49 protein-coding genes (2 of these 49 running past the window's edge) are annotated in these 53,876 nt (G+C 73.7%); 25 read left to right on the top strand and 24 right to left on the bottom strand.

Annotation, left to right across the window (positions count from 1 at the left end):
• Both MET2598_RS0102115 and MET2598_RS0102110 read left to right on the top strand, forming a co-directional pair.
• Positions 1-941: the 3' portion of a DUF3095 domain-containing protein gene (locus MET2598_RS0102115; protein ID WP_018259727.1), read on the top strand. The gene continues 241 nt to the left of window position 1, outside the view; 941 of the gene's 1,182 nt are visible here — the last part of the coding sequence; its start codon lies beyond the left edge, outside the window; the stop codon is at positions 939-941.
• An 87-nt stretch (positions 942-1,028) separates the two neighbouring features.
• Positions 1,029-2,774 carry a patatin-like phospholipase family protein gene (locus MET2598_RS0102110; protein WP_018259726.1) on the top strand — a complete coding sequence of 582 codons (1,746 nt, stop codon included), beginning with the start codon at positions 1,029-1,031 and terminating at the stop codon, positions 2,772-2,774.
• Positions 2,775-3,076: 302 nt separating this feature from the next.
• On the opposite strand, the gene MET2598_RS0102105 is transcribed toward MET2598_RS0102110, so the two are convergent.
• From MET2598_RS0102105 to MET2598_RS0102085, 5 genes are all read right to left on the bottom strand, one after another.
• Positions 3,077-4,330 carry a cytochrome P450 gene (locus tag MET2598_RS0102105; protein WP_018259725.1) on the bottom strand — a complete coding sequence of 418 codons (1,254 nt, stop codon included), beginning with the start codon at positions 4,328-4,330 and terminating at the stop codon, positions 3,077-3,079.
• A gap of 5 nt (positions 4,331-4,335) precedes the next feature.
• Positions 4,336-5,619 (bottom strand): NAD(P)/FAD-dependent oxidoreductase, encoded by a 1,284-nt coding sequence (locus MET2598_RS0102100; protein ID WP_018259724.1) that lies wholly within the window; start codon positions 5,617-5,619, stop codon positions 4,336-4,338.
• On the bottom strand, positions 5,612-5,827 hold the full coding sequence (locus MET2598_RS0102095) for a ferredoxin (RefSeq protein WP_012334330.1): 216 nt from the start codon (positions 5,825-5,827) through the stop codon (positions 5,612-5,614). The genes MET2598_RS0102100 and MET2598_RS0102095 overlap by 8 nt, the downstream gene beginning before the upstream one ends.
• Before the next feature lie 182 nt (positions 5,828-6,009).
• A complete protein-coding gene (locus MET2598_RS0102090; RefSeq protein ID WP_018259723.1) occupies positions 6,010-6,996 on the bottom strand; it encodes a glutathione S-transferase family protein in 987 nt (328 codons plus the stop codon).
• A gap of 45 nt (positions 6,997-7,041) precedes the next feature.
• Positions 7,042-7,965, bottom strand: coding sequence for an alginate O-acetyltransferase AlgX-related protein (locus tag MET2598_RS0102085; protein WP_012334332.1), 924 nt, complete (start codon positions 7,963-7,965; stop codon positions 7,042-7,044).
• A 110-nt stretch (positions 7,966-8,075) separates the two neighbouring features.
• On the opposite strand from MET2598_RS0102085, the gene MET2598_RS0102080 reads away from it, so the two are divergent.
• The 5 genes from MET2598_RS0102080 (at position 8,076) to MET2598_RS0102060 (ending at position 11,779) form a co-directional block, all read left to right on the top strand.
• Complete coding sequence (locus MET2598_RS0102080; RefSeq protein ID WP_198293050.1) at positions 8,076-8,636, top strand: 2'-5' RNA ligase family protein; 561 nt, start codon at positions 8,076-8,078, stop codon at positions 8,634-8,636.
• A complete protein-coding gene (locus tag MET2598_RS0102075; RefSeq protein ID WP_012334334.1) occupies positions 8,633-9,382 on the top strand; it encodes a phosphatase PAP2 family protein in 750 nt (249 codons plus the stop codon). The genes MET2598_RS0102080 and MET2598_RS0102075 overlap by 4 nt, the downstream gene beginning before the upstream one ends.
• A gap of 152 nt (positions 9,383-9,534) precedes the next feature.
• Positions 9,535-10,308: an enoyl-CoA hydratase gene (locus tag MET2598_RS0102070; protein WP_018259722.1), complete on the top strand. Its 774-nt coding sequence runs from the start codon at positions 9,535-9,537 to the stop codon at positions 10,306-10,308.
• Complete coding sequence (locus tag MET2598_RS0102065) at positions 10,308-11,264, top strand: threo-3-hydroxy-L-aspartate ammonia-lyase (RefSeq protein WP_018259721.1); 957 nt, start codon at positions 10,308-10,310, stop codon at positions 11,262-11,264. The genes MET2598_RS0102070 and MET2598_RS0102065 overlap by 1 nt, the downstream gene beginning before the upstream one ends.
• Positions 11,261-11,779 (top strand): prolyl-tRNA synthetase associated domain-containing protein, encoded by a 519-nt coding sequence (locus MET2598_RS0102060; RefSeq protein ID WP_018259720.1) that lies wholly within the window; start codon positions 11,261-11,263, stop codon positions 11,777-11,779. Before MET2598_RS0102065 ends, MET2598_RS0102060 begins: the two co-directional genes overlap by 4 nt.
• Positions 11,780-11,807: 28 nt before the next feature.
• Here MET2598_RS0102060 and MET2598_RS0102055 read toward each other — a convergent pair whose 3' ends face one another.
• Positions 11,808-12,563: a trypsin-like serine protease gene (locus tag MET2598_RS0102055; RefSeq protein WP_018259719.1), complete on the bottom strand. Its 756-nt coding sequence runs from the start codon at positions 12,561-12,563 to the stop codon at positions 11,808-11,810.
• 561 nt (positions 12,564-13,124) lie between these two features.
• Here MET2598_RS0102055 and MET2598_RS0102050 point away from each other — a divergent pair.
• Positions 13,125-13,817 carry a carbonic anhydrase gene (locus MET2598_RS0102050; RefSeq protein ID WP_018259718.1) on the top strand — a complete coding sequence of 231 codons (693 nt, stop codon included), beginning with the start codon at positions 13,125-13,127 and terminating at the stop codon, positions 13,815-13,817.
• Positions 13,818-13,925: 108 nt separating this feature from the next.
• On the opposite strand, the gene rpsI is transcribed toward MET2598_RS0102050, so the two are convergent.
• The 3 genes from rpsI to MET2598_RS0102035 form a co-directional block, all read right to left on the bottom strand.
• Positions 13,926-14,414 (bottom strand): 30S ribosomal protein S9, encoded by a 489-nt coding sequence (rpsI, locus tag MET2598_RS0102045; RefSeq protein ID WP_012334340.1) that lies wholly within the window; start codon positions 14,412-14,414, stop codon positions 13,926-13,928.
• Position 14,415: 1 nt separating this feature from the next.
• A complete protein-coding gene (rplM, locus tag MET2598_RS0102040) occupies positions 14,416-14,877 on the bottom strand; it encodes a 50S ribosomal protein L13 (protein ID WP_012334341.1) in 462 nt (153 codons plus the stop codon).
• Between the two features lie 177 nt (positions 14,878-15,054).
• Positions 15,055-15,492 carry a PaaI family thioesterase gene (locus tag MET2598_RS0102035; protein WP_018259717.1) on the bottom strand — a complete coding sequence of 146 codons (438 nt, stop codon included), beginning with the start codon at positions 15,490-15,492 and terminating at the stop codon, positions 15,055-15,057.
• Positions 15,493-15,583: 91 nt separating this feature from the next.
• Here MET2598_RS0102035 and MET2598_RS0102030 point away from each other — a divergent pair, with 91 nt between their 5' ends.
• Positions 15,584-16,366 carry an enoyl-CoA hydratase gene (locus tag MET2598_RS0102030; RefSeq protein ID WP_012334343.1) on the top strand — a complete coding sequence of 261 codons (783 nt, stop codon included), beginning with the start codon at positions 15,584-15,586 and terminating at the stop codon, positions 16,364-16,366.
• A 114-nt stretch (positions 16,367-16,480) separates the two neighbouring features.
• On the top strand, positions 16,481-17,023 hold the full coding sequence (locus MET2598_RS0102025) for a CoA-binding protein (RefSeq protein WP_018259716.1): 543 nt from the start codon (positions 16,481-16,483) through the stop codon (positions 17,021-17,023).
• A gap of 3 nt (positions 17,024-17,026) precedes the next feature.
• Here MET2598_RS0102025 and mgtE read toward each other — a convergent pair whose 3' ends face one another.
• Complete coding sequence (mgtE, locus tag MET2598_RS0102020) at positions 17,027-18,397, bottom strand: magnesium transporter (RefSeq protein ID WP_012334345.1); 1,371 nt, start codon at positions 18,395-18,397, stop codon at positions 17,027-17,029.
• A 295-nt stretch (positions 18,398-18,692) separates the two neighbouring features.
• Between mgtE and MET2598_RS0102015 the strand changes: the two genes are divergently transcribed.
• Positions 18,693-19,133: a low affinity iron permease family protein gene (locus tag MET2598_RS0102015; protein WP_026190461.1), complete on the top strand. Its 441-nt coding sequence runs from the start codon at positions 18,693-18,695 to the stop codon at positions 19,131-19,133.
• A 46-nt stretch (positions 19,134-19,179) separates the two neighbouring features.
• Here the strand turns inward: MET2598_RS0102015 and MET2598_RS0102010 are convergent, their stop codons facing one another.
• Both MET2598_RS0102010 and MET2598_RS0102005 read right to left on the bottom strand, forming a co-directional pair.
• The gene (locus MET2598_RS0102010) at positions 19,180-20,601 is read right to left on the bottom strand and encodes an amidase (protein WP_018259714.1); all 1,422 of its coding nucleotides are present in this window, start codon (positions 20,599-20,601) and stop codon (positions 19,180-19,182) included.
• 114 nt (positions 20,602-20,715) lie between these two features.
• Entirely contained in the window at positions 20,716-22,350 is a 1,635-nt protein-coding gene (locus MET2598_RS0102005; RefSeq protein ID WP_051086557.1) for an ABC transporter substrate-binding protein, read from the bottom strand.
• 304 nt (positions 22,351-22,654) lie between these two features.
• On the opposite strand from MET2598_RS0102005, the gene MET2598_RS0102000 reads away from it, so the two are divergent.
• Both MET2598_RS0102000 and MET2598_RS0101995 read left to right on the top strand, forming a co-directional pair.
• Complete coding sequence (locus tag MET2598_RS0102000) at positions 22,655-23,542, top strand: 2-dehydro-3-deoxygalactonokinase (RefSeq protein WP_026190459.1); 888 nt, start codon at positions 22,655-22,657, stop codon at positions 23,540-23,542.
• Positions 23,533-24,150, top strand: coding sequence for a 2-dehydro-3-deoxy-6-phosphogalactonate aldolase (locus tag MET2598_RS0101995; RefSeq protein ID WP_018259711.1), 618 nt, complete (start codon positions 23,533-23,535; stop codon positions 24,148-24,150). Before MET2598_RS0102000 ends, MET2598_RS0101995 begins: the two co-directional genes overlap by 10 nt.
• A gap of 34 nt (positions 24,151-24,184) precedes the next feature.
• On the opposite strand, the gene asd is transcribed toward MET2598_RS0101995, so the two are convergent.
• Entirely contained in the window at positions 24,185-25,063 is an 879-nt protein-coding gene (asd, locus tag MET2598_RS0101990) for an archaetidylserine decarboxylase (protein WP_018259710.1), read from the bottom strand.
• Between the two features lie 35 nt (positions 25,064-25,098).
• On the opposite strand from asd, the gene MET2598_RS0101985 reads away from it, so the two are divergent.
• Positions 25,099-26,832 (top strand): aminotransferase class III-fold pyridoxal phosphate-dependent enzyme, encoded by a 1,734-nt coding sequence (locus MET2598_RS0101985; protein ID WP_018259709.1) that lies wholly within the window; start codon positions 25,099-25,101, stop codon positions 26,830-26,832.
• Between the two features lie 94 nt (positions 26,833-26,926).
• On the opposite strand, the gene MET2598_RS0101980 is transcribed toward MET2598_RS0101985, so the two are convergent.
• Positions 26,927-27,397 (bottom strand): DUF3237 domain-containing protein, encoded by a 471-nt coding sequence (locus MET2598_RS0101980; RefSeq protein ID WP_012334353.1) that lies wholly within the window; start codon positions 27,395-27,397, stop codon positions 26,927-26,929.
• Between the two features lie 235 nt (positions 27,398-27,632).
• On the opposite strand from MET2598_RS0101980, the gene MET2598_RS0101975 reads away from it, so the two are divergent.
• From MET2598_RS0101975 to MET2598_RS0101950, 6 genes are all read left to right on the top strand, one after another.
• Positions 27,633-28,244, top strand: coding sequence for a GDSL-type esterase/lipase family protein (locus tag MET2598_RS0101975; RefSeq protein ID WP_018259708.1), 612 nt, complete (start codon positions 27,633-27,635; stop codon positions 28,242-28,244).
• Between the two features lie 41 nt (positions 28,245-28,285).
• On the top strand, positions 28,286-29,059 hold the full coding sequence (locus MET2598_RS0101970; RefSeq protein WP_012334355.1) for a DUF459 domain-containing protein: 774 nt from the start codon (positions 28,286-28,288) through the stop codon (positions 29,057-29,059).
• Positions 29,047-30,270 (top strand): GDSL-type esterase/lipase family protein, encoded by a 1,224-nt coding sequence (locus tag MET2598_RS0101965; protein WP_012334356.1) that lies wholly within the window; start codon positions 29,047-29,049, stop codon positions 30,268-30,270. The genes MET2598_RS0101970 and MET2598_RS0101965 overlap by 13 nt, the downstream gene beginning before the upstream one ends.
• Positions 30,251-31,687 (top strand): MBOAT family O-acyltransferase, encoded by a 1,437-nt coding sequence (locus MET2598_RS0101960; protein WP_026190458.1) that lies wholly within the window; start codon positions 30,251-30,253, stop codon positions 31,685-31,687. The genes MET2598_RS0101965 and MET2598_RS0101960 overlap by 20 nt, the downstream gene beginning before the upstream one ends.
• 14 nt (positions 31,688-31,701) lie before the next feature.
• The gene (locus MET2598_RS0101955; protein ID WP_018259706.1) at positions 31,702-32,010 is read left to right on the top strand and encodes a hypothetical protein; all 309 of its coding nucleotides are present in this window, start codon (positions 31,702-31,704) and stop codon (positions 32,008-32,010) included.
• Positions 32,011-32,148: 138 nt separating this feature from the next.
• On the top strand, positions 32,149-34,686 hold the full coding sequence (locus MET2598_RS0101950) for a PAS domain-containing protein (RefSeq protein ID WP_018259705.1): 2,538 nt from the start codon (positions 32,149-32,151) through the stop codon (positions 34,684-34,686).
• A 148-nt stretch (positions 34,687-34,834) separates the two neighbouring features.
• Here the strand turns inward: MET2598_RS0101950 and MET2598_RS0101945 are convergent, their stop codons facing one another.
• Entirely contained in the window at positions 34,835-35,920 is a 1,086-nt protein-coding gene (locus MET2598_RS0101945) for an aldose epimerase family protein (protein ID WP_018259704.1), read from the bottom strand.
• A gap of 241 nt (positions 35,921-36,161) precedes the next feature.
• On the opposite strand from MET2598_RS0101945, the gene MET2598_RS0101940 reads away from it, so the two are divergent.
• Both MET2598_RS0101940 and MET2598_RS0101935 read left to right on the top strand, forming a co-directional pair.
• Positions 36,162-37,103: a Gfo/Idh/MocA family protein gene (locus MET2598_RS0101940; protein WP_018259703.1), complete on the top strand. Its 942-nt coding sequence runs from the start codon at positions 36,162-36,164 to the stop codon at positions 37,101-37,103.
• Positions 37,103-38,146 carry an SMP-30/gluconolactonase/LRE family protein gene (locus tag MET2598_RS0101935; RefSeq protein ID WP_018259702.1) on the top strand — a complete coding sequence of 348 codons (1,044 nt, stop codon included), beginning with the start codon at positions 37,103-37,105 and terminating at the stop codon, positions 38,144-38,146. Before MET2598_RS0101940 ends, MET2598_RS0101935 begins: the two co-directional genes overlap by 1 nt.
• A 308-nt stretch (positions 38,147-38,454) precedes the next feature.
• Here MET2598_RS0101935 and MET2598_RS0101930 read toward each other — a convergent pair whose 3' ends face one another.
• Entirely contained in the window at positions 38,455-39,222 is a 768-nt protein-coding gene (locus MET2598_RS0101930) for a hypothetical protein (protein WP_012334363.1), read from the bottom strand.
• A gap of 382 nt (positions 39,223-39,604) precedes the next feature.
• On the opposite strand from MET2598_RS0101930, the gene MET2598_RS0101925 reads away from it, so the two are divergent.
• Entirely contained in the window at positions 39,605-40,066 is a 462-nt protein-coding gene (locus MET2598_RS0101925; protein WP_012334364.1) for a MarR family winged helix-turn-helix transcriptional regulator, read from the top strand.
• A 308-nt stretch (positions 40,067-40,374) separates the two neighbouring features.
• Here the strand turns inward: MET2598_RS0101925 and MET2598_RS0101920 are convergent, their stop codons facing one another.
• From MET2598_RS0101920 to MET2598_RS0101910, 3 genes are all read right to left on the bottom strand, one after another.
• Complete coding sequence (locus MET2598_RS0101920; RefSeq protein WP_018259701.1) at positions 40,375-41,511, bottom strand: helix-turn-helix transcriptional regulator; 1,137 nt, start codon at positions 41,509-41,511, stop codon at positions 40,375-40,377.
• A gap of 33 nt (positions 41,512-41,544) precedes the next feature.
• Positions 41,545-42,003, bottom strand: coding sequence for a hypothetical protein (locus MET2598_RS0101915; RefSeq protein WP_236728652.1), 459 nt, complete (start codon positions 42,001-42,003; stop codon positions 41,545-41,547).
• A gap of 555 nt (positions 42,004-42,558) precedes the next feature.
• Entirely contained in the window at positions 42,559-44,040 is a 1,482-nt protein-coding gene (locus tag MET2598_RS0101910; RefSeq protein WP_018259699.1) for a methyl-accepting chemotaxis protein, read from the bottom strand.
• 760 nt (positions 44,041-44,800) lie between these two features.
• Between MET2598_RS0101910 and MET2598_RS0101905 the strand changes: the two genes are divergently transcribed.
• Entirely contained in the window at positions 44,801-45,205 is a 405-nt protein-coding gene (locus MET2598_RS0101905; RefSeq protein WP_026190456.1) for a DUF2946 family protein, read from the top strand.
• 120 nt (positions 45,206-45,325) lie between these two features.
• Entirely contained in the window at positions 45,326-47,485 is a 2,160-nt protein-coding gene (locus MET2598_RS0101900) for a TonB-dependent siderophore receptor (protein WP_018259697.1), read from the top strand.
• Between the two features lie 56 nt (positions 47,486-47,541).
• On the opposite strand, the gene MET2598_RS0101895 is transcribed toward MET2598_RS0101900, so the two are convergent.
• From MET2598_RS0101895 to MET2598_RS0101875, 5 genes are all read right to left on the bottom strand, one after another.
• Positions 47,542-48,471: a 3-keto-5-aminohexanoate cleavage protein gene (locus tag MET2598_RS0101895; RefSeq protein ID WP_018259696.1), complete on the bottom strand. Its 930-nt coding sequence runs from the start codon at positions 48,469-48,471 to the stop codon at positions 47,542-47,544.
• 25 nt (positions 48,472-48,496) lie between these two features.
• Positions 48,497-49,423, bottom strand: a complete 927-nt coding sequence (locus tag MET2598_RS0101890) for a 3-hydroxyacyl-CoA dehydrogenase (RefSeq protein WP_018259695.1) — start codon at positions 49,421-49,423, stop codon at positions 48,497-48,499.
• Between the two features lie 14 nt (positions 49,424-49,437).
• Entirely contained in the window at positions 49,438-51,960 is a 2,523-nt protein-coding gene (locus tag MET2598_RS0101885; protein WP_018259694.1) for a branched-chain amino acid ABC transporter ATP-binding protein/permease, read from the bottom strand.
• A 10-nt stretch (positions 51,961-51,970) separates the two neighbouring features.
• Positions 51,971-52,846, bottom strand: coding sequence for a branched-chain amino acid ABC transporter permease (locus tag MET2598_RS0101880; protein WP_012334373.1), 876 nt, complete (start codon positions 52,844-52,846; stop codon positions 51,971-51,973).
• A 199-nt stretch (positions 52,847-53,045) separates the two neighbouring features.
• Positions 53,046-53,876 carry the 3' portion of an ABC transporter substrate-binding protein gene (locus tag MET2598_RS0101875; RefSeq protein WP_018259693.1) on the bottom strand. 417 nt of this gene lie beyond the right edge of the window, so the window shows 831 of its 1,248 coding nt (coding positions 418-1,248); its start codon lies off the right edge, out of view; it ends in the stop codon at positions 53,046-53,048.

Genomic DNA, 53,876 nt, shown 5'->3' with positions numbered 1-53,876 from the left:
ACGCCCTCGGCGGGCGCGACCTGCCCTTCGTGTTCGGCGGGGACGGGGCGACGCTGCTGCTCGCCCCGGAGGAGGTCGAGGCGGCCCGCCGGGCGCTCGCCGCCACCGTGGCCTGGGTCGCGGCCGAGCTGGATCTCACCCTGCGCGCCGCCCTGGTGCCGGTCGCGGCGATCCGCGAGGCCGGGTTCGACCTGCGGGTCGGCCGCTACGCGCCCTCGCCGCACGTCGCCTACGCGATGATGACCGGGGGCGGGCTCGCCTTCGCCGAGCAGGCGCTCAAGGCGGGGCGCCACGCCGTGCCGCCGGCCGCCGGGGAGCGGCCGGACCTGACCGGCCTCTCCTGCCGCTTCTCGCCGGCCCGGGCGCGCCACGGGCTCATCCTGTCGGTCCTCGTCGTCGGCCGGCCCGGGGCCGATCCCGCCGCCCTGCGGGCGGTGATCGGCGACGTGCTGCGGATCGTGGCGGCCGCTCCCGCCATGGGGCGCCCCCTGCCGGACGGGGGACCGCCCCTGCGCTGGCCCCCCGCCGGGCTCGCCCACGAGGTCCGCGCCCGCGCGGGGCCGCGCCTGCTCGGCCGCCTGCGCCTCGGCCTGCACACCCTGGCGGCCCATCTCCTGTTCCGCTTCCGCATCCCGGTCGGCGGCTTCTCGCCCGACCGCTACCTGCACGAACTCGTCGGCAACGCCGATTTCCAGAAATACGACGACGGCCTGCGCATGACGCTCGACTGCGACGAGGCCGTCGCGGCGGCGATCGAGGCGAGGCTCGCCGCCGCGGAGGCGGCCGGCCTCGTCGCCTTCGGGCTGCACCGCCAGGAAGCCGCCCTGACGACCTGCATCACCCCGGTGCCGAGCGCGAGCGACCACGTCCACTTCATCGACGGCGACGGGGGCGGCTACGCCCGCGCCGCCCAGGCCCTGAAGGCGAAGCTCGCCGCCTGAGCGGGCCGCCCGATATGTGTCCGGATCGGCGGACGGGACGGCCCGCGGGCGACGCCTGCGGGCGGAGCCGGGACCGGGGAGGAGCCGATGGACATCGTGGCCGACGTGAGCCCGCCGGAGATCCCGTTCCTCGGCCCCCTCGACCCCGTCACCGCCGCCGCCGTGCGCGCGCGCCTGGAGCCGATCGCGGTGCCGGGCGGCGCGGTGCTGTTCGAGCAGGACGCGCCCGCCGACGCGCTCTACGCCCTCGTCTCGGGGGCGATCGGGATCTCGGCGCGCGACCCCCTCACGGGGGAGGCGCGGCCCGTCGCCCGCGTGCGCCCGCCCGAGACCGTGGGCGAGATGGCCCTCCTCTCCGGCGAGCCGCGCTCGGCCACCGCGACGGTGCTGCGCGATTCCGCCCTGCTGCGATTGTCGAAGCGCGCCTTCGACGACCTCGTCGCCCGCCACCCGGCGACGATGCTCTACTTCGCCCGGCTCCTGGCCTCGCGGCTGCGCAGCGCCTCGGCCTGCACGCCGGTGGCGACGACGCCGATGACCTTCGCGGTGATCGGCGTGACCGAGGGCGTCGACGTGCCGGCCTTCGCACGGGGCTTCGCGGCGGCCCTGCCCGGGCGCTCGGCCCTGCTCACCGCCTGGCCCGACGACGCGGACGAGACCTGGTTCCACGCCCTGGAGACCGCGCAGGACCAGGTCGTCTACGCGGCCGAGGCGCCGGGCTCGGGCTGGGCCAATCTCTGCCTGCGGCGGGCCGACCACGTCCTGCTGCTGGCCGCGCCCGGGCGCCGGCCCGGCGCGGCCTTCTCGGGTCGGATCACCATGCCGATGCAGGGCTGGACCCACCAGGACCTCGTCGTCCTCAACCCCGCCGACGCGCAGCGGCCCGGCCCGCTCGACCCGGCCCTGGCGGCGCTGCCGGTGGAGCTCCGCCTCCAGGCCCGGGCCGGGAACGCCGCCGACCTCGCCCGGGTCGCCCGGCTCGCCGGAGGGCGCGCCCGGGGGCTCGTGCTCGGCGGGGGCGGGGCGCGCGGCTTCGCGCATCTCGGCGTGATCCGGGCGCTCACCGAGGCCGGCCACGCGGTCGACCTCGTGGCCGGGACCAGCATGGGCGCGGTGGTGGCCGCCAGCCTCGCCATGGGCTGGGACCTGGAGGAGATCGGCGCCCACACGGTGGCGGCCTTCGTGGCGAGCTCGCCCCTCAACGACTACACGCTGCCGATCACCGCCCTCACCCGCGGCGCGAAGGTGGACCGCCGCCTCGCCCAGCATTTCGGCGAGGCGCGGATCGAGGATCTCTGGCTGCCCTACTTCTGCGTCTCCTCGAACCTGACCACCGGCGCGGCGATGATCCACCGGGCGGGGCCGCTCGTGACGGCCCTGCGCGCCAGCATCGCGGTCCCGGGCCTGCTGCCGCCGGTCCTCCACCCGGAGGGCGTGCTGGTGGACGGGGGCGTGATGAACAACCTGCCGGCCGATCTGATGGCGGGTCTGCGCCGCGGCACCGTGCTGGCGGTCGACGTGGCGAGCGACCTCGCCCTCGCCACCATGCCCGAGCGCCCGTTCCGCTCCCGGCTGGTGCGCCGCGCCCTCGGGGTGCCCTTCGCGATGCCGGGCATCGCCCAGATCCTGCTGCGGGCCGCCACCGTGTCGAGCGACGCCTCGGCGGCGATGGCGCGGGGCCGGGCGACGGCCTTCCTGCAGCCGCCCCTCGCCGGCATCGACCTGCGCGCGTGGCGCAGCTACGCGGCCGTGGCCGAGATCGGCTACCGGCACGCCCGCGCCAAGCTGGAGGAGGGCGCCCTGGAGGGCTGGGCGGCGGGGCGCGCCGGGTGATCGCGGGGCCTCGGGCCGCCGGTCCCCGGGCTGCGCGGCGGCAGGGCGCCGCGTGGCTGCGGTCATGGCTGCGGTCATGGCTGCGGTCGCGAAACCCGAACCTCTCCCAGGCCGAAGCCGCCGCGGCGCTCGGGGTCAGCCTGCGACGTGGCGCGACGACGAGAGCGGGACGCACCTTCTGCCGAAGACGGTGCGCCTCGCGGCGATCGGGCTCGATCATCAGGGAGGCCGCCTGAGCCCGGCCGTGCCATGGTGCGCGGAGTTTCTCCCGCTCCTCACCCGCGCGGCGGCGCCGCGAGGCGTCATGCGTCGGGCGGCGACACGCCGTCGATGGCGAGGCGCAGGTGCTCCGGCCCCCGCAGCGACGCGCCCGGCCGGTAGGGCGGCGGGTCGTCGAGGAGGCGCGGGTTGCGCAGCCGCCGCGCCAGGGCGACCAGCGCCGCCTCCGCCTCCAGCCGCGCCAGCGGGGCGCCGACGCAGAAATGCAGGCTGCCGCCGAACCCGAAATGCTGGTTGTCCTCCCGGTCCGGGTCGAACCGGTCGGGATCGGCGAAGCGGGCCGGGTCGCGGCTGCCGGAGGCGAAGAGCAGCACCACCGGCGCCCCCGCCGGGATCGTCGTCCCGGCGAGCTCGATCTCGGCCAGGGCCTTGCGGGTCCGGAAATGGACCGGCGGCTCGTAGCGCAGCAATTCCTCGATCAGCCGCGGGGCGATCTCGGGCTCGGCGCGCAGGCGCTCCAGCTGCGCGGGGAAGCGCAGCAGCGTCAGCATGCCGTTGGTGATCAGGTTCACGGTCGTCTCGTGGCCGGCGATCAGCAGCAGGATCGAGGTCGCGATCAGGTCGTAATCCCCCATCCGGCCGGCCTGCGGATCCTCGCGGGTCGCGAGCCCGGTGAGCAGGTCGTCCTTCGGGTGGCGCCGCTTGTCCTTGATCAGATCCTGCATGTAGGCGGCGATCGCGTCGAAGGTCTCGATGTTCCGGCCGAGCGCCGCCTCGTCCTGGCGCGCGTCGGGTTCGAGGGCGGTGGCGAGCTGCGTCGCCCAGCCGTGGAACCGGCCCTCGTCCTCCGGCGGCACCCCGAGGAGCTCGCAGATCACCGTGACCGGGAGCGGGTAGGAGAAGTCGTCCACGAGGTCGATCGCGCGCGCGTCCCGGCGCCGGTCGAGGAGGTCGGCCACCAGTCCGTCGACCCGGCCGTGCATGGCCCGGATCCGCTCGGGCGTGAACTCGCGCATCACGTGCCGCCGCAGCACGTCGTGGTCGGGCGGATCGCGGAAGATGAAGGGCCGGTGCTTGGTGCGGACGTGGTCCTTGAACGGGTTGATGATCCAGTCCTTGAACGGGTTGCCGGTGCGCGGGTGCGAGGTGGAGGGCAGGTCCTCCGAGCTGATGCGCGGGTCGAACAGCAGGGCCCGCAGGGCCGCGTGGGTGGTGACCACGTAGGTGCCGTCGTCCTGGCGCGCCACCGGCGCCTCGCGCAGCCGCGCGTAGAGCGGGTAGGGGTTCGGGCGGTTGGCCGGATCCTTGACCGCGGCGAAGAGGGTCGGGTCGGGCATCGTCGTCAGCCTCGCGCCGGACTTGCGGGAAAACCGGGATCGGCGCGGGCGACGCGACCCTGGTCCGTCGCCCCGAGGATCGGCGGGAAAGCGGCGCGGGCCTCGATCCGGGCCGCGTAGGCGGGCAGCCAGCGGGCCTGGTCGAACGACACCGCCGCGACGGTGCGGCCATGCCGGCCGTAGACCGCCACGAAGCGCCGCGCGCCGACATCGCCCTGGGTCACCGCCACGCTGTCGGCGCCGTTGGTGAGGCCCACCGACTTGATGTTCACGTCGAACTGGCTCGACCAGAAGGCCGGGATCTCGGCGTAGGGGGCGCCGGCCTGCCCGAGCAGCGTGCGGGCGGCGTGCTCGGCCTGCGCGACCGCGTGGCCCCAATGTTCGAGGGCGACGGGGCCGTCCTCGAACAGGGGGTGGGGGAAGCGCGCCACGTCGCCCGCCGCCGCGATCCCCTCGACCGCGCGGCCGTCGCGGTCGAGGACGCGGCACTGGCCGTCGCAGGCGACGCCGCCCGCATCCGCCGCCAGCCCCGAGCCGGCGAGCCACTCGGTGTTGCGCAGCGCCCCGAGCGCCACGATGACGACCGGCGCGGCGACGGTGCCGCCGCCGACGAGGCGGGCGCCCCGGACGCGGCCCTCGCCGTCCGAGTCCAGGGCCTCGACGCGGGTCGAAGGACGGTAATCGACCCCGGCCTCGCGCAGCATCGCGGCCACGGCGGCGCCGATCCGGGTGCCGAGCACCGAGGCGAGCGGCGTCGGGTTCGGGTCGACCAGCGTGACGGGAAGCCCGATCGACCGGCAGGCCGAGGCCGCCTCGCAGCCGATGAAGCCCGCCCCGATGATCAGGACGCGCCGCGGCGCCGCCGCGAGCGCGCCGCGCAGGCGCTCGGAATCCTCGCGGTTGCGCACGCTGTGGACGCCGGCCAGGGCGGCCTCCGCGGCGTTCGGCCAGGGGCGCGCCCGCGTGCCCGTCGCGATCAGGAGACGGTCGAAGGGCAGGCGCTCGCCCGTCGCCAGGGCGACCTCGCGGGCGGCGAGGTCGAGGCCGACCGCCGCCGTGCCGAGCCGCCAGGTCAGGTCGAGGCCGGGCCGCGAGGGCAGGGCGATGCGGTCGGCCCGCGCCTCTCCGGTGAGCACCCGCTTCGAGAGGGGCGGGCGGTCGTAGGGCGGGTAGGGCTCGTCGCCGACGAGCGTGATCGGCCCGGCATGGCCGTGCCGCCGCAGGGCCTCGGCGCCGCGAAGGCCCGCCAGCGAGGCGCCGACGACGAGGATGCGGTCCCGGTCAGCCATGGGATCCCGCCTCCTCGGGCTCGACCTCCAGCAGGATCGCCCGGACCGGGCAGGCCTGGACCGCCCGCTCGATCTCCCGGCGGCGCTCCGGCGGGGGCGCCGCGTCGTAGACCAGCACCTCCGGCCCGTGCAGGGCGAAGCTCTCGGGCGCCGCGAAGCAGCACTGGGCGTAGGCTTGGCAGCGATTGAGGTCGACGACGACGCGCATGGGCTCCTTCACCTCCTGCCGGCTCCGCCGGTGCCGGCGCCGGTCCGTGTCCCGGGCCCGCCCGCGCGGGTTCGCCGCGGCGCAACATGGCCCCGCCGACAACGCCGCGACCGGGCCGGGCGGTTCTCGCACGGGCCAATTCGCCGCGCCGCCGCAAAGGTTACGAACCGGCGAGGCGGCCGTCAGGCCGCGAAGCGCTCAGCCCGCCCGTGCGGCGCGTCGTAATCGAGGATCGGGCCCAGCGGGACGATCCCGGTCGGGTTGATGGTGGCGTGGCTCTCGTAATAGTGGCGCTTGATGTGGGTCAGGTCCACGGTCGGGCGGATCGCCGGATGCTGGTAGAGGTCGCGCAGGTAGGGCGCGAGGTTGGGATAATCCGCGATCCGCCGCAGGTTGCACTTGAAGTGCCCGACATAGACCGGGTCGAAGCGGACGAGCGTGGTGAAGAGCCGGATATCCGCCTCCGTCAGCGTCGGGCCGAACAGGAACCGACCGCGGTCGAGCCGCGCGTCCAGGGCGTCGAGTTCCTCGAACAGGGCCGTCACCGCCTCCGCGTAGGCCGCCTGGCTGGTGGCGAAGCCCGCCTTGTAGACCCCGTTGTTGACCCGGTCGTAGACGCGGGCGTTGAGGGCGTCGATCGCCTCCCGCAGGGCGTCCGGGCAGAGGTCCGGGCCGCGCGCGCCCGCGCCGTCGAAGGCGCGGTTCAGCATCCGGATGATCTCGGCCGATTCGTTCGACACGATCGTGCGGCGCTCCCGGTCCCACAGGACCGGGACGGTGACCCGCCCCGTGTAGTGCGGATCGGCCATGACGTAGATCTCGGACAGGCGCGCGGCCCCGTTCACGGTGTCGGGCCCGGCCCCGGGCGAATCGTCGAAGACCCAGCCCTCGGCGCCCATCAGCGGATCGACGACCGCGACCGAGATCGCCTGCTCCAGCCCCTTCAGGGCGCGCACGATCAGCGTGCGGTGCGCCCAGGGGCAGGCGAGGGAGACGTAGAGGTGGTAGCGCCCGGGCTCGGCCCGGAAGCCGCCGGTGCCGGTGGGGCCGGGCGCGCCGTCCGCCGTCACCCAGTTGCGGAAGGCGGAGTCCTTGCGCACGAAGCGCCCGCCGGTCTCCTTCGTGTCGTACCAGCGATCCTGCCAGACGCCGTTGACGAGCAGCCCCATGCCGATCTCCCGGATGATTCTCGACGGTGCCCGCTCCCGCGGCTCTCACGCCCGCCCGGCGAGCTTGCGCCTCGCATAGGCCTCGACGTCGAAGCGGTCGTCCGGCACGCGGTACAGGAAGCGCTCGGCCATCTCGACGAGGAGCAGGTGCGGGCGTACCCGCGCGACGTAACCCCAATCCACGCTCGCGGACCACAGGAAATGCACCTCGCGAAAGCTCTCGGCGAGGAGCCCCGTGAGGAAGAACGTGCCGAAATGCGCGCAGGAATCCCCGAACAGCACGAGGCAGCGGGGATCGGCCAGGGGGCTGTCGTTCCGGAACACCACCCGGGCGCCGACGTGGAGGTCCATCGCCCGGCCCTGCGCCTCGAAGGTCTCGACCAGGCTGTTGGCCCCGACCCGGCGCGCGTCGCGCAGGTACTCGACCATGCGGGCGACCTCGCGCGGCCGGTCCGGCAGCTTCCCGCCCAGGTCGAGCACCGCCTCCGTCTCGCGGTAGGGCCGCGCGGCCAGGTCGGCCCGCGGCGCGGCGGCGAGGCCCCGCATGATCTCCGCGTAGGCGAGCTGGCAGCCGCGCTCGGTCCAGTGCGTGTCGGTGCGCAGGAAGAGCGGGCGCTCGCCGGCCCGGGCCGCCCGCATCGGGCCGACGAGGTCGATCCAGGCGCCGGCCGCCCGCGAGCGGGCGAGCCGCGCCCCGAGGCGCCGGGCCGGCGACAGGGCCGGATCGAGGGCGATCCCGTCGAGCCGGTCCTCGTAGATGCTGAGCTTCTCGGGGATGACGACGTGGTGGTAGCGCAGGCCGAGCGCCGCCGCGCGGGCGCTGCGCCGCTCGATCAGCCGGCGCCAGCGCCACAGCAGCCAGGCATTCGGGAGGGTCGCCCGGTACTGCGCCAGGACCCGGTTGGTGCCTCCGGTGAGGAAGAGCCACCCGTCCCGCCCGACATGGACGCCATCGCGGTTTCTCGTCATGCGCGCCGCTGTAGCTTCCCCGGCCGCGCCTGAACAGCGCGGCACGCGCCTGAACAGCGCGGCACGCGCCCGAACAGCGCGGGATGCGCCCGCGCAGCGCGGCCGGCGGGATGGACAAGCCCGGCCCGCCGCGCCATCTCGCCTCGCGCATGGAGCACGCGCCCCTCATCCTCACCCTGGACCTCGACGAGGCCGCCTTCGGGCGCTTCGACGCCGAGCGCCGCACCCATTTCCCGGCCGCCCTCAACCGCATCCCGGCCCACGTCACCCTGTTCCACCACCTGCCCGGGGAGGAGGAGCGCGGCATCGTCGAGACCCTGGCGGGCGCGGCGCGGGAGGAGGCCCCGGCCGCGGTCGCGGTGACGGGCCTGCGCTTCACGGGCCGCGGCGTCGCTTACGCGCTCGACGCGCCCGCGGTGGCGGCCCTGCGCGCGCGCCTCGCCCGGGCCTTCGCGCCCTGGCTCACCGCGCAGGACCGCCAGGGCTTCCGCCCGCACGTGACGATCCAGAACAAGGTGGCGCCCGAGGCGGCGCGGGCGCTGCACGCGCGCCTCGCCGCGGACTTCGCTCCCTTCCGCGTCACCGGAACCGGCCTGCTGCTCTGGCGCTACCTCGGCGGGCCCTGGGAGGCGCGGGGCCGCTTCCCCTTCGCGGAGGCCTCGCCCCGATGACGCGCGCGCTCGACCGAATCCCCCTGCGCGGCGGTGCCGTCCTGTGGCGGCGGCTGCGGCTCAACGAGGTCGGCCCGCTCGCCTCGCTGCTCGCCGTCAGCCTGTTCGGCTTCGGCTTCTTCAAGCTGGCCGGGGAGGTCTCGGAGGGCGACACCAAGGCGCTCGACGAGCGGCTGCTGCTGGCCCTGCGCCGGCCCGGCGACCCCGCCCAGCCGATCGGGCCCCACTGGCTGCCCGAGACGATGCGGGACATCACCGCCTTCGGCAGCGTCTTCGGCATCGTCTACGTCACCGCCTGCGTGGCGCTCTACCTCGCCGGCACGCGGCGCTGGCGGGCGGCCCTGTTCGTCCTCGCCGCGGTCGGGGGCGGCGAGCTGCTCTCGACGATGCTCAAGCTGGTCTTCCGGCGCCCGCGCCCGGACCTCGTCCCGCACGGGATGGAGACCTTCACGGCGAGCTTCCCGAGCGGCCACGCCATGCTCTCGGCGATCGCCTACCTGACCCTGGCGATCCTGCTCGCCCGGATCTCGCAGGGCCGGCGGGTCAAGGCCTTCGTGCTCGCGCTCGGGGTCGCGACGACGCTGCTCGTCGGGATCAGCCGGGTCTATCTCGGGGTGCACTGGCCGAGCGACGTGCTGGCCGGCTGGTGCATCGGCGCCGCCTGGGCCTCCCTCTGCTGGTTCGTCGCGCTGCAGCTCCAGCGCCGGCACGTGGTCGAGGCGCCCGATCCGCCGCCGCCCGCCTGAGCCTTGCGGCGGCGGCCCGGCTCTTCTAAGCATCATTCGCCGAAGGGGTCACCGGTTCGGCGGCGAAAAATCATGCGAGAACAAGGGGCTAAGCGGAATTGCGGCGTGCGATTCGGCTTCGCCAGGAGACGAGCCGAACGGAGAGGGACGGGATGGAGTACGAGAACATCCGGGTCGAGACGCGCGGGCGGGTCGCCCTCATCACGCTGCACCGGCCCGCGCAGCTCAACGCCCTCTGCGGGCCGCTGGTGGCCGATCTCAACCACGCCCTCGACGGCTTCGACCGCGACGACGGGATCGGCTGCATCATCCTGACCGGCTCCGAGAAGGCCTTCGCGGCCGGCGCCGACATCGCCGAGATGCGCGACCGCACCCATCCGGAATTCGCCATGGCGGATCCGTTCGGCGAGTGGGACAGGGTCGGCCGGCGGCGCAAGCCGATCATCGCGGCGGTGGCCGGCTACGCCCTCGGCGGCGGCTGCGAACTCGCCATGATGTGCGACTTCATCCTGGCGGCCGAGACCGCGAAGTTCGGCCAGCCGGAGATCAAGCTCGGGGTCATCCCGGGAGCGGGCGGCACGCAGCGCCTGACCCGGGCGGTGGGCAAGGCCAAGGCGATGGAGCTCTGCCTGACCGGGCGCCTGATGGACGCCGCGGAGGCGGAGAGGTCCGGCCTCGTCGCCCGGATCGTGCCGGCCGCCGACCTCCTCGCCGAGGCCTGGAAGACCGCCGAGACCATCGCGGCGATGTCGCTGCCCTCCGTCATGACCGTGAAGGCCTGCGTGGACCGCGCCTTCGAGACGAGCCTGAGCGAGGGCGTGCGCTACGAGCGCGGCGTGTTCTACGGCCTCTTCGCCACCGCCGACCAGAAGGAGGGCATGGCCGCCTTCCTGGAGAAGCGCAAACCCAACTTCGAGCACCGCTGATGACCATCACCTTCGCGCAGGTCGAGGCCGCCGCGCACCGCCTCGACGGCGTCGCCCACCGCACGCCCGTCCTCACCTCGCGCACGGCCGACCGGCGCACGGGCGCCCGCCTGTTCTTCAAGGCGGAGCCGCTGCAGCGGGCCGGCGCCTTCAAGTTCCGCGGCGCCTACAACGCCATCGCGGCCCTCGACGCGGCGGCGCGGCGGCGCGGCGTGCTGGCCTTCTCGTCGGGCAACCACGCGCAGGCCATCGCCTATGCGGGGGCGCTGCAGAACGTCCCGACCGTGATCGTGATGCCGCACGACGCGCCGGCCATCAAGGTCGCGGCGACGGCGGGCTACGGCGCCGAGATCGTGCGCTACGACCGCTACAAGGAGGATCGCGAGGCGGTGAGCCGCGGGATCGCCGAGGCGCGCGGCCTCACGCTGATCCCGCCCTACGACCACCCGGAGGTGATCGCCGGCCAGGGCACCGCCGTGAAGGAGCTCCTGGAGGAGACGGGGCCCCTCGACGTGCTCCTGGTCTGCCTGGGCGGCGGCGGGCTGCTCGCGGGCTCGCTGCTCTCGGCCCGCGCCCTGGCGCCGGATTGCGCCGTCTACGGCGTCGAGCCGGAGGCCGGCAATGACGGGCAGATGTCGCTCGCCAAGGGCGAGGTCGTGCGCATCCCGGTCCCGGTCTCGATCGCCGACGGGGCGCTCACCACGCATCTGGGCGCGCACACCTTCCCGATCATCCGCCGGGAGGTGACCGGGCTCGTCACCGTCTCGGACGCGCAGCTCGTGGCGGCGATGCGCTTCTTCGTGGAGCGGATGAAGCTCGTGGTCGAGCCGACCGGCTGCCTCGCGGCGGCGGCGGCGTTCGAGGGCGTGGTGCCGGTCGCCGGCAAGCGCGTCGGCGTGGTGCTCTCGGGGGGCAACGTCGATCCGGCGGCCCTCGCCCGCTTCCTCGCCGCATGACGGCCGCCGGCCCGGACGACCTGTTCGCCTACCTGGCCGATCTCGGCATCCCGGTGCGCACGGTCGCGCACCGGCCCGTGCACACGGTGGCGGAATCCCGCGACCTCAAGGCCGGGATGCCGGGCGGGCATTCCAAGAACCTGTTCCTCAAGGACAAGCGCGGGCGGCTGTTCCTGGTGGTGGCCCAGGCCGAGGCGGCGATCGATCTCAAGCGGCTGCACGGGGTGATCGGGGCGACGGGCCGGCTCTCCTTCGGCTCGGCCGAGCTCCTGGAGGCGGTGCTGGGCGTCAAGCCCGGCTCGGTCACGCCCTTCGGGGTGATCAACGACCGCGCGGGCGCGGTGAGCGTCGTCCTCGACGCCGCGCTGATGGCGCGGGACCCGGTGAATGTCCACCCGCTCCACAACGCGGCGACGACCGCGATCACGCCCGGCGACCTGATCCGCTTCCTGGAGGCGACCGGCCACCCGCCGCGGGTGATGGCGCTGCCGGCGCCCGAGGGAGACCCGCTTTAGGCGGGGCCCCGGGCGGGCGCCTCCCGCCTCACGGCCCCCGGGCGAGGCGCGCGCCCGCGGGGGCGATCACCACGAGGCTGCCGCAGGGCGGCGTCGCGGTGATGACCGCGCTCGCCACGCCCCACAGCCGCCCGCCGCCCGCCGTCACCACCGGCCCGCCCGAATCGCCGATGCAGACCTGGGCGCCCTCGCTGCGCGCGAAGGTGAGGCCGGTCGCGGTCATCGCCAGGGGCGTGAGGCGCGCGGTCTTCAGCGTCCCCGGCGCGCCGCCCGAGAGGCCGACCCCGGCGAGGACCAGCCGCCCGGGCAGGCGGCGCACGGGCCGGCCGACCGCCACCGGCGCGCGGTCGCGCACCGGCCGGGCGAGGCGCACCACCGCGATGTCGAGGGAGAGGGCCGCGAGGTTGATGCCGAGGTCCCCGGCCTCCGCCCCGTCGCGGTCGACCGCGAAGCGCGACACCGCCGCCGCCCGGTAGACCGGCCCGACCGGGTCGCTGCCGCGGTAGAACACCACCACGGCGCCGAGCGGGCTCTCGCCGATGCAGTGCGCCGCCGTGAGGACGAGGTCCCGCGCGATCAGGACCCCGGAGCAGCGGGTGACCTGGATGTCGTCGCCCGACTGGTTGACGGTGCCCAGCGCCACCGTGGCGCGGGCCAGGGCGTCGCGCGGTCGCGCCGGGGCGCCGCCCTCGATCGCCTGCGCCGGAAGATTGCCGGCCAGGCCCGCCGCGAGCCCGAGCAGCCACGGCGCGGCGCGGGTGAGGAGGCGCGGCCAGCGGCCCATGGCGACAGCTCCGGAGCTTCGATGCGGCATCCCGTCGGATCGACCCTAAGCATCATTCGCCGAAGGGGCCACCTCTGCTTGGGCCGGCGCCCCCGCGGCGCGAGCCGAGCCCATGCCCCGCCAGCCTGCGCCGCTCCGCCGCGGGATTAAAATGTCAGATCATCCGGGTGCGTTTTCGCACCTGGCGATAGATGAGCCCTGTCCTATCTCTGAAATCGCGATGCAACAGAGCGTTGTTTCATCGCGAAATCAGACGACAAGAGGATGATTGCGTGGAGACAATCGTTGCGGAACGATGGAACCCAAGGGCAGACGCGGCGCGTCCCGCGCCGCCGCGGGCCGAGGCGCGGGCGGGGCAGCGGCCGGGCAGGCGGGCGGTCCGTGCCGACCGCCCGGCATCCGACCGCCCGGCAGCGGACCGGGCCCCGGACCCGCGCACCGAACCGGCGGTCCGACCGGGCCCTTGACGCGGCGTTGCGCGCGGCCCCCCGCATGCCGGAGCACCCCGGCGGCCGCGCCGCGCCGGACACTCCCTCATCTCCCGACAGCGAGGATCTCTCCATGGACACGATCATTCAGGGCATCTCGACCTTCCGCGAGCGGGTCTTCCCGGGGCAGCAGCAGATGTACCAGCGCCTCGTGCGCGACGGGCAGCAGCCGAAGGCGCTGATCATCGCCTGCGCGGATTCCCGCGTCGCGCCCGAGCACATCACCCAGGCCGACCCGGGCGAACTCTTCGTCTGCCGCAACGCCGGCAACATCGTGCCGCCCTTCACGCAGCAGAATGGCGGCGTCTCCTCGGCGATCGAGTACGCGGTGGTGGCGCTCGGCGTGCGCGACATCGTGGTCTGCGGCCACTCGGATTGCGGCGCGATGAAGGGGCTGATGCAACCCAACGCGCTCGACGCGATGCCGAGCGTGGCCGCGTGGCTGCGCCATTCCTGCGCGGCCGAGCGGATCGTCTGCGAGGCCTACCCGCCGGACATCGACCCGGCCACCCGCCTGCGCGCGCTCGCCATGGAGAACGTGGTGGCGCAGCTCACGCACCTGCGCACCCATCCGAGCGTCGCCGCGGCGATGGCCAAGGGGGAGCTGCGCCTGCACGGCTGGTTCTTCGCCATCGAGACGGGCGAGATCCTGGCCTATGACGGCGAGGCCCAGCGCTTTCTGCCCTTCGCGGGCGATGCCGACATGCCGGTCGCCGAGGCGCCCGAGGCCCGCGCCGCGGCGGACATGCCCCGGGCCGCCGAATGAGCGGCGCGGCGCGGCTGAGCAGCCGCCAAAGAGAAGGGCGGCCCGGTTCTCCGGGCCGCCCTTGCCGACGATGTCGTGCCGGCAAAGTCGCGCGGATGCGCGACGCCCTCAGCGCTTCGAGAACTGGAAGCTGCGGCGGGCCTTCTTGCGGCCGTACTTCTTGCGCTCGACCACGCGCGGGTCGCGGGTCAGGAAGCCCTCGCGCTTGAGGGGCGAGCGCAGCTCCGGCTCGTAGTGGGTCAGGGCCTTGGCGAGGCCGTGGCGCACCGCGCCGGCCTGGCCCGAGAGGCCGCCGCCGGTGACCGTGACGACGATGTCGTACTGGTCGGCGCGGTTGGCGACCTGGAGCGGCTGCTGCAGGATCATCCGCAGCACCGGGCGGGCGAAGTAGGTCTCGACCGGGCGATCGTTGACCGTGATCACGCCGGAGCCGGGCTTGATCCAGACGCGGGCGACCGCGTCCTTGCGCTTGCCGGTGGCGTAGGCGCGGCCGTGAGCGTCCAGCTTCTGGACGTGGACCGGGGCCTCGTTCTCGGCGGTCCCGAGGGCCGCCTTGTTGGCCTGGCCGAGATCGGCGAGGGACTGAAGGGTCGCCATCTTACGCGCTCACGTTCTTGCGGTTGAGAGCGGCGACGTCGAGCGTCTCCGGCTGCTGGGCGGCGTGGGGGTGCTCCGAGCCCTTGTAGACCCGCAGGTTGCCGAGGATCCTCCGGAACAGCGGGCCGCGCGGCAGCATGCGCTCCACCGCCTTCTCGACCACGCGCTCGGGGAACCGGCCCTCGAGGATGTACTTCGCCGAGCGCTCCTTGATGCCGCCCGGGAAGCCGGTGTGGTGGTAATAGACTTTCTGATCGTACTTGCGGCCGGTGAACTTCACCTTGTCCGCGTTGATCACGATCACGTTGTCGCCGCAATCGACGTGGGGCGTATACTGGGGCTTGTGCTTGCCCCGCAGACGCATCGCGACGATCGACGCGAGACGGCCTACGACGAGGCCCTCGGCGTCGATGATCACCCACTTCTTCTCGACGTCGGCGGGCTTCAGCGAAAAGGTCTTCATCGCGCTGGAATCCCGAGAACTTTCTTCAGAAACAGGACGCCGCCACGCGAGGGGCGCGGCGGCGATGGCCGGGTGTGTACGCGAGGAGGGGGCGCCCGTCAATCGCTTTCGCCGGGGAGCACTGCGGAAAATATCCAATCGGACAAAGCGCTTGGTGCTTGTGGTAGCGTGATACCGCTAGTTACGCCGCGGCGGGATGGCGTAGGTGCCGGTGGCGTGGCAGACGAGGTCCGGCTCGCCCGCGCTGCGGATCAGCACCTCGCCGACCGCCAGCTGGCGGCCGAGCTTCATCAGCCGCGCCTCGCCGATCAGGTCGCGCGGCGCGGGCTTGCGCATGAAGTTGAAGGACAGGTTCGTGGTGACCGCGAGGGCGACCGGGCCGAGGCTCGCCAGGATCGCCGCGTAGAGGGCGAGGTCGGCGAGCGCCATCATGGCCGGTCCCGAGATCGTGCCGCCGGGCCGCAGGTGGCGCTCGTGATAGGGCAGGCGCAGGCTGGCCGTGAGCGGGCCCACCGACTCCACCACCGGGCCGGGGCCGCCGTGATGGATCTGCGGAAACACCTCGTCGAGGTAGGCGATCACGGCCTCGCGGCTCATCACGGGTTCGGTCGGCATCGGCTCCGGATCCGTCGGGGAGGGGCCCGCCTTGCAGCACGGGCCGGGCCGCCCGACAATGGGGCTCCGGACGAGGAGCCCTTCCGCCGCCATGGACGAGACCGCATCCCTGCTCACGCGCCGCGACCGGGACGGCGTCGCGACCCTGACGCTCAACCGGCCGCGGGCCCGCAACGCCCTGTCGCAGGCGCTGCTCGGCGCCCTGCTGGACGCCCTGGCGGCGCTCGGCGAGGACGAGGCGATCCGGGCGGTGGTCCTGGCGGCCGAGGGGCCGGCCTTCTGCGCCGGCCACGACCTCAAGGAGATGACGGCCTTCCGGGCCGAGCCGGACCGGGGCGCGGCGCGGTTCGCGGCCCTGTTCGACCTCTGCTCCCAGGTGATGATGGCGATCCCGCGCCTGCCGCAGCCGGTGATCGCGGCGGTGGAGGGGGTGGCGACGGCGGCGGGCGCCCAGCTGGTCGCCTCCTGCGACCTCGCCGTGGCCGGCGAGGCGGCGCGCTTCGCGACGCCCGGCGTGCAGATCGGCCTGTTCTGCTCGACCCCGATGGTGGCGCTGTCGCGCAACCTGTCGCGCAAGGCCGCGATGGCGATGCTGCTGACCGCCGAGATGGTCGAGGCGGCCGAGGCCCGGGATCTCGGCCTCGTCAACCGGGTGGTGCCCGCCGGGACCGCGCTGGCGGAGGCCGAGGCGCTCGCGCGCGGGATCGCGGCGCGCAGCCCCTACACGGTGCGGGTCGGGAAACGGGCCTTCTACGAGCAGATCGAGATGCCGCTCGCGGAGGCCTACGCCCATGCCGGCCGGGTGATGACCGAGAACATGCTGGCCCGCGCGGCGGAGGAGGGGATCGCCGCCTTCCTCGCGCGCAAGGGGTGAGGGCGGCGCGTGAGCGAAGCCTACATCCGCATTGCCGAAATGGGAGATGGCGACGCAATCCGTCGGATGTCGTATGACGCCGCGAGGTCCCACCAGCCGCCGCACCGGAACACGATGCCCCTCTCCGACCCCGCCCGCCACGACGATTACGACACCGAGCACCTGCGCGGCCTGCTGCGCGCGGTGCGCTCGATCGCCCTCGTGGGCGCCTCGGCCAACCCGGCCCGGCCGAGCTGGATCGTCACCAAGTACCTGCTGGAGCGCGGCTACGACGTCATCCCGGTCAATCCGGGCCTCGCCGGGCAGGATCTCCTCGGCCGGCGCGCGGTCGGGCGCTTGGCGGAGCTGGGGCGTCCCGTCGACATGGTGGAGATCTTCCGCAATTCCGAGGCCGCCGGCCCCCTGGTCGACGAGGCCCTGGCCCTCGACCCGCTGCCCAAGGTGATCTGGATGCAGCTCGGCGTGCGCAACGACGAGGCCGCCGCCAGGGCGGAGGCGCGCGGCGTCACCGTCGTGATGAACCGCTGCCCGAAGATCGAGTACGGCCGGCTCTCGGGCGAGATCGGCTGGACCGGGGTGAACTCCCGGATCCTCAGCGCGAAGAAGCCGAAGCTCTCGCCCAAGGGGTTCCAGAAGCTCACGATCGAGCAGCGCTGAGCCTCACAGCAGGGTGCCCCTCAGGATCACCAGCGCCACCGTGAAGTAGATCACGAGGCCCGACACGTCGACGAGGGTCGCCACGAACGGCGCCGAGGCCGTCGCCGGGTCGAAGCCGAGGCGCTGCAGGATGAAGGGCAGCATCGAGCCGGCGAGCGAGCCGAACAGCACGATGCCGATCAGCGCCGTGCCGACCGTCAGGGCAACCAGGACCCAGTGCTCGCCGTAATCGTAGAGCCCGGTCTTCTGCCAGATGAAAATCCGCACGATGCCGATCAGCCCGAGTATCGCGCCGAGCGTGATCCCGGCCGGGATCTCGCGCAGGGCGACCCGCCACCAGTCGCCGAGCTTCAGCTGATGCAGGGCGAGGGCCCGGATCAGCAGCGAGGTCGCCTGCGAGCCGGAATTGCCGCCCGAACTCATGATCAGCGGGATGAACAGGGTCAGGACGATCGCCTTCTCCAATTCGCCCTCGAAGCCCTGCATGGCGCTGGCGGTCAGCATCTCGGACAGGAACAGCACGCAGAGCCAGCCGGCCCGCTTGCGGATCATCTGCCAGAACGAGATGTCCATGTAGGGCTCGTCGAGGGCCTCCATGCCGCCGAAGCGCTGCACCTGCTCGGTCTGGCGCTGCACCATGGCGTCGATGACGTCGTCCACCGTGACGATGCCGATGACGTGGTTCGACTCGTCGACCACCGGGATCGCCAGGAGGTCGTATTTCGAGATCAGGCGCGCCGCCTCGTCGCGGCTGGCATCGGCGCTGACCACGATCGGGCGCCGCGCGGGGGCCACCGACAGGATGTTGTCGCCCGGCTCCCCCGAGAGCAGGCGCCGCAGGGGGACCGCCTTGGTGAGCGCCCGCGTGCGCGGATCGAGCACGAAGATCGAGTAGACGGTCTCGCGGGTGCGCTCGACCTCGCGGATGTGCTCCAGCGTCCGCCGGATCGTCCAGGTCGCCGGGACCGAGACGAATTCCGTCGTCATGATCGAGCCGACGCTCTCCTCCGGATAGGCCATCAGCTTGTCGACGGCGCCCCGGGTCTCCGCGTCGAGGCGGGCGCGCAGGTCCGACAGGCCCGGCTCCTCGATCTCCAGGAGCAGGTCGGTCACCCGGTCGGCCGACATCGCGCTGAGGTAGGACGCGACCCGGTCGCGGGGCAGCATCTCGATGATGTCCGCCGCGCAGGAGAGCTCGGGCTGGTCCAGCACCTCGACGGCCCGGTCGTGGGGCAGGCCCAGCAGGATCGCGGCGGCGACCTCGGGCGCCTCCTCGTTCAGGGCTTCGACGATGTCGGGGGCCCTCTCGTCGGAGAGGCGGGCGGCCAGCGCCGCCGGCTCGACGGTCCCGTCGAGGCTCAGGGTATCGATCATGGCTCACCTTCCTGTCGACCAGCCGTTCCGGGCCGGTCGTGGTGAGCCGCTCAGGCGCGAGCGGTCAGCCGATGGCTCGGGAACGGCACGGTCGGTCGACTGTGACTGTCGCTCGGCATGGGGTGGGGGTTCTCGGGATGAGCCCGCGGCGCGAGATGCGGGCGCAGGCTGAATGTTCCCTGCGCCTCGTCGCGCCCGGCGTCAAGGGGCGGAACCGTGGGCGCGGTGAATGCTTTTGAAGGGGCTCGCGGGCACCACGATCCCCCTTCTCGCCCGCCTCTCGCAGGAGCTTCGCATGGCGCCGCGCCGCAGCTTCTCGGACTTCGCGGCCGCCGTCGCCAGGGCGGCGGGCAAGCCCGTCACCTTCGCGCTCAGCATCGCGATCATCCTCATCTGGGCGGTCAGCGGCCCATTCTTCCACTACTCCGATACGTGGCAGCTGATCATCAACACCGGCACCACCATCATCACCTTCCTGATGGTGTTCCTGATCCAGAACACTCAGAACCGGGACGGCGCCGCGATCCAGGCGAAGCTCGACGAGCTGATCCGCGCGAGCGCGGCGCAGAACGTCTATATCGGGATCGAGCACCTGACCGAGGAGGAGCTCGACTCCCTGCGGGCGCGCTGCGAGGCGCGGGCCAAGACCGCCCGCGCCGCCGAGGCCGCCGACGCGGCGCAGGGCGCCGCCAACGCCAAGGCGGCGCGCGCCGCCGCCCGGGTCGTCGGGGGCTGAGCGGCGGGGCTCACCCGGGCTCCGGACCGACCTCCGGGGCGCCGGATCAGAGCGGCGGCAGCCGCCCGTGCCAGTCCGTGGCCTGCTGGTAGGCCTGCCCGATCCGCAGGGCCGTCGCCTCCTCGTAGCCGCGGCAGGCGATCTGCAGGGAGAGCGGCAGCCCCTCCGCGGTGAAGCCGCACGGCAGGGCGAGGGCGCAGAGTTCGAGGAAATTGCCGAAGCGGGTGAAGCGCGAGGGGACGACCGCCTGGTCGACCGCGTCGAGCGGGATGGCCGCGGTCTCGGTGGTCGGCGTCAGCAGGGCGTCGAGCCCCGCCATCGCCCGGTCGAAGGCGCGCTTCATGTCCTGCTGCAGGCGCCGCGTGCGCAGGTAATCCCGCGCCGAGACCGAGGCGCCCGACAGGATGCGGGCGCGCACGTCCTCGTCGAGGGGCGCGGCGAAATCCTCCGCGATCGCGCCGTTGTGGAAGTAGGCCTCGGCGTTGACGATCGCCGCGGCGTTGACGAAGTCGACGAAGCGGAACGGCAGGCGGGTGTCGACGATCTCGGCCCCGAGCCGGTCGAGGAGGTCGAGGGCGCGGTCGTAGGCGGCCAGCACCTCGGGGGCGCAGCCCTCCCGCTCGGCGGCGGGCATCCGGCCGAGCCGCATCCCGCGGACGCCGCGCTCCAGGCCGGGCAGGGGATCGACCGGCACCACGCCGCGGGTGTTCGGGTCGAGGGGGTCGGGGCCCTGGAGCACGTTGTAGAGCAGGGCCACGTCCTCGACGCTGCGCGCCATCGGGCCGGGCGTGTCGAGCGTGGTCGAGAGGGGCAGCACGCCCGCCGTGCTGACGCGCCCGACCGTGACCTTCAGCCCGGTGATGCCGCAGAAGGAGGCCGGCAGCCGCACGGAGCCGCCGGTATCGGTGCCGATCGCCCAGGGCGCCATCCGGCTCGCCACCGCCACGCCCGAGCCGCTGCTCGACCCGCCCGGAACGCGCGGGCGCGCCGGGTCCCAGGGATTGAGCGGCGTGCCCATGTGCTGGTTGGTGCCCCAGCCCCCGAAGGCGAATTCCACCGTGTGGGTCTTGCCGAGCAGGATCATGCCCTGCGCGATCATCCGCTTCGCGACCGTGGCGGAGGCGGTGGCGCGCTGGACCCGCCGGGTCATCGAGCCGCCGGTCGAGATTCGTCCCTCGACGTCGATCAGGTCCTTGAGGGCGACCGGCACGCCGTGGAGCGGGCCCACGGCGTGGCCGGAGCGGATCGCCCGCTCGGCGCCCTCCGCGGCGAGGCGCGCATCCGCCACGTAGACCTCCACGAAGGCGTGCAGCCGCGGCTCCAGCCGGTCGATCCGGGCGAGCAGCGCCTCGACCGCGTCGACGGGGGAGAGGCGCCGCGCCGCGATCGCCCGGGCGAGGCTCGCGGCCGACATCAGGGCGGGATCGGTCTCGCGCGGGAGGGCGTCGGTCGGGAGGGCGTCGGTCATCGGGGGCGTCTCCCGGGGCTGGGCATCGTTCCTGCCGCCGAAGCGGTCACCGCTTCGGCGGCGGGAATGAGGCGGGATCGAGAGCCTGAGCGGAATCGCCTGCGGCAATCCCGCTCAGGGCAGGCTCACGCGCGTGAGGTCGACGAACCAGGATTGGGGCGAGACGAAGCCCCGCAGCTTGGGCGACATGGCGCGGGCGTTGAGGTCGTGCACGATGTAGAGCCAGGGCGGGTTGTCGACGAGGCGCTCATGCGCCGTCCGGGTCGCCGCCGCGATCGCGGCCGGGTCGGTCGCCTCCGCCAGGGTGGCGAGGGCGGCATCGAAGGCCTCGTCCTTCCACTGCTCGAAGTTGAAGCCCTTCGGGGAAAAACTCGCCGACGAGAAGTAGCGCGCCATGATCCCGGCATCCGAGGAGGGCGAGCTGATGTTGAGCGCCGTCGCGCCCTGGAGCGCGGGCGCGTCCGGGGTGGCGCGGGCCGCGTTCAGCAGCACCTGCCACTCCACCACCTGGAACGTGACGTCGACGTTGCAGGTCTGCTTGAGGTTCTCCTGCAGGAACTCGTTCATGGGCAGCGGCTGCATCTGCCCGGAGCCCGAGGTCGAGATCATCACCTTGAGGGAGAGCGGCTTCCCGGCCGCGTAGCCGGCTTCCGCGAGCAGCGCCTTGCCCTTCTCCGGATCGAGCCGGTAGCGGTGGGCGGGGGCGCCGAAATTCGGGTCGCTCGCCTTCAGCCAGCCGACCGAGGGCTCGGCGGTGCCGTTCAGGAAGCCGACGAGGGCCTCCCGGTCGATGCAGTAATTGAGGGCTTGGCGCACCCGCACGTCCTTGAGCGGGCTGTTCGCCGCCCCGATGTTGAAGAACCACGGCCAGACATGCGGGTAGGAGCCGGTGGTGATGGTGAACCCCGCCTGCTTGAGCGAGGGAATGCCGTCCGGCGCGGGCGCCTCGATCCAGTCGACCTGGCCGGCGCGGAGGGCGGCGATGCGGGCATTCGCCTCGGGGATCGGCATCAGCCGCACCCGGTCGAGCTTCGCCCGGTTCTCCGCATCCCAGTAGCCGTCGTGGCGCTGCAGCTCGACCGCCTCGCGGGGCGTCACCTTGACGATGCGGAACGGCCCGGTGCCGGCCGCCGGCAGGGCGGCGACCTTGGCCCAGTCCCGCCCCGCCCTCTCGAACGAGGCCGGCGAGGTGAACAGCAGGTAGACCACCATGTAGGGGAAGTAGGAGGCGGGCGTGGTCGTGGTGATGGCGACCGTGTCGGCGTCGAGCTTCCGGTAGGAGTCGAGGAGCGGCACCCGGGCCCGGGAGATGCCGGCAGCGGGCGGCTCGTAGTGCGGGCTGTCGGGCTTGAAGTAGCGGTCGAGGTTCCAGATCACCGCGTCGGCGTCGAAGGGCGTGCCGTCGTGGAAGGTCACGCCCCGGCGCAGGTGGAAGATCCAGGTCCGCTTGTCCTCGGGCGATTGCTCGTAGCGTTCCGCCAAGCCCGGCCGCAGGGTGGCGAGCCGGTCGGTGCGGGAGAGGTCCCACAGCACCAGCCCCTCGAAGACCGGGTAGCCGAGGAAGCGCATGCCCTCGAAGCCGTTGTTGGGCATGCCGGTCGCGGTCGGCACGTCGGCGGCCGTCATGGCGATGCGCAGGACGCTCTCGGCGCCGGCCGGCGCCGCGCCGGCGAGGAGGCCGATCAGGGCCGCGGCGGCCGGCGCCGCTCGGGTCGGGACCGGCAGGGACGGGAGGCGGGGCGGGGTCATCGGGGCGATTCCGGGCGCGTTCTTGCGCCCGGCCGCCCGCAAGACTCGGGCCAAGACCCCGGCCAAGACTCCGGCCAAGACCCCGGCCAAGACTCCGGCCAAGACTCGGGCGCGACAAGGTTCTGCGCCAGTCGCTCCTCCCGACGCTCGCCGCCCCAGTGAATGCCGCCCGGCGGGCTCGGCCGGGCGGCAGCGGGCAACGCGGGAGATCGGCCGCACGGTGCCTCCGCGGCGGGTTGCCTCCGCGGCGGGTTGCCTCCGCGGCGGGTTGCCTCCGCGCGCGCGAGCGTGCAGCGTGACGGGCATGATCGCGATCGATTGGGGAACGAGCAGCGCCCGGGCCTACCGGCTCGGGCCGGCGGGGTCGGTGACGGAGCGGCGCGAGACCGGGCGCGGCATCATGCAGGTCGCGGGCGGGGATTTCCCGGCGGCGTTGCGCGACCTCGCCGGAGACTGGATCGCGGCGGGCGAGGGGCGGGTGCTCCTCTCCGGCATGATCGGCAGCCGGCAGGGCTGGCGCGAGGTTCCCTACCGGGCCTGCCCTGCCGGCCTCGCGGACCTCGCCGCGGGCGTCGAGGCGGTGCCGTTCCCGGGCGCGGCCGTGCGCATCGTGCCGGGCCTCAGCGCCCGCGACGCGTCCGGGATCCCGGAGGTGATGCGGGGCGAGGAGGTCCAGGTCTTCGGCGCCCTCGACGGACGGGAGGAGGCGCTGCTGTGCCTGCCGGGCAGCCACAGCAAGTGGGTGCGGGTGCGCGGCGGGCGAATTGCCGGCTTCGTCACCAGCCTGACCGGCGAGGCCTTCGCGGCGCTGAGGGAGCACACGATCCTCGGCCGCATGATGCGGGGCGCGCCCGAGCCGGGCGGGGCCTTCGACGCGGGCGTCGCCCGGGCGGCGGAGCCCGGCGGGCTCCTGCACCACCTGTTCGGCACCCGCACCCTCGGCCTGTTCGGACGGCTTCCCGAGGCGGAGGCGGCGAGCTACCTGTCGGGTCTGCTGATCGGTCACGACGTGCGGGCGAACCTGCCCGCCGGCGAGGCGGTGGACCTGATCGGGTCCGGGCCGCTGATGGCGCTCTACGGGCGCGCCATCGCGGCCTGCGGCGGAACGGCCCGGGCCGGCGACCCGGACGCGGCCCTGCGCGGTCTCGCGCGGATCGGGGAGACGATCGCATGGGAGTGCGCATGGGCGTGACGGAGTGGCTCGGGCGCTGCCCGCTGGTGGCGATCCTGCGGGGCGTGCGGCCGGACGAGGTCGAGGCGGTGGCGGCGGCCCTGGTCGCGTCGGGCATCGTCATCGTCGAGGTGCCGCTGAACTCGCCGGACCCGATCGCGAGCGTGCGCCGCCTCGCCGCCCGCTTCGGCGAGCGCGCCCTGATCGGGGCCGGCACGGTGCGGCGCCGCGAGGAGGTGGCGGCCGTGGCGGAGGCGGGCGGGCGGCTGCTCGTCACGCCCCACGCGGCCCCCGAGCTCGTGCGCGAGGCCAAGGCGCGCGGCATGGTGACGATGCCGGGCTTCCTCACCCCGGCGGAGGCCTTCGCGCTGATCGACGCGGGCACCGACGCGCTCAAGCTCTTCCCCGCCGAGGCGGGCGGCCCCGCCACCCTGCGGGCGCTGCGCGCCGTGCTGCCGCCCGAGGTGCCGCTGCTCCCGGTCGGCGGGGTCGACGCGCAGAGCCTGCCGGCCTGGCGCGCGGCGGGGGCTGCCGGCTACGGCTGCGGCTCGTCGCTCTACCGGCCCGGCGACGCGCCCGAGACGGTCGCCGCCAAGGCCCGCGCCCTCGTCGCGGCGCTCGCCGCCTGATCCCGGCGACCGCGCGGCGCAGGCGCCGTTGCCCTCACGCCGGTGTGTCCGGCAGCCGCAGCAGCGGCTCGCCCATCCGGATGCGGGTGCCCTCGGCGACGCCCTCGCAGAGGCGAAAGCCCGGGGGCGCCAGCACGATGATCGTCGAGCCGTGCTGGAACCAGCCCATCTCCTCGCCCTTGGCGAGCCTCGCGTCGCAGGGGAGGGTGCGCGGCCTCTGCGCGCGCAGGTCGAGGTCGGTGCCGAGGAAGCGCAGGCGCAGGCTCGCGACCAGGATCGCCGCCACCGGCACCAGCACGAGGGGGTGACCGCCGGCGGCGAGCCGGGTGCGGATCACCGCCCGCTCGTTCCTGCAGAACAGCGCCTCGACGCGCTTGAGCGCGATCGGGTTCACGTTCCAGGTGTCGCCCGCGATGTGGGTCACCGACTCGACCCTGCAATCGTGCGGCGCGTGGAAGCGGTGGTACATCGAGGAGGTCAGGCGCAGGGTCACGTAGGTCCCGTCGCGGACCTGCGCCACCGTGGCGGCGTCCGGCACGAGGTCGGCGAGGCCGTAGGGGAAGCCCTTGACCTGGAACACCCGCGTGCCCTCGATCGGCCCGCTCGCCCCCACGATCGCGTCGCAGGGGCTGGTGAGCAGCCCGGGATCGGGGTCGATCGGCCGCGCGCCCTCCTTCAATTCGCGGATGAAGCAGTCGTGCATGCTGCGGAACCGCGTCGTCCTGGCCTCGGACAGGTCGAGGTCCGAGAACAGCCGCCAGATCGCGATCGACGCGTCGCGCACCAGCGGGTTCTCGATCCGGCTGAACCAGCCGATGAAGCGGGTGGCGAGGCGCCGCGGGATGCGGTTGGTGAGGAGGAAGTTGAGGTCTTCCTGCGCGGCGATGCGGGCGAGGGTGGCGCGCAGTGTCATCGTGCCGTGAACTCGCCCCGGTACTGCGCCTGCTCATGATCGCGCATTGGTTCCTCCTCGCCCTCGCTCCCCTCGGCGTCGCCGCCGCCCTGAAGCTGCGCCGCCGCCTGCAACTCTCGCGGGCCAAGCATCGCTCGCTGACCGGCCACGCGCGGATGTCCCGGCGCGTCGCCGGCCTGATCCCGTTCTACGAGTACGGCCCGGACCGCTTCTTCCGGGCCGACGGCGCCCCCCAGCCGGTGGCCGAGCGCCGCCGGGCCGGGTTCGAGCGCCTCGCCGCCCTCTACCGGGATCGTTTTGCAGAAACGCGACGGCGCACCGCGGCCCTGCGCGACGGCCTGTCGGACCTGCAATTCACCAGCCTCTACCGGGTGCCGTTCCAGTTCGCGCGGCTCACCCGCGACCAGCTCGGCGCGGGCAGCTTCCTCGCCGAATCCTCGGGCGTGACGGTGACCGACCTCGACGGCAACGTCTTCTACGACCTCGCCGGCTCCTACGGGGTCAACCTGTTCGGCTACGACGCCTACAAGGCCTGCCTCGCCCGCGGGGCGGAGCGGGTGGCGGCGCTCGGCCCGGTGCTCGGCGCCTACCACCCGGTCGTGGAGCGCAACGTCGCGCGCCTGCGCGCGGTGTCGGGGCTCGACGAGGTCTCCTTCCACATGTCGGGCACCGAGGCGGTGATGCAGGCGGTGCGGCTCGCCCGCTACCACACGGGCCGCTCGCACCTGGTGCGCTTCTGCGGCGCCTATCACGGCTGGTGGGGCGACGTGCAGCCGGGCATCGGCAACCCGGTCCCGGCGCGCGACACCTACACGCTGAGCGAGATGTCCGAGCGGACGCTCGCGGTGCTGCGCGGCCGCCGCGACATCGCCTGCGTCCTCGTCAACCCGCTCCAGGCGCTGCACCCGAACCAGGGCGCGCCCTCGGATTCCGCCCTGGTCGACAGCGGCCGCAGCGCCGCCTTCGACCGCGCCGCCTATTCGCAGTGGCTCGCCCGCCTGCGGGAGGTCTGCACCGCGCGCGGCATCGTGCTGATCTTCGACGAGGTCTTCGTCGGGTTCCGCCTCGCGCCGGGCGGCGCGCAGGCCTATTTCGGCGTGAAGGCCGACATGGTGACCTACGGCAAGACCGTGGGCGGCGGCCTGCCGATCGGCGTGCTCTGCGGCCGGCGCGACCTGATGCGCCGCTACCGGGACGACCGTCCGGTCGACATCTGCTTCGCCCGCGGCACGTTCAATTCGCATCCGAGCGTGATGGGGGCGATGGACGCCTTCCTCGACGCGCTGGAGCGCCCCGAGACGCAGGCGCTCTACGAGGGGCTGGACGCGCGCTGGAACGGCCGGGCGGAGGCGCTGAACCGCCGCCTCGCGGAGGAGGGGCTGCCGGTCCGGGTGGCGAACCTCTCGACGATCTGGACCGTCCTCTACACGCGGCCGTCGCGGTACAACTGGATGTTCCAGTACTACCTGCGCGCGGAGGGGCTCGCCCTGTCCTGGGTGGGGACGGGCCGGCTGATCTTCAGCCTGAATTACGGCGAGGCCGAATTCGCGGCCGTGGCGGACCGCTTCGTGGCGGCCGCGCGCGCCATGGAGGCGGATGGCTGGTGGCACCCGCTCGCCCGCACCAACAAGCAGATCCGCTGCGCCATCCTGCGGGAGCTGGTCGCGGCGCGCTGGGCCGGCTGGCTCGGCGAGCGCGGCGGCGGGACGCCGGGCGCGGTCGCGGCGCCCGGCGCGGTCGCGGCGCCGGCCGCGCGCTCGGCCTCGTGACCGCAGGGCGGCTGCCCAGGCGCGGGAGCCGGCCCCGGCCGCTCGGCCCGGGCCGTCACCGGGGGACCCGGAGCGCGCCGGTCGGCCTCGGGCCTCAGCGCACCGCGTAGACGTCGTAGACCGGCCCGCCCGGGAGCCGCTGCCCGACGCCGACCGCGAGGAGGCGGGCGAGCCAGGCGAGGTCGGCCGCCGCGGTCTCGAAGCGCATCGCCGCGCGGAAGTAGTACGCCCCCGGATCCACCGCCTCGCCGCGCCCGACGCGCTCCAGCACCTCGGGCGGCCCCGCCCGCAGGCCCGTATACTGGCAGGCGATCAGCCCGCCCCCGGCCTCCCTGAGGGTCAGGCGGACGTCGAGATGGGTCGTGCCGTCGGGCTCCACCCGCAGCCAGTCGGCCCCGCCGCCCGGGACGACCTCGCCGCGCAGGCGCGGCCCCGCGAAGTGCCCGCCCGCGACCGGCACGATGCGCAGGGCCCCGCCGCGGCTCGGCCCGATCCCCTGCGGCGCGTCCACCGCGAGGGTCAGCCGGAACAGGAACTCGGTCTCGAGCGGGAGGGGGGTGTCCATGGCGGATCTCCGGTCCATCCGGCCGGGCCGGATCCCGCCCATCATCGGCGCCGGCGGGCCGCGCGCAATCCCGGAGAGACCGTCGGCTGCCCGCAGATGCGCCGGCGCGGGCGGTCGAGGCCAGTATTTTAGAGTTCATCAACCCTACTTTTTTACCTGAATTTATCGTGACGCGAGCGAGGATGACCCGTCCGATCCACTTCCTCACGCTGCGTCAGCGGCAGGGTCCGTCGCCATGCGCTTCGTCCGCTCATCCAGGTCCGGCGCCCGCCGGCTGCTCGGGGCCGGCCCGGTGCTCGCCGCCCTCGCGGGGCCGGTCGCGGCGAAGCCCGTCGTGCTCGGCGACAGCATCGGGGTCGGCATCGCCGCGGCGGCGGGCGCGCCGCGCCTCGCCCACAACAGCGTGGCGATCCGGGGCGACGACGCCCTGCAGCAGATCCGCCGGACCGCCCCCGGAAGCCTCGCCCTGCTCAGCCTCGGCACCAACGACGCGGTCGGCGGCGCCCGGGACGTCGCGCCCGCCATCGACCGGCTGGTCGCGGCGGCGCGGGCCGGCCGGCTGCGGCTGGTCTGGGTCGGCCCGCCCTGCGTGTTCAAGCCCTGGAACGCCGAGGCGGCGCGCCTCGACGCGATCCTGCGCGGCCGGCTCGGGGGGGAGGTGACCTACGTGAGCCTCGCCGACCGGGCGATCTGCGACCGGCGCCTGCGCGCCGCGGACGGCGTGCACTTCACCGCCGCCGGCTACGCCCTGATCTGGCGGGTCCAGGCGGCGGTCGGGATCGCGCCCGCCCGGCCGGTCGCGGGATCGGTGGCGGCGGGTCCGGCCCTGAGGCCGGTCCTGCCCTGACGATGAGCGCCGCGGATCCCGCGATGATGAGGGGGACACGGATGGTGCAAGCGACCCGTCTCTCGCGCCGCGCGCTGCTCGGCGGCCTCGCGGGCCTCGCGGCCGCGCCCCGGGCGCGGGCCGCCGCCGGCGACGAGATCCGCATCGCCTTCGTGGGCGATTCCCTGGCGGACGGGATCTGGGGCGGCGCCTTCCGCCTCGCCTCCCGGGAGCCCTGCCTCGGGGGGCGGATCAGGCTCGGGCGCTTCGCCGAGAACGGGACCGGCCTGACGCGGCCGGCGAAGTTCGACTGGGTGGCGCAGAGCCGCACCGTCGCCGAGACGTTCCGGCCCACGCTCGCCGTCGTGTCCCTCGGGCTCAACGATCGCCAGAGCATCGTGGAGGCGGGCCGCGCCCGGCTCGACCTCGGCACGCCGGCCTGGCGCAGCCGCTACGCCGAATTGGCCCAGGCGGTCGCCCGCAACCTCGCGCCGGCGGGCGGGGGGAGCGTGCTGTGGCTCGGCCTGCCGGTGCTGCGCGACCGGGCGAGCCAGGACGACGCGGCCGAGAAGAACGCGATCTTCGCGCAGGCCCTGCGCGACCTCGCCGCCCCGCGGACCCGCTTCGTCGCGCCCTGGCGCCAGGACCCCTCCGGCCCCGACAGTTTCCAGCCCTACGGGCCGGACCTGCACGGGGCCAAGGTGCAGATCCGCGCCCCCGACGGGATCCACTTCACGGCCGCCGGCTACGACGTGCTGGCGGCCCACCTGCTGCGCGCGGCGGCCGATCTCCTGGCGGAGCAGGGCGTCGCGCTCACCTTCCCGTGCCGGCGCTGAGGCGGGGCGCGCGGCGGCTGCGGCTCCTCGCCGGGCTGCTGCCGGCCTGCGCGGCGCAGGCGGGGGCGGAGCCGCGCGCCGCCGTCTCGATCCTGCAGATCGGCGACAGCCACACGGCGGCCGATCTCTTCACCGGCGCCGCGCGGGCGCTGCTGCAGGCGCGCTACGGGGAGGGCGGCGCGGGCTACCTGCCGCCCGGGCGGCCGCACCCGGGCGTTCGCGACGGCCGGTTCGCCGCGACGGCGAGCGCGGGCTGGCGCTTCGCGAGCATCCAGCGCTCCGCGACGCCCGAGGCCTTCACGCTCTCGGGCTTCACCGCCAGCGCCCGCGGCGCCGGGGAGGTGCTGCGGCTCGCGGCCGATCCCCCGGCGCCCTACGGGCTGATCGAGATCGAGGCGCGGACGGGGCCGGGCGCGGGGGCGATCGAGATTCGGGTCGACGGGGAGCGCGTCCGCACGGCCTCCCTGCGGGCCGCCGCGCCGGGCTGGACCCTGCTGCGGCTCCCGGCCCCGCGCGGCGGCCCGGCCGCCCTGACCACGCTGGCGATCCGCACGACCGGCCCGGGCCCCGTCACCCTCGCGAGCATCGGCCTCTTCCGGCCCGGGGGTGGGGTGACCTACAGCCATCTCGGCTTTCCGGGCGCCACCGTCGACGTCCTGGCGCGCTTCCCCGCGCCGGTGATCGCCCGCGACCTGCGGCGCCTGCGGCCCGACCTGATCGTGCTGGCCTTCGGCACCAACGAGGGGTTCGACGACGCCCTCGACCCGGCCGCGTACCGGGCGCGCTACCGCGCCGCCCTGCGCCGGCTGCGCGCCGCGGCGCCGCGGGCGCGGCTGGTGGTGATCGGGCCGCCCGCGGCCGGACGGGCCGGCCCCGGCTGCGGGGCCGGGGAGGGCGCCTGCGCGCCCGCGGCCGCCCCCGCCAAACAGGGCGCCTGCGCCGTCCCGCCGCCGCCGAAGCTCGACGCCGTGCGCGCGGCGCAGCGGCAGGTCGCGGCGGAGGAGGGGGCCGCGTTCTGGGACTGGGCCGCCCTGATGCCGCCGGACTGCCCCGCCGAGGCATGGCGGCGCCTCGACCCGCCCCTGATGTCCAAAGATCACATTCATTTTACGAAGCTGGGATATAGCCTAAGCGGCCGCGCCTTCGCGGAATTCCTCGATCCGATCGTGCAACGAACGTTGGAGGAGGCCCATGCTGTTCCCAACGATTGAGTTTGCACTGTTCTTCATGGCGGTTCTGCCGCTGACTTGGGCGCTCAATCGCCGGAACGAGCTCAAGAAACTGATGCTCGTGGGAGTGAGCTACGCCTTCTACAGCTGCTGGAGCGTCGCCTTCCTGCCGCTCCTGGTGCTCTCCTCGGTGGGGAATTACGGCTTCGGCCGCCTCATCGCGGCCTGCGAGGGACCGCGCCGGCGCGGGATGGCCGTGGGCTGCGCGGTCGCGCTCAACCTCGCGCCGCTCTGCTACTTCAAGTACTATGACTTCGCGGCCGCGCAGCTCCAGAGTCTCGCGGACCTCGCCGGATGGCCCGTCGCGCTCGGCTCGACGGGGCTCGCCGTGCCGGTGGCGATCTCGTTCCTGACCTTCCACGGCATCTCCTACGTGGTCGACGTGCATCGCCGGACGATCCCGGCCTCGCGCTCGCTCCTCGACCTGATGCTCTACGTCAGCTTCTTTCCCCACCTCGTGGCCGGCCCGATCGTGCGGGCGGCGGAGTTCCTCGGGCAGCTCGCCCGTCCGTCCGATCCCGGCCGGATCGACCTGTCCGGGAGCGCGCTGCTGATCCTCGGCGGGTTGTTCAAGAAGGTCGTGGTGGCGAGCCACCTCTCGGTCCTCTACGTGGATCCGGTCTTCACCAATCCGGGCGCCTACGGCAGCGTCGACCTGATCCTCGCGGCCTACGCCTACGCCATCGTCATCTACTGCGATTTCAGCGCCTACACGGACATCGCGATCGGCGTCGCGAACCTCCTCGGCTACCGCTTCCCGCAGAACTTCGACCAGCCCTACATCGCGCTCTCGCTGCAGGAATTCTGGCGGCGCTGGCACATCACGCTGTCGTCGTGGCTGCGGGACTACCTCTACGTCCCGCTCGGCGGCAGCCGGGGCGGCCGGCTGCTCACGCTGCGCAACCTCGTCCTGACGATGGTGCTCGGCGGCCTGTGGCACGGGGCGGGCCTGCAATTCCTGGTCTGGGGCGCCCTGCACGGGGTCGGGCTCGCGGCCGAGCGCGGGCTGCGCGAGGCCACCGACCCGAGGGGCCGCCTGCGCGGCTTCCTGCGCAGCGAGGCCGGCGAGGCCCTGCGCTGGATCCTGGTCTTCCACTTCGTCTGCTTGGCCTGGATCTTCTTCCGGGCGCCGGATTGCGCCAGCGCGCTCGACTACCTCGCGGCGATCAGCCGGGGCCTCGGCGGGCCCGCCCCGCTCGCCGCCACGCCGCTCGTCCTCGCGCTGATGGCGGCCGGGGCCGCCACGCAGCTCGCGCCGCCCGCCCTCGCCGCGGCCGCCCGCTCCCTCTACGGGGGCGCCGGCCTGCCCGCCAAGGTCGCGCTCGGCACCGCGCTCGCGTGGCTCGTGGCGATGCTGTCGCCCTCCGGCGTGGCGCCCTTCATCTACTTCCAGTTCTGACCCGAGGAGATCGCGTGAGCACCACCCCGCTGCAGGCGGCCCTGGGCGGGCCGGCGCTCCGGCCCCTCGCCGAGGAGGCGGGTTCCGTCACGGTCGCGCAGCCCGCCGCCGCGATCCTCGTCGTGTGGGGAACGCTCGCCCTCCTGGCCCTGGCCGACCCGCGGCCGATCGCCGACTGGCTCGACGAGATGGAGCCGAACCCGGTCGTACGCGCGGCGCAGGGCGGGGCGGCCCGGCTCGTCGCCGCCTCGGAGGCGCTCGGCCTCGCCCAGCTGTCGGGGCGGGTGCGCGAGGCAAGCCGGACCCTCACGCGCCGTCCGTGACCGGGGTGCCGCGGCCCCGCCGCCCGCCGGGGCGGCGACCTCCCACCATCGACAACCCGTGACGCCGCGGTAAACTGCCCAGGTACTGCGCCTGGATGTCCAGTGCAGCACCCATGCTGCGGGGCGTCGGCGGGCCGGATGAACAGCATCGACGATCTCCCGGCCGGGGCGCAGGAGCGGATGAGCCTGCGCGCCTCCCTGGTCGAGCGCGAGGCCGAGCTGGCCCGGGTGCAGCAGATCGCGGGCGTGGGCGGGCTCGAGGTGGATCTGCGCGGCGGCTTCCGCAACCGGCGCTCGCCCGAGTACCTGCGCATCCACGGCCTGCCGCAGGACGCCGCCCGCGAGACGCACGAGGAATGGGTCGGGCGCATCCATCCGGAGGACCGCGAGGCGACGCTCGGCCACTTCCTCGACGCCGTGCGCAGCGGCGCCCGCGAGTACCGGGCCGAGTACCGCATCATCCGGCCGAGCGACGGGGCGGTGCGGTGGATCGCGGCCGTCGCCGAGATCGAGCGGGACGAGGCCGGCGTGCCCCTGCGCCTCGTCGGCGCCCACCGGGACGTGACCGAGCGCAAATGCGCCGAGATCGCCCTGCGCGAGAGCGAGCTGCAGAAGCGCCTCGCCCTCGACGCGGCCGGGCTCGGGATCTGGGAGTACCGGCCGGATTCCGGCGCGCTGACCGCCGACGCCCGCTGCAAGGCCCTGTTCGGGCTCGCGCCCGAGGCCGAGGTCGGCCCCTCGACCCTGCTCGACGCCTGCCACCCGGAGGACCGCCCGCGCCTGCGCGCCGCGCTCGCCGCCGCCACCGACCCGGGCGGGCCGGGCGGCCTCGCGCAGGAGCACCGCACGCTCGGCGGTAGCGGCGAGCGCTGGATCGTCACCCGCGGCCACGCCTCCTTCGAGGGCGGGCGCTGCGTGCGCCTGATCGGAGTCGTCCTGGAGGTGACCGAGCGCAAGTGGGCCGAGGCGGCCCTGCGCGAGAGCCGCGACCGGCTCGCCGCCGAGCGCCACGCCCTGGAGGTGCTCAACCGGACCGGAACCCGGATCGCCGCCGAGCGCGACCTCGGCGGACTGGTGCGCATCGTGGCGGAGGCCGGCCTCGCCCTGACCGGGGCCGCCTCCGGAGCGTTCGTCTACCGGGCCGACGAGCCGGGCGAGGAGGCGCCGCGCTGCGTCCTCGCGGGCCGGGACCAGGAGGCCTTCGCGCGCGGCGCGGAGCCCCTCGCCCTGGCGGCCCTGGCCGGGGGGGAGCCGCCCGACCCGGGCGAGGTCCGGGCGGCCGGTTTCGCGAGCCTGCTCACCGTGCCGGTCATCTCCGCCTCCGGCGAGACGACCGGCGTGCTGGTCCTCGGCCACCCGGCCCCGGGCGCGTTCGACGCCCGGATCGCGGCGGTCCTGACCGGGCTCGCCGCCCAGGCGGCGATCGGGTTCGACAATGTCCGGCTGCTGCGCGCGGCCCACCGGGCCAATGCCAGCCTGGAGCAGCGCGTCGAGGAGCGCACCGCCGCCCTGCGGCGCGCCGAGGAGGCGCTGCGGCAATCCCAGAAGATGGAGGCGGTGGGCCAGCTCACCGGCGGCCTCGCCCACGACTTCAACAACCTGCTCACCGGCATCGCCGGCAGCCTCGAACTCCTGCAGCTGCGCCTGCGCCAGGGGCGCCTCGGTGAGATCGACCGCTACGTCGAGGCCGCGCAGGGGGCGGCCAAGCGGGCGGCGGCCCTGACGCATCGCCTCCTCGCCTTCTCGCGCCGCCAGACCCTGGATCCGAAGCCCGTCGACGCCAACCGACTGATCGCCGGGATGGAGGAGCTGATCCGGCGCACGGTGGGGCCCGCCATCGCCGTCGAGGTGGCGCCCGCCGCCGATCTCTGGACGGCGCTGGTCGACCCCCACCAGCTCGAGAACGCCCTCCTGAACCTGTGCCTGAACGCCCGCGACGCGATGCCGGACGGGGGCCGCATCGTCATCGCGACCGCCAACCTCGCGCTCGGCCCCGAGGAGGCCGCGGCCGCGGATCTGAGTCCCGGCCCGTACCTGTCGCTCAGCGTCGCGGATACGGGGATCGGCATGACCCCGGACGTGATCCAGCACGCCTTCGAGCCCTTTTTCACCACGAAGCCGATGGGCCAGGGCACCGGGCTCGGCCTCTCGATGATCTACGGCTTCGCCCGGCAATCCGGCGGGCAGGTGCGGATCGCCTCCGAGGTCGGGCGCGGCACCCGGGTCTGCCTGCTCCTGCCGCGCCACGAGGGCGCCGCGGAGGAGGTGGACGGGCCGCTCGCGCCGATGCGGGAGCCGCGGGCGGGGCGGGGCGAGACGGTGCTCGTCGTCGACGACGAGCCGACCGTGCGGATGCTGGTGACGGACGTTCTCGAAGGGCTCGGCTACGCGGTGCTCGCGGCGGGGGACGGCGCCGCCGGCCTGCGGCTGCTGCGCGAGGAGCGGCGCATCGCCCTCCTCGTCACCGATGTCGGGCTGCCGGGCGGGCTCAACGGGCGGCAGATGGCGGATGCGGCGCGCGCCGACCGGCCGGATCTCAGGGTGCTGTTCATCACCGGCTACGCCGAGAACGCGGCCCTCGGCGGCGGCCGGCTCGGCCCCGGCATGCAGGTGCTGACCAAGCCCTTCGCGGTCGAGACCCTGGCGGCGCGCGTGAAGGAATTGCTCGCGCGGTGAGGCGCCCGCCCTCGCGCGCCGGCCGCGCATCATGCGCCGCCACGGGCTGGCGCGCATCCCTGTCCGAGAACCGGGCGCTGCGCGAGGCCGAGAGGCCCGAGTCCGGCCCGGCCCCCTCCGCGGCGCGGCCGGCGCCGCTCAGCGGGCGTTAAGGATCTCCGAGGGTGGAGAAGCGGTAGGCGATGAGGCAGCGGTAGGTCGCCCCGGGATCGAGGCGGGCCGAGCCGAAGACCGGCTGGTTCGGCGTGTCCGGAAACAGTTGCGGTTCCAGGGCGACCCCGTCCGACTGGCGGTAGGCGAGGCCGGACTTGCCGATCGCGGTCCCGTCCAGGAAGTTGCCGGTGTAGAGTTGCAGGCCCGGCTGGTTCGTCAGCAGGTCGAGGACGCGGCCCGAGCCGCGCTCCTCCAGCCGGGCGGCCGGCCGCGCCGCCTGGCTCGGCGCGGTCCCGAGCACGAAATTGTGGTCGTAGCCGCGCCCGCGCCGGATCTGAGGGTGGCGGCCGTCCCGGATCCGCGACCCGATCGCGGTGGGCGCGCGGAAGTCGAAGGGTGTGTCGGCGACCGGCGCGAACTCGCCGGTCGGGATCTGCGTCGGATCGACCGGCGTGTAGGTGTCGGCCGGGATCGTCAGGACATGATCGAGGATGGGGCGGCCCGCGCCCTCGCCCGCCAGATTGAAGAAGCTGTGATTGGTCAGGTTGACGATGGTCGGCCGGTCGGTCGTCGCCGCGTAGGCGATGCTCAGCGTATCGGGGCCCTCCAGGCGGTAGGTGGCCGTGACCGTGAGGGTGCCGGGATAGCCCTCCTCCCCGTCCGGGCTGACGTAGCGCAGGGTCGCGGCCGGCCCCTCGCCGCCGCGGATCGCGGTGATCTCCCAGAGGCGCCGGTTGAAGCCCTGCACGCCGCCGTGCAGGGCGTTCGGGCCGTCGTTGGTGGCGAGCGCGTAGCTCCGCCCGTCGAGGCTGAAGCGGCCGCCGCGGATGCGGTTGGCGTAGCGCCCGACGCTCGCGCCGAAATAGCTCGGCCGGTCGAGGTAGCCGGCGAGGTCGGGAAAGCCCAGCACCACGTCCGCCGGCGCGCCGTCGCGGTCCGGCACGTCGAGGCCGCGCAGGATCGCCCCGTAGGCGAGGATCCGCGCCGTGAGCCTGCCGTTGGTCAGCGTCACCTCGTCGACCGTCCTGCCGTCCGGCAGGATCCCGAACGGGCGTCGCGCGGCGCCATTGCCTTCCCGCATGCTCATCCTCCGGAGCGGCGCCCGGGCGGGCCGGGTCCCGTCGGCACGCGGGTTGTACTCTGGCGACACGGACGCCAGCAACCGACGGCCGCGCCGGGAGCCGTCGCCCTGCCGAGCGCCCGACTGCGCGCGGCGAAATCCCGCGCGATCCCGCGAGAGCGGCCGTCGCCATGGCGGCCGTCATCCGCTACGGCCTCACCCGCTCGCCGGTCGCCCGCCGGGCCAGGACGCGGAGCCCGCCTTGACATCGTCCCCCACCTCCCTGCGGATCGCCCTCGTCGGGCTCGGCAAGATCGCCCGCGACCAGCACCTGCCGGCGATCGCCGCGACGCCCGGCCTGGACCTCGCCGCCACCGCCGGCCCCGGCGCCGGCCTGGAGAACCTGCCCCACGCGCCGACCCTGGCGGCGCTGCTCGAATCCGGGCCTCCCTTCGACGCGGTCGCCCTCTGCACGCCGCCGCGCGGGCGCGGGGCGCTCGCCGCCGCGGCGCTGGCGGCGGGCAAGCACGTCCTCCTGGAGAAGCCGCCCGCGGCGACCCTGGGCGAGATCCTGCCGCTGGCCGCGCAGGCCCGCGCGGCCGGCCTCAGCCTGTTCTGCGCGTGGCATTCCCGCTTCGCCCCCGCGGTCGAGCCGGCCCGGGCCGCGCTGCGGGACCGCCCGATCCGCGCGGTGCGCGTCGATTGGCGCGAGGACATCCGGGTCTGGCATCCGGGCCAGGACTGGATCCTGGAGCCGGGCGGCCTCGGGGTGTTCGACCCGGGCATCAACGCCCTGTCGCTCGTCACCCATCTCCTGCCCCGGCCGGTCCAGGTGACCGGGGCGGACCTCTCCTTCCCGGCCGACCGGCAGGCGCCGATCGCCGCCTCGCTCGACCTCGCCGACGCGGCGGGCCTGCCGATCCGGGCGGAGTTCGACTTCCTGCAGGCCGGGCCGCAGACCTGGGACATCCGGTTCGCGACGGAGCGCGGGCTCCTGCTTGTCTCGGGCGGCGGGGCGCGGCTGAGCCTCGACGGCGTTCCGATCCCGACCGCTCCGGAGGCGGAGTATCGCGGCCTCTACCGCCGCTTCCGCGACCTGGTCTCCCGCCGCGAGAGCGAGGCCGACCTCGCCCCCCTCGGCCTGGTGGCGGACGCCTTCATGATCGGGCGGCGCCGCACGGTCGCGGCCTTCGGGGGCTGGTGATGGGCGGCGAGGCCGCGGGAGGGCCGCTCCCCGCCGCACCCGAAGGCGCCGCCCGCGTCTTCGACGCCACGCCCTGTCACCTGGGCGAGGGGGTGACCTACGAGGCCGAGACCGGCACCGCGTGGTGGTTCGACATCCTATCCAGGCGCCTCTTCGAGGCGCGAGGCCTCTCCGAGGCGCGAGGCCTCTCCGAGGCGCGAGGCCCCTTCGAGGCGCGAGGCCCCTTCGAGGCGCGAGGCCTCTCCGATGTGCCGGACCCGCCCGACGCGTCGCGCCCTCTCGATGCCGGGCCTACGGGCGGGGACGTCAGGGTGCACAGCCTGCCGGTGATGGCGAGCGCCCTCGCGGCAGTGGGCGACGGGCGCCACGTGCTGGCGGCCGAGGACGGCCTGCACCTGCGCGCGCCGGACGGGCGCCTCACGCTGCTCGCCCCCGTGGAGGCGGACCATCCGCGCACCCGCTCCAACGACTCCCGCGTCCATCCGGGCGGCACCTTCTGGTTCAGCACCATGGGCCGGGAGGCCGAGCCGGGGGCGGGCGCGATCTACGCCTTCCGGGCGGGGCGGGTCTTGCGGCTGTTCTCCGGGCTGCGGATCCCGAACGCCATCTGCTTCTCGCCCGACGGCAGCGCCGGCTACTTCGCCGATACGGGAGCGGGGGAACTGCACCGGGTGCCCCTCGACGCGGCGACCGGCCTGCCCGAGGGCGCACCCGCCCTCGTCCTGCGCCACGACGACCCGGCCGGGCTCGACGGGGCGGTCACCGACGCGCAGGGATGCCTGTGGATCGCCCGCTGGGGCGGGGCGCGGGTCGACGCGTTCTCGCCGCAGGGCACGCTCCTGCGCAGCGTCGCGATCCCGGCGCTCCAGCCGAGCTGTCCGGCCTTCGTCGGCGCGCGCCTCGACCGGCTGCTCGTCACCTCCGCCTTCCAGGGGCTCGACGCCGCAGCCCGGGCGGCGGATCCCCTCGGCGGACAGACCTTCCTGGTCGCGCCCGGTGCCCGCGGCAAGCCGGAGCCCCGGATCCGCCTGGGTTCCGCCTGATGCAAGGTGAGCGGAGTGCCTCCTGCCGATGTCGCACCGGCAAGATCGGGACGGATCTTAAAGACAGGACCGAAGACCTGTCGCGGGAAGTCCGTCGCCTGATCCTTAACCTGCGCGACCAGGATGCCTGATCCGCGATCCGGTCGATCCGAGCGGATCCCGGATCACGAGCCCGCGTGGCGCCTGAGCGAAGCCGACATCCGCTATCCCGAAGGGATCAAGCGGATTCAGGATGACGTGTCGCGGGTCTCGCCGCAGCGCCGACGGCCGCGCCTGGGACACCGGCGCGGCCGGGGAGGGGCCTCGGTTCAGGGCCCTCGGCCGGCCGCGTTGTAGATCTCCGCGGCCGGATAGACGACCCGCACCAGGGAGGCGGTCGCCCGCGCGACGGGCTCGGCCGTCTCCTGCACCGCCCGCTCCCGCTGCAGCCGCGCGAGGAGGCGGTGCGCCTCGGCCGCCGGAACGGCGCCGGCCGGGGCCACCATGGCGCTGACGAGGCGCCTCGTCTTGCCGTCGAGCCGCCGGGAGCGCGTCGCGTCCTCGAAATCCCCCGCCCGGTGCCGGTCCCCGGGCCTGCCCGTGAAGACCCGGGCGCCCGCCGCGGTGACGACGATGTCGCCCGGGCGCAGGGTGGTGTCGCGCATCAGGGCGGCACTCGGATCGCCCGCCTTGGCGAGCGCCGCGGCCCGCGCATCCTCCGCGACCGGCCGCTTCTCGACTGCCGCCCGCCGCTTCTCGACCGCCTCCGGCCGCGGCAGGGCCGCGTAGCGCGTCCGCGGATGGGCCCGCGCGGCGGCCGCGGCGGCCGCGACGGCGGCCTTCGGCGGCAGGCGGCGCGCCACCGGCAGGGCCGGACGCGGCGCGCGCCGCGCCCGCACGGGCGCTGGCAGGGGCTGCCCGACCGGGACCGGCTCGACTTGCGGGGCCGCGCTCGGCGGCGGCGCGAACAGGCGCTGGAACAGACTGCCGAACCCGTCCTCGTCGCCGGCCCGCACGTGGGCCACCATGCCGAGCAGGAGGCATCCCGAGGCCAGGGCGAGCGCGGCACGGCGGCCATGGCAGGTCTGGAGCAGCATCGATTCCTCCGCGTCGCCCGCCTTGCGACGGACCGTCGCCGCAATAACAGGAGTTAGCGGGCAGCGTTCCCGCGAAATTCAAAATCAATCCCATTGTCGGCGAGGCTACAGGGCACGGGCCTGCGTTCCGATAAGCTTGGGGAAAGTGCGAATGCGCCGATTCTCGACCTCGACGGCATGATTCTCAACGGAGTCCGACGGGGCGTCGTCGCACCGGCGCGCCCCGATGCGTGGGGCTGCCTCGGCGGGGGCCGCGTCGCGCCGCGCCGCGCCCTCGACCGGCCGCGGCGATCCGGGGTCGACTTCTGGGGCAATGGCCGTTAGGGCAAAAGCCGTTCGCCTGCAATTCAACCCGACGGCCGCGTCTCCCTCAAGGTTCCCGATGAGCGACCCCGCTTCCCTGCACCTCGACCACCAGCTCTGCTTCGCCGTCTACGCGGCCGCCCACGCCTTCACGGCCGCCTACAAGCCGATGCTGGAGCCCTTCGGCCTCACCTATCCGCAGTACCTCGTGCTGCTCGTGCTCTGGGAGCGGGACGGGGTGAACCTCAAGGAGATCGGGCGCCGGCTGCAGCTCGATGCCGGGACGCTGACGCCGCTGCTCAAGCGCCTCGAGGCGAGCGGCTACGTGCGGCGCCAGCGCGACCCGGGCAACGAGCGCCAGCTGCGGCTCGAACTGACCGAGACCGGACGCGCCCTGCGCGATCAGGTGAGCGGGGCGCGGGCGCAGATCGTCTGCGCCCTCGGCGGCGCGGAGGAGCCGATCCGCGACCTGCGCGAGCGGCTCACGCGCATCGTGCCGATGCTGCGCGGCCTCGGCGTGAAGGCGGATTCCGCGCCCTGAGGCGCGCGGCACACATCCCAGCGCGGCCCTCGGCCGGGTCCGGACGCCTCGCCGGCTTCCGCCTGCCGGTTCCATAACGTCGCTTATGCGAATCGGGTGTGTCGGCGCAAAGTGAAAATGTCCCACCTGTGCAAAGGTGGAATGGCACACTCCCCCGTCGGAGCGGACGCGGGAGGCCGCCATGGGGTGGGTCCTGATGAGCGAGCGCGAGCTGCAGCGGGGCGAGGTTCTGCATGCGGTCCGGGCGGGTCGGCAGACCGTCACGGCCGCGGCGCAGGAGCTGCGCCGCAGCCGCGCCGGTCCCGACCTCACGCCCGGGCCTGCGTCAGGCCGAGCGTGTTCCCCAGCAGACTGACCAGCTCGGCCTGTCGCGAGACCCCGATCTTGGCGAAGACCGCCTTCAGCTGGGTGCGCACGGTGGCTTCGCTGGTGCCGGATTTCGTGGCCACGTCGCTGACCGTCTGGCCCTGGGCGATGAAGCGCGCGACCCGTGCCTCGGCGGCCGTGAGGTCGAACAATCCCTGGATCACCGCCGCGGGCGGTGGATCGCGCTGGCAGAGCGGCGTCAGCACGACGAGGCTCGCGGCGGGTGTGTACAGGTCGCGGGCCGCCCCGCGGATCGGCACGACGTGGGCCACGGCGGGAGGCTGGCCTTCGGCCGGCGGCACGGGGATCGACATCACGGCCGATCCGGCCGGCGCGTGGTTGCGGATGGCCGCGAGGGCCGTCTGCAGGAGCGCATCGGCGCCGGCATCCCGCAGGTGGAAGGCCCCGCGGGCTCCTTCGAGCGCGCAGCTCGGCATCCGAGCCCGCATGTGCGGGTTCGCGTCGATCAGGGCGCCGGACTCGCTCAGCACGGCCGCGGGCAGCCCGAGAATGGCCAAGGTCTCGGTCGTCGCCCGGGCCCGCTCCAGTCCGAGCCGCGCCGCGATCATGGCGGCCCGGGCGAGGTGCGGCCGCAGCGTGTTCAGCGCCGCCACGGTCTCGGCGGGAACCGGTCCGTCCTCGTAGCGCCGGTCGAAGGTGAAGGTGAAGACGTCGCCCGAGGGGATCCTCATGAACAGGCCGGCCGCCCAGCCGACGCCGTAGCCGCGATAGAACGGGTAGCTCGGCATCTGCATGAGCTCGTCCCGGGTCATGATGTCGTCGTCGGAGATGAAGAACGGGTGCCCGAGCGCGCGCCCACGCTGGACCCAGGTGCAGCGCGTGGCCCAGCCCTCCGTGAAGAAGGCGTGGAACATCGGTGCCACGGCGGCCGAGGTCGTCCAGCGGATCCTGGGATCGATCCTGGGGACGAGGGGCGGGATGGAGGACGGCAGCGTCACGAGAGCGCCGCCCACCATCCCGAGCGCCTCGGCGATCGACTCCAGGATTGCGGGCCAGAGGTCCGGCACGATCGCGGCCTCGTAGATCCGCTCGACCTGCGTCTCGTCAGGCTGCCACATCCCGTCGATATCCGCGTTCCGTCGTGACCCGGCTCACCGGCCCGACATCATGGTGGCGGGCGGCGTGAAGGTGCCGGACCACTGCGAGACCGCGTCGGTCTTCGACGTATACATGACCGAGAACGTCCCGCTGCCCCGCAGCCCCTTGAAGGCGCCGCCGGCCTCCTTGGTCCTGAAGCGCCCCTGCGCGGTCACCCTCCCCTGCGCATCGGTCGCGACCGCGCCGGTATAGGTGCTGACCGTGGTGCCCGTGGGGGTGGTGAAGGTGATGGTGCCCCGCACCGGTCCGCGGCCGCGCTTGAGCGTGGCGACCTCGTTGATCCCGACGGCGGCGCCGTCGAGCGGCTGGCCGGGACTCTGGTTCGTGCCCGTGCCGCTCTGCTGGATCTGCAGGTGATCCGGCGATCCGAGCGGCCGCGCCTCCTGCCGATCAAGGTGGATGGTGAAGGTGCCGGACATCGGCATCGCCACCGAGGCCGTGACGCACGTCAACAGTGAAACCGCCGCAGCAGGAATCGAGAGACCAAGCGTCATGTTGAGGCTCCATTCAATTGCATGCTACATGAGTTTCGAGTGCCCCTTCTTGTTGGCGTCGAGGATAGACGGGGAGGAAAACTTTCCATCATCCAAATAGGGTAGGAGATCAGCGAATTCGCGCGGCGCGGCCGGTGGCGCCGGTCCGCCCCGATCGCGCGGTTCCGCGCCTGTCATCGACGATGATCTTTGGCGCAGCATCCGAAGCTTCGCCGAGCGTCCGCCTCTGCATCGCAAGATCGAGCTGGACCGGAGGCGCTGTCGATCTCGGGCCTGCCCGAGATCGAGGTGATGGCGATCTCGGGCCTGCCCGAGATCGAGGTGATGGCGATCTCGGGCCGGCCCGAGATCGAGGTGATGGCGATCTCGGGCAGGCCCGAGATCGAGGTGATGGCGATCTCGGGCAGGCCCGAGATCGAGGTGATGGCGATCTCGGGCAGGCCCGAGATCGAGGTGATGACGATCTCGGGCAGGCCCGAGATCGATGGGGCGCTACCGTCCGGGTCTTCGCCGTCAGACCATCCGGCGCGCGAACCCGGCCATCTCGCTCATCGAGGCGCCCACCGCGGCCGCCGCGGCCTCGATGGCCCGGGCGCTCTCGCGCACCTGCTCCACGCTCCCCGCCACCGTCTCCACCCCGCTCGTGACCGCCCGCGTGGCGTCGGCCTGCTCGGACACCGCCTGCGACACGCGCCCGGAGAGCGCGCTCATCTGGTGGATGGCCTGGCTGATGGTCTCGATCACCCGCACGGCCTCGCCGGTCGAGGTCTGGACCGCGGCGATCAGGCTGCAGATCTCCTCGGCCGCCCGCGACGACTGGCCGGCCAGCGCCTTCACCTCGGTGGCGACCACCGAGAAGCCCCGCCCCGCCTCGCCGGCCCGCGCCGCCTCGATCGTGGCGTTGAGCGCGAGCAGGTTCGTCTGCTCGGCCACAGCGCGGATCGCGCTCACCGCGTCGCCGATCCGGTCGGCCGCCTGAAGCAGGCCGGTCACGATGCCCCGCGCCTCCTCGGTCTGGCGCACGGCGGCGTCGCCGGCGTGGCGCGCCTCGCCGGCGTGGCGCGTCAGGCCCTCGATCGAGGCCGCGACGGCCCGCGTTCCCGCCGCCGCCTGCCCCACCGTGGCGGCGGTCGCGTCGGCCGCCTGCGCGGTCCCAGAGACCTGGGCCGCCACCCCCGCCATGGTCTCGTCGATCTCCGACAGCTTCGCCTCGATCGCCGCCAGCGCCTGCTCGCGCTCGCGGCGCTGCCGCACCGCCTCGGTGGTGTCGGTCGCGTACTTGACGATCTTGACGGGCCGGCCGCTCGCGTCGAGCACCGGGTTGTAGATCGCCTGCAGCCAGATCTCGCGGCCGCCCTTGCCGATGCGGCGGAACTCGCCGGAGTGGAACTCGCCGCGGCCGAGCCGCTGCCAGAACGCCGCGTAGGCCGGCGCCGCCCGCTCCTGGGGATCGACGAAGATCTCGTGATGGCGCCCGGCGATCTCGTCGAGGCCGTAGCCGACCACGCGCAGGAAATTCGGGTTGGCGGTCAGGATCCGGCCCGACAGATCGAACTCGATCATCGCCCAGGCGCGCTCGACCGCCTCGATCTTGCCGCGGCAATCCGCGTCGCTGCGCTTGCGCTCGGTGATGTCGGTGGCGACCTTCACCACCTTGGTCGGGCGGCCGCCGCGGCCCAGGATGGGCGTGTAGGTCGCCTGCAGCCAGATCTCGCGGCCGCCCTTGCCGAGCCGCCGCACCTCGGCAGTATGGGGCTCGCCGCGGGCGAGCGACGCCCAGAAGTCCCGGTAGGCGGCCCCGTCCTGCTCGGCCGGGTCGACGAACAGCTGGTGGTGGCGGCCCTTGATCTCGTCCAGCCCGTAGCCGACCGCCGTGAGGAACAGGGCATTGGCGTCGAGGATCGTCCCGTCCGGCGCGAAGGCGATCACCGCCTGCGAGCGGTCGAGCGCCGCGATCAGCGCGGCATTGTCACGGCCGAAGAACCACATGCTCATGTCCCGGTGATCGGACCGGCGCGCGCGATCCGTGAACAGCCCCGCACGGCCCGGGCCTCGTCCGGCCGGCGCCGGAATTCGCGGATCCGGCGCGCCAGAGGGTGGCCCGGGTTTGCCCGCCTCCGAGAGTGTCGCGCACAACACTTAACGCCCGGTTATTCACGCCGCCGCGATCCCCGGACTGACGCAGTGCGCGGGCGGGCACGCCCGACTTATCGCATGTCAACCCCGTTCTTTCGTCTGGCGGGAGCGCCTCGGCGACAGATATCTCCCGCAATACGGTTCAGTCTAATCAATGTGCTCTTCGGCGATGTTCAGGGAACGTGTCTCGGGGCGGCGCGCCGATCCGAGGCTTGGACGATATCCGGGTGGAACGTCGCGCGGTACGTCTGGCGCGGCAGCGGTGGAGCGCGTTGACGGGGCCGGGTCTGCCGCGGTCGCCGCCTGGGATCGCGGCCGGATCTCGCGACGCGACGGTGTTGGACCGGCGCGGGTTTCGGCCGCGACTTCGCTCCGGCAGAGGCGCGGCGCCGCTCTCCTCCGCCCCGTTCGGCGCGTCACACGCTGTCCGGACGATCGCGTCCGGACAACGTCTGCCAAGCCCGCGCGGCGCGTGAGCGAAGCCCAAATCCGCCTCGCGAAGCAATCCGTCGGATTCGGGATCACAGGTCGGTCGGCACGGGGATGCCGAGCGGGAGCTTCGCCGCCGAGCCGGCGGCGCGGCAGGCCGGCCTTGGCCTCGCCTCCCCGGGCGTGATAGATGACCTTAGGTCATCTGAGTCGCATCCTGAAAATATTCCAGCGAATAGGTCCGGCTCTGCTGTGCTGGCTGGCGGTGATCGTTCAGATCATCGCCCCCGGGGGCGCCACCGCGGCGGTCGTCCGCGCGACGTTCGACCCGTTCGCGCGCCTCGTCATCTGCGGTCCGGATCACCATTCCGGCGCCTCGCGCGACCGGCCCGAGGCCCCCCCGGCACTCCACGGCGATCCCTGCGGCCTCTGCCAACTCGTGGCCGCGGGCGGATTCGCTCCGCCGTCGGTGGCGCCCGCCCTGCCCTGCCCCCATCCGCCCGGACGGGTCGCTGCACGCCCTCGCCTCGCCCCGCTGGCGCGGCGGCGGCGCCTCGACTGGATCCGGGCCCGCGCCCCACCCGCCCCCGTCTGATTCCGACTGCATGCGCTGCCGGTGACCGCGGTCCCGCGCGCCCTTCGCGAATCCGTGCCGGTCCGCGCGATCCGGCGCGCCCCGTCACGCGACGCGCCCATGCGCCGTCGGGAGAGACTCATGACAATCGATCGCATCCTGAGGAGCGCGGCGCTACTCACCCTGGCGGCTGCGGGCGCACCGGCCCTTGCCGCGCCGCGCCCGACCGGGACCGAAGCCCCGGCGCGGCCGGCGCCCGCCGACGTCCTGGCGCTGCCGGAATTGATCATCGCCGGTTGGCGCGACGGCGCGACCACCGAGGGCAGCGGCTCCTTCACGAGCGATGCCGTCACCGTCGCCGGCAAGGCCCCGGTGCGCCGCATCGACGTTCCGCACTCGATCTCGGTCGTCACCCGGCGCCAGATCGAGGACCAGACCTTGACCACGGTCGACGAGGCGCTGGCCCGCGCCACGGGCGTCACCCGGATCTCGAACGAGCCGTCCCAGAGCCAGTACCTCATCCGCGGCTACGACCCGCAGGCGATGTCCGACGGCGTTCCGGTGCTCGGCGGGCTGAGCGGCTACCAGCAACTCGACACGGTGCTGTACGACCGGATCGAGGTGCTGCGCGGGCCCGCCGGGCTGCTCCTGGGCCAGGGTGAGCCCGCCGGCGTCGTCAATTTCGTGAGGAAGCGTCCTCGGGAGACCTTCGGCGCCTCCCTGGCGACCAGCTACGGCTCCTGGGCCAACAAGCGCGTCGAACTCGACCTCACGGGGCCGCTCGGCGGGGAGAGCGGCGTGCGCTGGCGGGGGATCCTGGCCGGGACCGACCGCGACTCCTCCTTCCGGGACGGGCACGGCACGCGCGGGCTCGGCGCCGGCATGATCTCGATCGACCTGACGCCCCGGACCACCCTGTCGCTCTCGGCCGTCCGCCAGAGCGACCTCTCGCCGTCCTTCTCGGGCCTCCCGGCCGATGCCGCGACCCGGCGCTTCCTGCGCGTGCCCCGCGACACCAACCCCTACCCGGCCTGGGCCAGGAACCAGTGGACGACCCAGGAATACGCGGCCGAACTCGAGCACCGGTTCGGCGAATGGGTGCTCAGAGCCGCCTATGTCCGCCGCTTGCAGGACTTCGCGTTCAAGGACGCGTACCCGGTCACCGGCACCGATCCGGCCGGCAATGCCAAGTATGCGCGGCGCTGGAGCATCTGGAGCTACGACCGGGAGGGGGCCGACCTCTCCGTGCAGGGACCGGTCGAGGCGTTCGGGCGCCGGCACGAGGTGCTGCTCGGGATGAACGCCATGTCCTGGTCGCAGGCCGGCCGGCGCGTGAACTACCCCCAGGTGGACGGCAACATCTTCGACCCGAATGCCGGCGTGGCGGAGCCGTTCGGCCCGTTCACCCGCGGGAGCCGCAACCTGCAAGAGCAGTGGGGCGTCTACGGCCAGACGCGGCTGCGCCTTCTCGACCCGCTCACGCTCGTCCTCGGCGGGCGCCTCTCCTCCTACGAGGCCCGCTCCCGGGCCGCCGCCCCGAGCCGCGGCACCCCCTGGGAGACCGACACGTCGGTCACGGCGCGGCCCTCGCCCTACGGGGCGCTGGTCTACGAACTCACGCCCGGGCTCAACGCCTATGCGAGCTACGCGGACATCTTCCTTCCGCAGACGGATCCGAAATGGCCGAGCGGCGTCATCGATCCCCGGGTCGGCACGCAATACGAGGTCGGCCTGAAGGGTGAGGCCCTGGAGGGGCGCCTGCAGGCCTCCGCCGCGCTGTTCCGGATCGACGACGTCAACCGCGCCTTCGACGACGCGGCCCACCCGAACTACTCCGTCGCCCTCGGCAAGGCGCGGAGCGAGGGCGTCGAGGTCGAGGTCTCGGGCGAGCTTCTCCCGGGCTGGCAGGCTGTGGCCGGCTACACCTATGCCCGGACGGAGTTGTTGAGGGACGATTCCCGGACGGGCGCGCGCCTGACGAACTGGCTGCCCAAGCACAGCGTGAAGCTGTGGTCGCAATACGACGTCCAGGACGGCCCGCTGCGGGGCGTCTTCGTCGGTCTCGGCCTCGTCGCCGCCTCGACCACCTCCGACCAGGGACGCGTTCCGGTCCGCTTCCAGCCGCCCTACGCGGTCCTCGACCTCCAGATCGGCTACGCGGTGAACCGGACCCTGAGAGCGACCCTGTCCGTCAACAACGTGCTCGACACGGTCTATCGCACGCGGATCGGCGGCCTCAACACCTACAACACCTACGGGGATCCGAGGAACGTGATGCTGACGCTGCGCGCCACGTTCTGAGCCGATGCCCGGCGGCGGGTCCGGGCGCCGGCCCGCGACCCGCCGCCGCCTCCCGCTCAGAACCCGACCCGGTCGCCGCCCTTGAGCCCGAGGATGCCGCGGGCGTCGTCGGGGGTGGCGATCTCCAGGCCCAGCCCCTCGATGATCTGGCGCACCTTCGTCACCTGCTCGGCATTCGACTGCGCGAGCTTGCCGGGTCCGATCCAGAGGGAATCCTCCAGCCCGACCCGCACGTTGCCGCCCATCGCGGCAGCCTGGGCGGCGATGGGCAATTGGTTGCGGCCCGCGCCCAGCACGGACCAATGGTAATTCCGGCCGAACAGCCGGTCGGCGGTGCGCTTCATGTGAAGCACGTCCTCCGGGTGCGGGCCGATCCCGCCGAGGATCCCGAACACGCTCTGCACGAAGAACGGGGGCTTGATCACGCCCCGGTCGGCGAAGTGGGCGAGCGTGTAGAGGTGGCCGATATCGTAGCACTCCACCTCGAAGCGGGTGCCGTTCTCGGCGCAGGTGGTCAGGATGTGCTCGATGTCCGCGAACGTGTTCTTGAAGATGCGGTCGCGGGAGCCGGCCAGGTAAGGCTCCTCCCAGTCGTGCCGGAAGCTCTTGAAGCGCTCCAGCATCGGGTAGAGGCCGAAATTCATCGAGCCCATGTTGAGGGAGGCGACTTCGGGCTTGAGCGTCGAGGCCGGGGCGAGGCGCTCCTCGATGCCCATGGTGGGCGCGCCGCCGGTGGTCAGGTTGATGACGCAGTTCGCGCGCTGCTTGATCACCGACAGGAACGGGCGGAAGGCCTCCGGCCGCTGGTCGGGCTTCCCGGTGCGCGGGTCGCGGGCGTGCAGGTGGACGATCGCCGCGCCGGCCTCGGCGGCGCCGATCGCCGCCTCGGCAATCTCCTCGGGCGTGACCGGCAGGTGGGGCGACATCGAGGGCGTGTGGATCGCCCCGGTGACGGCGCAGGTGATGACGACTTTGCGTGCGGCCATGGCAGGTCCTTTCGGGCAGGTCATCTCAGGATTGGGCGCGCTTGTGCGCCATCAGGGCGGCCAAGCGGGCGTCCCGGCGGCGCGCGCGCTCGGCTTGGCTCGCCGGATCGGGACCGCCTCGCCAAGCGGCCGCGATCCGCGCGAGGCTCTCCGCCTCCCAGACCTGGGGCGGGGCCGGGTCGGCGGCGAGGCGGCGGTAGAATCCGCCGTAGCGGGCGGCGTAGTCGGGCACGCCGCCGGGCGCGTTGAGGTCGATCGTCGCGAAGGGGCCGAGGAAGGACCAGCGCAGGCCGAGCCCCTCCGAGACCGTCTTGTCGAGATCCTCCGGGCTCACCACGCCCTCGGCGACGAGGCGGAAGGCCTCCGACAGCAGCGCCCCCTGCAGCCGGTTGAGGACGAAGCCCTCCACCTCGCGGTGCACGGTCACGGGCACCTGCCCCGCCGCCTCGTAGAGGGCGCGGGCGCGGGAGATCGCGGCCGGATCGGTCCAGGGCGCGCCGCAGAGTTCCACCACCGGCACGAGGTGGGGCGGGTTGACCGGGTGCGCCACGAGGCAGCGGCCGCGGCCGGGCAGGCCCTCGGTGAAGAGGGAGGCGACGATCGCCGAGGTCGAGGAGGCCAGGATGGTCTCGCGCGGGCAGAACGCGTCGAGCTCGGCGAACAGCGCGCGCTTGGCCTCGACGGTCTCGGGCCCGCTCTCCTGGACGAGGTCGGCCCCCGCCACCACCTCGTTCAAGGCCGCGTGGCAGCTGACGCGCGCGAGGGCGCCCGGGACGTCCGCGACGAGGCCGTGGGCGGAGAGCTGCCGCAGGGCCGCCTCGATATGGCCCGGCGCGGCCTCGCGCGCGGCCGGATCCCGGTCGGTGAGGCGGACCCGGAACCCGGCCCGGGCGAAGACCACGGCCCAGGAGCGGCCGATCAGGCCGGCTCCGACGAGGGCGACGTTCGGCATGGCAGGATCTCCCGTTACAGCCACAGCACCTGGCGGCGCAGGGCCAAGTCGTCGCGCAGCGCGCGCGACGGGCCGACATGCATGACGCGGCCGCGCTCCAGCGCGACGGTCCGGTCGGAGAGCGCCAGGGCGAGGTCGAGGTTGTGGTCGACGATGACGATCGAGACCTCGCGGCGCAGGGCGTCGAAGGTCTCGAACAGGCTCTCGACGATCGCCGGCGCCAAGCCCTCGAAGGGCTCGTCGAGCAGGAGCACGCGGGTGTCGCCCGAGAGGGCGCGGGCCACCGCCACCATCTGCTGCTCGCCGCCCGACAGGTAGTCGGCGGGGGTGCGCCAGCGCTCGCGCAGGCGCGGGAAATAGGCGAGGATGCGCTCCTCGTCCCAGTGCACGCCGTGCCCGGTGCGCCGCCGCAGCCGGCCGAGTTCGAGATTCTCCGCGACGCTCATGCCCGCGAAGAGCCCCCTGCCCTGCGGCACGTAGCCGATGCCGGCCCGGGCGATGGCGGCGGCCGAGCGCCCGTCGAGGCTCTCGCCGGCGAGGCGGATCCGGCCAGCGGCGTGGGGCGCGATCCCGGTGATCGTCTTGAGGCAGGTCGACTTGCCGGCGCCGTTGCGGCCGAGCAGCGCCACGATCTCGTTCTCGTGCACCGCGAAGGAGACGCCGTTGAGGATGTGGCTCTTGCCGTAGAACGTGTCGACCTGATCAAGGGAGAGGAGCGTGCCGCCGCCCGCGGCGCTCGGGCGGGGCTTGGCGGCGATCGCGGCGGTGCCCGAGCCGATATAGACCTCCTGCACCGCCGGGCTGGTGCGGGCCTCCTCGACGGTGCCGTCGACGAGGACGCGGCCCTCGTTCATCACCGTGACGGCGTCGGCGATCTGGAAGACCCGGTCGATGTCGTGCTCGACCATCAAGACCGGCACCTCCGTCGAGACCCGCTTGATGATGTCGCCGATGCGCCCGCGCTCGGCCGCCGCGAGGCCGGCGAGCGGCTCGTCGAGGAGGAGCACGCGGGGCTTGGTGGCGAGCGCCACCCCCATGTCGAGGAGGCGCTGGCCGCCGTAGGAGAGGGAGCCGGCCTCCGCCCGCTCCAGCCCCGCGAGGCCGAGCCAGCGCAGGATCTCGGCCGTCTCCGCGGCGACCGCCCGGTCCCGGCGGGCGTCGCGCCAGGGATTGAAGCGGCCAGGATGCCGGCTCTGGACCGCGAGGCGGACATTCTCCTCGACGCTCAGCGCCGGAAACAGGTTGGTGATCTGGAAGGAGCGGCCGAGGCCGGCCCGGCAGATCCGCTCGGGGGCGAGCCCCGCGATCGAGCGCTCCTCCAGGGTCACGTCGCCGGCATCGGGCCGGAACATCCCGGAGATCAGGTTGAAGGCCGTGGTCTTGCCGGCGCCGTTCGGGCCGATCAGGGCGTGCAGCGTCCGGTCGCGCACCGCGATCGAGACGTCCTCCACCGCCCGGATGCCGCCGAAGCGCTTGGCGATGCCGCTCGCCCGCAGGATCGCGCCCGCGACCGCCCCGTCCGGGCGCAGGAAGCCGGGCAGGTTCTCGGGGGCGCCGGCCCGCCGGCCGGCCATCGCGGCGTCCTCGCTCGGGGCCGGCCGGATCAGGCGCAGCACCCGCCGGCCGATGCCGACGAGCCCGTCCGGCGAGAACAGGATGAAGCCGATGAACAGGAGGCCGAACCAGAACAGCCAGTCGCCGGTCCAGATCGAGAGCAGTTCCCGAAACAGGATGAAGAACAGCGCGCCGATCGCCGGGCCGGCGAGGCTGCGCATGCCCCCGATCACCACCATGGCGAGGAGTTCGCCCGAGAAGGCGGTGCCGAGCGGCTCGGCCGAGGCGAAGCGGTGGGTGAAGACCTCGAGCACGCCCGCGAGGCCCGTCACCGCCGCCGAGATCGTGAAGGCGAGGAGCTTGTAGCGGGCGGTGGGGTAGCCGAGGAAGCGGGCCCGCTGCTCGTTCTCGCGGATCGCCTCCAGCACGCTGCCGACCGCCGAGCGGCGCAGCCGCGCGAGCCCGCAGAGCACCGCGAAGCCGACGACCGCCACGCAGGCGTACCACGTCGCCGGGGCGTCGAGGTCGATGCCGAGCAGGGAGGGCCGCACCACGCCGCCGAAGCCGCTCTCGCCCCCGGTCAGCGCCGTCCAGCGATAGGCCACCGTGAAGGTCAGCGCCGAGAGGGTCAGCGTCAGAAGCGAGAAGTAGACGCCCCGGCGGCGCAGGATCAGCAGGCCGACGAGGAGGGCGGCGAGGGCCACGAAGGCGAGGGCGAAGACGGCCGGCGCGACGAGGCCGCCGGGGAAGAGGGCGCGCTGGCTGATCGCCGCCGCGTAGGCGCCGAGGCCGAAGAAGGCGCCGTGCCCGAAGGAGACGAGGCCGGTCTGCCCGACCAGGATGTTGAGGCCCAGGCAGGCCACCGCGAAGACCACCACGTCGGTGGCCGTGGTCAGGGTGAGGCCGAGCCCCTGCAGGCCGAGCGGCAGGACGACGAGGGCGAGCGCCAGGAGGGGGAGCGCGAGCCGATCGGTGCGGGTCATCGGGCGGTCCCTACTCGAAGCGCAGGATGCGCTCGCCGAACAGGCCGCGCGGCCGGACGAGCAGGATGAGGGCCATGAGCGCGTAGATCGCGGCCTCGGCGAAGCCCGGATAGACGAGGACCATCAGGCCGCGCACCACGCCGACGATCAGGGCCGCCACGACCACGCCCCAGAACGAGCCGAGGCCGCCGATCACCACGACCACGAAGGCGCCGGTGAGCACCTCGGCGCCCATGGCCGGGTGCACGCCCGTGATCGGCGCCAGCATCACGCCCGCGAGCCCCGCGAGCGCGACGCTGATGAACACCACCGCCGCCATGTAGGGCTTGAGCGAGATGCCGAGCGCCGCGACCATGTCGGGGTTCTGCACCCCGGCCCGCACCACGCGCCCGAAGGTGGTGCGCTGCAGGAGGAACCAGACCGCGGCGACCGCCGCCACCACGGCGGCGAGGATGGTCAGCCGGTAGCGGGAGAGGATGAAGTCGCCCAGGAAGACCTGGCCGCGCAGCGCCTGCGGGATCCCGTAGGGCAGCGGCGGCGCGCCGAAGATCATGCGCAGGGCCTGCTCGGCCACCATGGCGAGGCCGAAGGTCAGGAGAAGCGAGAGGATCGGGTCGGAGCGGTAGAAGCGGCGGAAGAGCAGCCGCTCGGCCGCGAGGCCGATGATCCCGACGAGGAGCGGCGCGGCGAGGATCGCGCCGGAGAAGCCGAGGCTCGGCGAGAGCACGATGGTGAGGTAGGCGCCGACGGCGAAGAACGCCCCGTGCGCAAGGTTCACGATGCCGCCGAGGCTGAAGATCAGCGACAGGCCGAGCGCGATCAGGAGGTAGATCGCTCCCAGGAACAGGCCGTTCACGACCTGCTCGACGGCGAGGGTGAGGAGCATCACGGGACGTGTCCGGTCGGAGGGACGGGGTTGCGGAGCGGCCGGGACGGGATCCCGGCCGCCGGGGCGGAGGCGCGCGCCTCACGCGATGTCCGGCTGATCGCCTCGCGATGCGGCAATCGGCTTCGCCGGGGCGGAGCGTCGCTCGGCCGCGCGGGCTCCCGGTGCGAATGCCGAGAGCCCTGTTCCGGACTTCGCGTCACCCCTCCATCTTGCAGGCGGCCTCCTCGGCGGTCGGGGCCAGCACCTCCAGGTCCTCGTTCGGCCCCGGCAGGGCCGGCGAGGACGAGAAGATGTCCCACTTGTCCTTCACCTTGTCGGCCGGCAGCGCGGTGATCGCGTACATCTCGCTGATCAGCTGGTGGTCGCGGGCGCGGAAATAGCCGGGGCGCGGCTTCTGCACGTCGAACTTGGCGCCGCCCTCCAGGTAGGAGACCAGGGCCGGCCCCTCGGTCGACTTCGCCTCGCGGATCGCCTGGGCGACGATGCGGATGCCGTTGTAGTCGCCCCAGGCCTGGTTCTCGGGCGGCTTGCCGTACTTCTTGGTGAAGGCGGCCACGAAGGCCTTGGCGGAGGGCGTGTCGACCTTGTGGTGCCACAGGCAGGGCCAGGTGCCGGCGAAGTTGCCCGCGCCCGCGCCCCAGGCGAGCGCGGTGTCGAAGCCGAAGCCCGCGATCGGGAAGGGCAGTCCGTACTCGGCGTACTGCTTGAGGAAGTTGGTGATCTGGTTGCCGGCGAGGTTCGAGATTACGAGGTCGGGTTTGGCCTGCCGGATCTTGATCAGGTAGGCGGAGAAGTCGGTGGCGTCGGTCGGCACGAGCTCGTCCGCGGCGAAGCTGCCGCCGTTGCCCTGCATGAACCCCTTGGCGACGCGCAGGAGGTCGTGCCCGAAGGCGTAGTCGGCGGTGAGCGAGTACCAGCGCTTGCCCTTCACCAGCCCCTCCTGGACCAGCGAGCGGCCGACCGCCTTCACGTACATCGAGTTGGCGCCCTCGATGTGGAACATGAAGCGCTTGCAATCCTGGCCGCG

Source organism: Methylobacterium sp. WSM2598 (genome assembly GCF_000379105.1).
GTDB lineage: Bacteria > Pseudomonadota > Alphaproteobacteria > Rhizobiales > Beijerinckiaceae > Methylobacterium.
The sequence above is the reverse complement of the archived record's forward strand: the minus strand, read 5'-3'. Positions and strand labels throughout refer to the sequence as shown.

What these genes read in the sequence shown, in the direction of transcription:
- MET2598_RS0102110 (WP_018259726.1), top strand. Translation starts at nt 1,029, where the DNA reads ATGGACATCGTGGCCGACGTGAGCCCGCCGGAGATCCCGTTCCTCGGC.
- MET2598_RS0102105 (WP_018259725.1), bottom strand. Translation starts at nt 4,330, where the DNA reads ATGCCCGACCCGACCCTCTTCGCCGCGGTCAAGGATCCGGCCAACCGC.
- MET2598_RS0102100 (WP_018259724.1), bottom strand. Translation starts at nt 5,619, where the DNA reads ATGGCTGACCGGGACCGCATCCTCGTCGTCGGCGCCTCGCTGGCGGGC.
- MET2598_RS0102095 (WP_012334330.1), bottom strand. Translation starts at nt 5,827, where the DNA reads ATGCGCGTCGTCGTCGACCTCAATCGCTGCCAAGCCTACGCCCAGTGC.
- MET2598_RS0102090 (WP_018259723.1), bottom strand. Translation starts at nt 6,996, where the DNA reads ATGGGGCTGCTCGTCAACGGCGTCTGGCAGGATCGCTGGTACGACACG.
- MET2598_RS0102085 (WP_012334332.1), bottom strand. Translation starts at nt 7,965, where the DNA reads ATGACGAGAAACCGCGATGGCGTCCATGTCGGGCGGGACGGGTGGCTC.
- MET2598_RS0102080 (WP_198293050.1), top strand. Translation starts at nt 8,076, where the DNA reads ATGGACAAGCCCGGCCCGCCGCGCCATCTCGCCTCGCGCATGGAGCAC.
- MET2598_RS0102075 (WP_012334334.1), top strand. Translation starts at nt 8,633, where the DNA reads ATGACGCGCGCGCTCGACCGAATCCCCCTGCGCGGCGGTGCCGTCCTG.
- MET2598_RS0102070 (WP_018259722.1), top strand. Translation starts at nt 9,535, where the DNA reads ATGGAGTACGAGAACATCCGGGTCGAGACGCGCGGGCGGGTCGCCCTC.
- MET2598_RS0102065 (WP_018259721.1), top strand. Translation starts at nt 10,308, where the DNA reads ATGACCATCACCTTCGCGCAGGTCGAGGCCGCCGCGCACCGCCTCGAC.
- MET2598_RS0102060 (WP_018259720.1), top strand. Translation starts at nt 11,261, where the DNA reads ATGACGGCCGCCGGCCCGGACGACCTGTTCGCCTACCTGGCCGATCTC.
- MET2598_RS0102055 (WP_018259719.1), bottom strand. Translation starts at nt 12,563, where the DNA reads ATGGGCCGCTGGCCGCGCCTCCTCACCCGCGCCGCGCCGTGGCTGCTC.
- MET2598_RS0102050 (WP_018259718.1), top strand. Translation starts at nt 13,125, where the DNA reads ATGGACACGATCATTCAGGGCATCTCGACCTTCCGCGAGCGGGTCTTC.
- rpsI (WP_012334340.1), bottom strand. Translation starts at nt 14,414, where the DNA reads ATGGCGACCCTTCAGTCCCTCGCCGATCTCGGCCAGGCCAACAAGGCG.
- rplM (WP_012334341.1), bottom strand. Translation starts at nt 14,877, where the DNA reads ATGAAGACCTTTTCGCTGAAGCCCGCCGACGTCGAGAAGAAGTGGGTG.
- MET2598_RS0102035 (WP_018259717.1), bottom strand. Translation starts at nt 15,492, where the DNA reads ATGCCGACCGAACCCGTGATGAGCCGCGAGGCCGTGATCGCCTACCTC.
- MET2598_RS0102030 (WP_012334343.1), top strand. Translation starts at nt 15,584, where the DNA reads ATGGACGAGACCGCATCCCTGCTCACGCGCCGCGACCGGGACGGCGTC.
- MET2598_RS0102025 (WP_018259716.1), top strand. Translation starts at nt 16,481, where the DNA reads ATGCCCCTCTCCGACCCCGCCCGCCACGACGATTACGACACCGAGCAC.
- mgtE (WP_012334345.1), bottom strand. Translation starts at nt 18,397, where the DNA reads ATGATCGATACCCTGAGCCTCGACGGGACCGTCGAGCCGGCGGCGCTG.
- MET2598_RS0102015 (WP_026190461.1), top strand. Translation starts at nt 18,693, where the DNA reads ATGGCGCCGCGCCGCAGCTTCTCGGACTTCGCGGCCGCCGTCGCCAGG.
- MET2598_RS0102010 (WP_018259714.1), bottom strand. Translation starts at nt 20,601, where the DNA reads ATGACCGACGCCCTCCCGACCGACGCCCTCCCGCGCGAGACCGATCCC.
- MET2598_RS0102005 (WP_051086557.1), bottom strand. Translation starts at nt 22,350, where the DNA reads ATGACCCCGCCCCGCCTCCCGTCCCTGCCGGTCCCGACCCGAGCGGCG.
- MET2598_RS0102000 (WP_026190459.1), top strand. Translation starts at nt 22,655, where the DNA reads ATGATCGCGATCGATTGGGGAACGAGCAGCGCCCGGGCCTACCGGCTC.
- MET2598_RS0101995 (WP_018259711.1), top strand. Translation starts at nt 23,533, where the DNA reads ATGGGCGTGACGGAGTGGCTCGGGCGCTGCCCGCTGGTGGCGATCCTG.
- asd (WP_018259710.1), bottom strand. Translation starts at nt 25,063, where the DNA reads ATGACACTGCGCGCCACCCTCGCCCGCATCGCCGCGCAGGAAGACCTC.
- MET2598_RS0101985 (WP_018259709.1), top strand. Translation starts at nt 25,099, where the DNA reads ATGATCGCGCATTGGTTCCTCCTCGCCCTCGCTCCCCTCGGCGTCGCC.
- MET2598_RS0101980 (WP_012334353.1), bottom strand. Translation starts at nt 27,397, where the DNA reads ATGGACACCCCCCTCCCGCTCGAGACCGAGTTCCTGTTCCGGCTGACC.
- MET2598_RS0101975 (WP_018259708.1), top strand. Translation starts at nt 27,633, where the DNA reads ATGCGCTTCGTCCGCTCATCCAGGTCCGGCGCCCGCCGGCTGCTCGGG.
- MET2598_RS0101970 (WP_012334355.1), top strand. Translation starts at nt 28,286, where the DNA reads ATGGTGCAAGCGACCCGTCTCTCGCGCCGCGCGCTGCTCGGCGGCCTC.
- MET2598_RS0101960 (WP_026190458.1), top strand. Translation starts at nt 30,251, where the DNA reads ATGCTGTTCCCAACGATTGAGTTTGCACTGTTCTTCATGGCGGTTCTG.
- MET2598_RS0101950 (WP_018259705.1), top strand. Translation starts at nt 32,149, where the DNA reads ATGAACAGCATCGACGATCTCCCGGCCGGGGCGCAGGAGCGGATGAGC.
- MET2598_RS0101945 (WP_018259704.1), bottom strand. Translation starts at nt 35,920, where the DNA reads ATGCGGGAAGGCAATGGCGCCGCGCGACGCCCGTTCGGGATCCTGCCG.
- MET2598_RS0101935 (WP_018259702.1), top strand. Translation starts at nt 37,103, where the DNA reads ATGGGCGGCGAGGCCGCGGGAGGGCCGCTCCCCGCCGCACCCGAAGGC.
- MET2598_RS0101930 (WP_012334363.1), bottom strand. Translation starts at nt 39,222, where the DNA reads ATGCTGCTCCAGACCTGCCATGGCCGCCGTGCCGCGCTCGCCCTGGCC.
- MET2598_RS0101925 (WP_012334364.1), top strand. Translation starts at nt 39,605, where the DNA reads ATGAGCGACCCCGCTTCCCTGCACCTCGACCACCAGCTCTGCTTCGCC.
- MET2598_RS0101920 (WP_018259701.1), bottom strand. Translation starts at nt 41,511, where the DNA reads ATGTGGCAGCCTGACGAGACGCAGGTCGAGCGGATCTACGAGGCCGCG.
- MET2598_RS0101910 (WP_018259699.1), bottom strand. Translation starts at nt 44,040, where the DNA reads ATGAGCATGTGGTTCTTCGGCCGTGACAATGCCGCGCTGATCGCGGCG.
- MET2598_RS0101905 (WP_026190456.1), top strand. Translation starts at nt 44,801, where the DNA reads ATGACCTTAGGTCATCTGAGTCGCATCCTGAAAATATTCCAGCGAATA.
- MET2598_RS0101900 (WP_018259697.1), top strand. Translation starts at nt 45,326, where the DNA reads ATGACAATCGATCGCATCCTGAGGAGCGCGGCGCTACTCACCCTGGCG.
- MET2598_RS0101895 (WP_018259696.1), bottom strand. Translation starts at nt 48,471, where the DNA reads ATGGCCGCACGCAAAGTCGTCATCACCTGCGCCGTCACCGGGGCGATC.
- MET2598_RS0101890 (WP_018259695.1), bottom strand. Translation starts at nt 49,423, where the DNA reads ATGCCGAACGTCGCCCTCGTCGGAGCCGGCCTGATCGGCCGCTCCTGG.
- MET2598_RS0101885 (WP_018259694.1), bottom strand. Translation starts at nt 51,960, where the DNA reads ATGACCCGCACCGATCGGCTCGCGCTCCCCCTCCTGGCGCTCGCCCTC.
- MET2598_RS0101880 (WP_012334373.1), bottom strand. Translation starts at nt 52,846, where the DNA reads ATGCTCCTCACCCTCGCCGTCGAGCAGGTCGTGAACGGCCTGTTCCTG.